54 protein-coding genes (1 of these 54 running past the window's edge) are annotated in these 57,671 nt (G+C 67.3%); 31 read left to right on the forward strand and 23 right to left on the reverse strand.

The genetic code is table 11. The annotated features are described in order from the left end of the window. Nucleotides 1-350 (forward strand): HNH endonuclease (locus tag ACPXB3_RS16855; RefSeq protein ID WP_425728589.1); only part of this gene is annotated, 350 nt, incomplete at its 5' end. Between the two features lie 153 nt (nt 351-503). Here the strand turns inward: ACPXB3_RS16855 and ACPXB3_RS16860 are convergent. After that, nucleotides 504-1,442, reverse strand: coding sequence for an alpha/beta hydrolase family protein (locus tag ACPXB3_RS16860; protein WP_425728591.1), 939 nt, complete (start codon nt 1,440-1,442; stop codon nt 504-506). Between the two features lie 91 nt (nt 1,443-1,533). Here ACPXB3_RS16860 and ACPXB3_RS16865 point away from each other — a divergent pair, with 91 nt between their 5' ends. Next, nucleotides 1,534-2,007 (forward strand): MarR family winged helix-turn-helix transcriptional regulator, encoded by a 474-nt coding sequence (locus tag ACPXB3_RS16865; protein ID WP_425728593.1) that lies wholly within the window; start codon nt 1,534-1,536, stop codon nt 2,005-2,007. Between the two features lie 27 nt (nt 2,008-2,034). Here the strand turns inward: ACPXB3_RS16865 and ACPXB3_RS16870 are convergent, their stop codons facing one another. Then, nucleotides 2,035-3,189 carry an MFS transporter gene (locus tag ACPXB3_RS16870; RefSeq protein WP_425728595.1) on the reverse strand — a complete coding sequence of 385 codons (1,155 nt, stop codon included), beginning with the start codon at nt 3,187-3,189 and terminating at the stop codon, nt 2,035-2,037. 183 nt (nt 3,190-3,372) lie between these two features. On the opposite strand from ACPXB3_RS16870, the gene ACPXB3_RS16875 reads away from it, so the two are divergent. From ACPXB3_RS16875 to ACPXB3_RS16885, 3 genes are all read left to right on the forward strand, one after another. Next, a complete protein-coding gene (locus tag ACPXB3_RS16875) occupies nt 3,373-4,455 on the forward strand; it encodes an alpha/beta hydrolase (RefSeq protein ID WP_425728597.1) in 1,083 nt (360 codons plus the stop codon). 139 nt (nt 4,456-4,594) lie between these two features. Continuing rightward, the gene (locus ACPXB3_RS16880; protein WP_425728600.1) at nt 4,595-8,902 is read left to right on the forward strand and encodes a non-ribosomal peptide synthetase; all 4,308 of its coding nucleotides are present in this window, start codon (nt 4,595-4,597) and stop codon (nt 8,900-8,902) included. A gap of 10 nt (nt 8,903-8,912) precedes the next feature. Continuing rightward, nucleotides 8,913-9,584 (forward strand): response regulator transcription factor, encoded by a 672-nt coding sequence (locus tag ACPXB3_RS16885; RefSeq protein ID WP_425728602.1) that lies wholly within the window; start codon nt 8,913-8,915, stop codon nt 9,582-9,584. 7 nt (nt 9,585-9,591) lie between these two features. Here the strand turns inward: ACPXB3_RS16885 and ACPXB3_RS16890 are convergent, their stop codons facing one another. Beyond that, nucleotides 9,592-10,296 carry a DUF6766 family protein gene (locus ACPXB3_RS16890; RefSeq protein WP_425706328.1) on the reverse strand — a complete coding sequence of 235 codons (705 nt, stop codon included), beginning with the start codon at nt 10,294-10,296 and terminating at the stop codon, nt 9,592-9,594. Nucleotides 10,297-10,302: 6 nt separating this feature from the next. Beyond that, entirely contained in the window at nt 10,303-11,730 is a 1,428-nt protein-coding gene (locus tag ACPXB3_RS16895; protein ID WP_425728604.1) for a sensor histidine kinase, read from the reverse strand. 161 nt (nt 11,731-11,891) lie between these two features. On the opposite strand from ACPXB3_RS16895, the gene ACPXB3_RS16900 reads away from it, so the two are divergent. From ACPXB3_RS16900 to ACPXB3_RS16915, 4 genes are all read left to right on the forward strand, one after another. Then, entirely contained in the window at nt 11,892-12,962 is a 1,071-nt protein-coding gene (locus ACPXB3_RS16900) for an ABC transporter permease (protein WP_425728606.1), read from the forward strand. A 66-nt stretch (nt 12,963-13,028) separates the two neighbouring features. After that, nucleotides 13,029-13,502 carry a DUF2231 domain-containing protein gene (locus tag ACPXB3_RS16905; RefSeq protein WP_425706331.1) on the forward strand — a complete coding sequence of 158 codons (474 nt, stop codon included), beginning with the start codon at nt 13,029-13,031 and terminating at the stop codon, nt 13,500-13,502. A gap of 95 nt (nt 13,503-13,597) precedes the next feature. Beyond that, nucleotides 13,598-14,746, forward strand: coding sequence for a YihY/virulence factor BrkB family protein (locus tag ACPXB3_RS16910; RefSeq protein WP_425728608.1), 1,149 nt, complete (start codon nt 13,598-13,600; stop codon nt 14,744-14,746). A gap of 54 nt (nt 14,747-14,800) precedes the next feature. Next, nucleotides 14,801-15,811: an acryloyl-CoA reductase gene (locus ACPXB3_RS16915; protein ID WP_425728610.1), complete on the forward strand. Its 1,011-nt coding sequence runs from the start codon at nt 14,801-14,803 to the stop codon at nt 15,809-15,811. Nucleotides 15,812-15,910: 99 nt separating this feature from the next. Here the strand turns inward: ACPXB3_RS16915 and ACPXB3_RS16920 are convergent, their stop codons facing one another. The 5 genes from ACPXB3_RS16920 to ACPXB3_RS16940 all read right to left on the reverse strand — a co-directional run bounded on the left by ACPXB3_RS16920 (nt 15,911) and on the right by ACPXB3_RS16940 (nt 20,796). Beyond that, nucleotides 15,911-17,431: an APC family permease gene (locus tag ACPXB3_RS16920; RefSeq protein ID WP_425728613.1), complete on the reverse strand. Its 1,521-nt coding sequence runs from the start codon at nt 17,429-17,431 to the stop codon at nt 15,911-15,913. A gap of 71 nt (nt 17,432-17,502) precedes the next feature. Next, the gene (locus tag ACPXB3_RS16925; RefSeq protein ID WP_425706335.1) at nt 17,503-18,006 is read right to left on the reverse strand and encodes a flavin reductase family protein; all 504 of its coding nucleotides are present in this window, start codon (nt 18,004-18,006) and stop codon (nt 17,503-17,505) included. After that, the gene (locus ACPXB3_RS16930; RefSeq protein ID WP_425728615.1) at nt 18,003-18,500 is read right to left on the reverse strand and encodes an NADPH-dependent FMN reductase; all 498 of its coding nucleotides are present in this window, start codon (nt 18,498-18,500) and stop codon (nt 18,003-18,005) included. Before ACPXB3_RS16930 ends, ACPXB3_RS16925 begins: the two co-directional genes overlap by 4 nt. Continuing rightward, nucleotides 18,497-19,657: an LLM class flavin-dependent oxidoreductase gene (locus ACPXB3_RS16935; RefSeq protein ID WP_425728617.1), complete on the reverse strand. Its 1,161-nt coding sequence runs from the start codon at nt 19,655-19,657 to the stop codon at nt 18,497-18,499. Before ACPXB3_RS16935 ends, ACPXB3_RS16930 begins: the two co-directional genes overlap by 4 nt. A gap of 125 nt (nt 19,658-19,782) precedes the next feature. Further along, on the reverse strand, nt 19,783-20,796 hold the full coding sequence (locus ACPXB3_RS16940; protein WP_425706386.1) for a zinc-binding metallopeptidase family protein: 1,014 nt from the start codon (nt 20,794-20,796) through the stop codon (nt 19,783-19,785). Between the two features lie 193 nt (nt 20,797-20,989). Between ACPXB3_RS16940 and ACPXB3_RS16945 the strand changes: the two genes are divergently transcribed. Next, nucleotides 20,990-21,280: a hypothetical protein gene (locus tag ACPXB3_RS16945; protein ID WP_425706338.1), complete on the forward strand. Its 291-nt coding sequence runs from the start codon at nt 20,990-20,992 to the stop codon at nt 21,278-21,280. Nucleotides 21,281-21,289: 9 nt separating this feature from the next. Then, nucleotides 21,290-22,174, forward strand: coding sequence for a siderophore-interacting protein (locus ACPXB3_RS16950; RefSeq protein WP_425728619.1), 885 nt, complete (start codon nt 21,290-21,292; stop codon nt 22,172-22,174). 31 nt (nt 22,175-22,205) lie between these two features. Here the strand turns inward: ACPXB3_RS16950 and ACPXB3_RS16955 are convergent, their stop codons facing one another. Next, nucleotides 22,206-23,069, reverse strand: a complete 864-nt coding sequence (locus tag ACPXB3_RS16955) for an SDR family oxidoreductase (RefSeq protein WP_425728621.1) — start codon at nt 23,067-23,069, stop codon at nt 22,206-22,208. 38 nt (nt 23,070-23,107) lie between these two features. After that, nucleotides 23,108-23,554, reverse strand: coding sequence for a MarR family transcriptional regulator (locus ACPXB3_RS16960; protein WP_425728671.1), 447 nt, complete (start codon nt 23,552-23,554; stop codon nt 23,108-23,110). Between the two features lie 347 nt (nt 23,555-23,901). Here ACPXB3_RS16960 and ACPXB3_RS16965 point away from each other — a divergent pair, with 347 nt between their 5' ends. Continuing rightward, entirely contained in the window at nt 23,902-25,404 is a 1,503-nt protein-coding gene (locus tag ACPXB3_RS16965; protein ID WP_425728623.1) for an MFS transporter, read from the forward strand. A gap of 81 nt (nt 25,405-25,485) precedes the next feature. On the opposite strand, the gene ACPXB3_RS16970 is transcribed toward ACPXB3_RS16965, so the two are convergent. From ACPXB3_RS16970 to ACPXB3_RS16995, 6 genes are all read right to left on the reverse strand, one after another. Further along, nucleotides 25,486-26,379: a phytanoyl-CoA dioxygenase family protein gene (locus ACPXB3_RS16970; protein ID WP_425728625.1), complete on the reverse strand. Its 894-nt coding sequence runs from the start codon at nt 26,377-26,379 to the stop codon at nt 25,486-25,488. Between the two features lie 145 nt (nt 26,380-26,524). After that, nucleotides 26,525-27,631, reverse strand: a complete 1,107-nt coding sequence (locus ACPXB3_RS16975) for an ABC transporter ATP-binding protein (protein WP_425728627.1) — start codon at nt 27,629-27,631, stop codon at nt 26,525-26,527. Between the two features lie 81 nt (nt 27,632-27,712). Beyond that, nucleotides 27,713-28,591, reverse strand: a complete 879-nt coding sequence (locus tag ACPXB3_RS16980; RefSeq protein ID WP_425706345.1) for a carbohydrate ABC transporter permease — start codon at nt 28,589-28,591, stop codon at nt 27,713-27,715. Continuing rightward, nucleotides 28,591-29,550, reverse strand: coding sequence for a carbohydrate ABC transporter permease (locus ACPXB3_RS16985; protein WP_425706346.1), 960 nt, complete (start codon nt 29,548-29,550; stop codon nt 28,591-28,593). The genes ACPXB3_RS16980 and ACPXB3_RS16985 overlap by 1 nt, the downstream gene beginning before the upstream one ends. 2 nt (nt 29,551-29,552) lie before the next feature. Beyond that, entirely contained in the window at nt 29,553-30,887 is a 1,335-nt protein-coding gene (locus ACPXB3_RS16990; RefSeq protein WP_425728673.1) for an ABC transporter substrate-binding protein, read from the reverse strand. A 50-nt stretch (nt 30,888-30,937) separates the two neighbouring features. Then, complete coding sequence (locus tag ACPXB3_RS16995; protein ID WP_425706388.1) at nt 30,938-31,879, reverse strand: sugar-binding transcriptional regulator; 942 nt, start codon at nt 31,877-31,879, stop codon at nt 30,938-30,940. Nucleotides 31,880-32,156: 277 nt separating this feature from the next. Here ACPXB3_RS16995 and ACPXB3_RS17000 point away from each other — a divergent pair, with 277 nt between their 5' ends. The 8 genes from ACPXB3_RS17000 to ACPXB3_RS17035 all read left to right on the forward strand — a co-directional run bounded on the left by ACPXB3_RS17000 (nt 32,157) and on the right by ACPXB3_RS17035 (nt 39,813). Next, nucleotides 32,157-33,191 carry an NAD(P)-dependent alcohol dehydrogenase gene (locus ACPXB3_RS17000; protein WP_425728675.1) on the forward strand — a complete coding sequence of 345 codons (1,035 nt, stop codon included), beginning with the start codon at nt 32,157-32,159 and terminating at the stop codon, nt 33,189-33,191. Further along, complete coding sequence (locus tag ACPXB3_RS17005; RefSeq protein WP_425728629.1) at nt 33,188-34,669, forward strand: mannitol dehydrogenase family protein; 1,482 nt, start codon at nt 33,188-33,190, stop codon at nt 34,667-34,669. Before ACPXB3_RS17000 ends, ACPXB3_RS17005 begins: the two co-directional genes overlap by 4 nt. After that, nucleotides 34,666-36,048: a xylulokinase gene (gene xylB, locus ACPXB3_RS17010; protein WP_425728631.1), complete on the forward strand. Its 1,383-nt coding sequence runs from the start codon at nt 34,666-34,668 to the stop codon at nt 36,046-36,048. The genes ACPXB3_RS17005 and xylB overlap by 4 nt, the downstream gene beginning before the upstream one ends. Nucleotides 36,049-36,058: 10 nt before the next feature. Continuing rightward, entirely contained in the window at nt 36,059-37,222 is a 1,164-nt protein-coding gene (locus ACPXB3_RS17015; protein WP_425728633.1) for an acyl-CoA dehydrogenase family protein, read from the forward strand. Between the two features lie 172 nt (nt 37,223-37,394). Beyond that, nucleotides 37,395-37,580 carry a DUF2795 domain-containing protein gene (locus ACPXB3_RS17020; RefSeq protein ID WP_425728635.1) on the forward strand — a complete coding sequence of 62 codons (186 nt, stop codon included), beginning with the start codon at nt 37,395-37,397 and terminating at the stop codon, nt 37,578-37,580. A 150-nt stretch (nt 37,581-37,730) separates the two neighbouring features. Next, nucleotides 37,731-38,597, forward strand: coding sequence for a hypothetical protein (locus ACPXB3_RS17025; RefSeq protein WP_425728636.1), 867 nt, complete (start codon nt 37,731-37,733; stop codon nt 38,595-38,597). Continuing rightward, on the forward strand, nt 38,531-39,094 hold the full coding sequence (locus ACPXB3_RS17030) for a cytochrome P450 (RefSeq protein WP_425728638.1): 564 nt from the start codon (nt 38,531-38,533) through the stop codon (nt 39,092-39,094). Before ACPXB3_RS17025 ends, ACPXB3_RS17030 begins: the two co-directional genes overlap by 67 nt. Before the next feature lie 80 nt (nt 39,095-39,174). Then, nucleotides 39,175-39,813, forward strand: a complete 639-nt coding sequence (locus tag ACPXB3_RS17035) for a DUF1345 domain-containing protein (RefSeq protein WP_425706352.1) — start codon at nt 39,175-39,177, stop codon at nt 39,811-39,813. Nucleotides 39,814-39,830: 17 nt separating this feature from the next. On the opposite strand, the gene ACPXB3_RS17040 is transcribed toward ACPXB3_RS17035, so the two are convergent. After that, complete coding sequence (locus tag ACPXB3_RS17040) at nt 39,831-40,982, reverse strand: acyl-CoA dehydrogenase family protein (protein WP_425728640.1); 1,152 nt, start codon at nt 40,980-40,982, stop codon at nt 39,831-39,833. Nucleotides 40,983-41,113: 131 nt separating this feature from the next. Between ACPXB3_RS17040 and ACPXB3_RS17045 the strand changes: the two genes are divergently transcribed. After that, nucleotides 41,114-41,722 (forward strand): TetR/AcrR family transcriptional regulator, encoded by a 609-nt coding sequence (locus ACPXB3_RS17045; protein WP_425706354.1) that lies wholly within the window; start codon nt 41,114-41,116, stop codon nt 41,720-41,722. Nucleotides 41,723-41,739: 17 nt separating this feature from the next. Here the strand turns inward: ACPXB3_RS17045 and ACPXB3_RS17050 are convergent, their stop codons facing one another. After that, nucleotides 41,740-42,384, reverse strand: coding sequence for a TetR/AcrR family transcriptional regulator (locus ACPXB3_RS17050; RefSeq protein ID WP_425728642.1), 645 nt, complete (start codon nt 42,382-42,384; stop codon nt 41,740-41,742). Nucleotides 42,385-42,516: 132 nt separating this feature from the next. On the opposite strand from ACPXB3_RS17050, the gene ACPXB3_RS17055 reads away from it, so the two are divergent. The 7 genes from ACPXB3_RS17055 to ACPXB3_RS17085 all read left to right on the forward strand — a co-directional run bounded on the left by ACPXB3_RS17055 (nt 42,517) and on the right by ACPXB3_RS17085 (nt 49,068). Further along, entirely contained in the window at nt 42,517-42,957 is a 441-nt protein-coding gene (locus ACPXB3_RS17055) for a MarR family winged helix-turn-helix transcriptional regulator (RefSeq protein ID WP_425706356.1), read from the forward strand. A gap of 291 nt (nt 42,958-43,248) precedes the next feature. After that, entirely contained in the window at nt 43,249-44,913 is a 1,665-nt protein-coding gene (locus ACPXB3_RS17060) for an MDR family MFS transporter (RefSeq protein ID WP_425728677.1), read from the forward strand. Between the two features lie 116 nt (nt 44,914-45,029). After that, nucleotides 45,030-45,764 (forward strand): MgtC/SapB family protein, encoded by a 735-nt coding sequence (locus tag ACPXB3_RS17065; protein ID WP_425728644.1) that lies wholly within the window; start codon nt 45,030-45,032, stop codon nt 45,762-45,764. A 72-nt stretch (nt 45,765-45,836) separates the two neighbouring features. Continuing rightward, a complete protein-coding gene (locus tag ACPXB3_RS17070; RefSeq protein ID WP_425706358.1) occupies nt 45,837-46,106 on the forward strand; it encodes a type II toxin-antitoxin system Phd/YefM family antitoxin in 270 nt (89 codons plus the stop codon). Next, nucleotides 46,096-46,530: a type II toxin-antitoxin system VapC family toxin gene (locus ACPXB3_RS17075; RefSeq protein WP_425706359.1), complete on the forward strand. Its 435-nt coding sequence runs from the start codon at nt 46,096-46,098 to the stop codon at nt 46,528-46,530. Before ACPXB3_RS17070 ends, ACPXB3_RS17075 begins: the two co-directional genes overlap by 11 nt. A gap of 184 nt (nt 46,531-46,714) precedes the next feature. Next, complete coding sequence (locus ACPXB3_RS17080) at nt 46,715-47,389, forward strand: TetR/AcrR family transcriptional regulator C-terminal domain-containing protein (protein WP_425728645.1); 675 nt, start codon at nt 46,715-46,717, stop codon at nt 47,387-47,389. Continuing rightward, nucleotides 47,386-49,068: an acyl-CoA dehydrogenase family protein gene (locus ACPXB3_RS17085; protein ID WP_425728647.1), complete on the forward strand. Its 1,683-nt coding sequence runs from the start codon at nt 47,386-47,388 to the stop codon at nt 49,066-49,068. The genes ACPXB3_RS17080 and ACPXB3_RS17085 overlap by 4 nt, the downstream gene beginning before the upstream one ends. On the opposite strand, the gene ACPXB3_RS17090 is transcribed toward ACPXB3_RS17085, so the two are convergent. After that, nucleotides 49,049-49,975 (reverse strand): LysR family transcriptional regulator, encoded by a 927-nt coding sequence (locus tag ACPXB3_RS17090; RefSeq protein ID WP_425728651.1) that lies wholly within the window; start codon nt 49,973-49,975, stop codon nt 49,049-49,051. The genes ACPXB3_RS17085 and ACPXB3_RS17090 overlap by 20 nt on opposite strands. Before the next feature lie 91 nt (nt 49,976-50,066). Further along, on the reverse strand, nt 50,067-51,434 hold the full coding sequence (locus tag ACPXB3_RS17095; protein ID WP_425728653.1) for an FAD-binding oxidoreductase: 1,368 nt from the start codon (nt 51,432-51,434) through the stop codon (nt 50,067-50,069). 81 nt (nt 51,435-51,515) lie between these two features. Here ACPXB3_RS17095 and ACPXB3_RS17100 point away from each other — a divergent pair, with 81 nt between their 5' ends. After that, nucleotides 51,516-52,418, forward strand: a complete 903-nt coding sequence (locus ACPXB3_RS17100) for a serine/threonine-protein kinase (protein ID WP_425728655.1) — start codon at nt 51,516-51,518, stop codon at nt 52,416-52,418. A gap of 250 nt (nt 52,419-52,668) precedes the next feature. Then, complete coding sequence (locus ACPXB3_RS17105; protein ID WP_425706365.1) at nt 52,669-54,174, forward strand: amino acid permease; 1,506 nt, start codon at nt 52,669-52,671, stop codon at nt 54,172-54,174. A gap of 32 nt (nt 54,175-54,206) precedes the next feature. On the opposite strand, the gene ACPXB3_RS17110 is transcribed toward ACPXB3_RS17105, so the two are convergent. Next, on the reverse strand, nt 54,207-55,370 hold the full coding sequence (locus tag ACPXB3_RS17110) for an amidohydrolase family protein (protein WP_425728657.1): 1,164 nt from the start codon (nt 55,368-55,370) through the stop codon (nt 54,207-54,209). 248 nt (nt 55,371-55,618) lie between these two features. Between ACPXB3_RS17110 and ACPXB3_RS17115 the strand changes: the two genes are divergently transcribed. After that, complete coding sequence (locus ACPXB3_RS17115; protein ID WP_425706367.1) at nt 55,619-56,770, forward strand: FAD-binding oxidoreductase; 1,152 nt, start codon at nt 55,619-55,621, stop codon at nt 56,768-56,770. A 69-nt stretch (nt 56,771-56,839) separates the two neighbouring features. Here ACPXB3_RS17115 and ACPXB3_RS17120 read toward each other — a convergent pair whose 3' ends face one another. Next, nucleotides 56,840-57,671, reverse strand: partial view of a hypothetical protein gene (locus tag ACPXB3_RS17120; RefSeq protein ID WP_425728659.1) — the 3' portion only. Its footprint extends 329 nt past the window's final position; only the last 832 of its 1,161 coding nucleotides appear in the window; its start codon lies off the right edge, out of view; it ends in the stop codon at nt 56,840-56,842.

Here is a 57,671-nt window from a genome sequence, read left to right on the forward strand (position 1 = left end):
ACGAAGTGCCGCTGAACGTCGGACGCGAGAAGCGGTTGTTCACCCCGACGCAACGAAAAGCGTTGCTACTCCGCGACGAATGCTGCATCAAGTGCGGCGCGCCCGCGTCACGCACCCAAGCGCACCACCTCGAGCACTGGATTGACGGTGGGGCCACCGACCTCGACAACGGCTGCTTGCTGTGCACCAGCTGCCACCACGACGTCCACGACGTCCACGATAGTGGGTGGGATGTCGTGATGGGCTTCGACCGGCACCCATGGCTCATCCCGCCCGCCACGGTCGACCCCCGACGACGACCACTACCGGCCTACAACCGACGCACCCTGCACCTCGACAGCGCCGCCTGACAACAGTCGCCTGACACCAGCCACCTGAAACAGGCTCAGCCACATCGACTTTTCGACCCCTGCACCCGGCTTGCCGGGACCGCAATTGTTGTTTGAGAACTTCATAGGGCGGCGGCCCGGGCGTGGGCCCCCCACCCGCCGGCAGATTCGACGCTACTTCGATTCCACGAACGCCAGACCGTTTGCATCGTCACGCAATTCGGAAACGAGGCGATCCCAGGCGCTCGCATCGATTCCGAGTTGCGTCCGCAGGTATGCGGTGGTGGTCCGCTGCAGCACCGCCACCGCGGCGGGGTTGTTGTCGGTGGTCTCGAAGGAGTCGTAGCCGACGGCACCACCCAGCGAATGCTCGATCCCGGATAGCCGCAGCAGGCTCTTCGGTGCCGGCGACAGGCGGAAAGCGTCTGCACCCCAATCGGGTCCGCGCGTGGTCAGCACCGACTGGTCGTGATCGCCGTACACGACCAGTGCGGGCGTGCGCATCTCGTCAAAGCTCACGTTGAGCCACGGCAGATTGTCGATGATGCCGGGTGCGAGGTCGTCGCCGCCCGTACCCGCGGTCGCCAGCAGGACACCTGCCTTGACGCGGGAATCCGAGAGATCCTGTCCATGCCCGGCCGGTGCGAGCACGCGCAGGCCCAGCAACAATGCGGTGGTCTGCCCGCCGAACGAGTGGCCGACGGCGCCGATCCGATCGGCGTCGACGCGCGGGGCAAGTCCGGGGATCGCGCCGACGACCGTGTCGAGATTGTCCAGGACGCGCTTGGCGTCCTCGATGCGCAAGCGCCAGAACTGCGGCGCCCGCGGATCATGCGGGTCGACACCGAGGGCGCGGGAATCCAGGTAGGTCGGTTGCACGACCACGAATCCGTGTGCGGCATAGAAGTCGACGAGCGGCTGATACATCTCGCCCGACGACCCGAACCCATGAGAGAACAGGATAACCGGCAGGTTCTCGCCTGCGGCGGGAGCCGACACCTTCACGTGCAGGTCGACCCCTCGGTCACCTCCGTCGAGCACGACGGGCTTGGCCGACAGCACAGGTGCGGCCTGGCCGACAACGGAATCACTGGGAATTGCTGGATGTGTCATGGCGTCCACGGTAGCTGCACATGCAGATGATCGGCCACACCAATCAGTTCTCCGACCACCTATCTCCCGCGTCGGGGTATAGTCATCCGACATGAGCTCGTCAGACGCGGCCGCCACCCACCCACTCGAATCCGACTTCGGATGGACTCTCGGCGTCGTCGCCAAGGCGTACCGGCGGATCGCCGACGACGCCGTCGCCACCCTCCCCGGCGGGCCCCGCGGCTATCACATTCTCGCCGCGGTATCCGATGGTCAGCCACCGTCACAGCTCGCGATCGCCCGGCAGCTCGGCATCGACAAGACCGTGCTGGTGCATCTGCTCGACGATCTGGAAAACGCCAAACTCGTCACCCGCCGCCCCGATCCGGCCGACCGCCGCGCCCGGCAGATCGTCATCACCGGCAAGGGCAGACAAACACTCCGACGTGCACGCGAGAAACTGGACGCCGCCGAGACAGCGCTGACCACCGGACTACGGCCCGCAGAACTGTCCGCATTCAAAACCGCACTCGCCCAGATCGCCCGCCGCACACACACCCTCGCCGACGGCATCGACGACTGCTGAGGCCGGCGCCGAGACCCACGAAGACGTCTAAAGCGCCGCGACACCGCCACATCGCCCCAGTACCACCAATCCCGCCACCACGGCGGCGCCCAGCACAGCCGCCAGGGCGCCGATCGCCCCACCGGAATGCGCGGCCGCCACCAGCGCGCCCGCCGCGACGCCGAGTTGCTGAGCAGCACCCAACCATGCCGCTCGGCCCAGCGGCTGCTCCTGCGCACTCGCAAGGCTGCCCGAATTGACCAGGGGGAACACGATTCCGATCCCCGCACCCACCACCACCGTCGACCCGAGCAGGTACAGCGGCGTGGGTGGCGAGGCCGCGAGCAGTCCGCAGCCCACGACGATCACCAGCAGCCCACCCGCCAGCACCGCCCCGACGCCCCATCGCGCCGCCAGTGGCGACACCGCCACCAACGCAACGGCGGCGGCCGCGTTCAGGGGCAGAAACCCCAGGCCGGTGAGAGTCGTGGTCCAGCCGCAATCCTGTTGCAGCACAAAGCTCACGGTGATCACCACCGCCGAGAGGGCGGCATTCGCCCCGACCACCGCGGCCAACATCGTCGCCGTCCGGACCGTTTCGGCCCGCGCGTCGGCATCGCGCGATTGCCCGACCCCCGGCGATTCCGTCGGCTCCGGCGCCCCTCCGGTGCGGTACCCGAGCGCAGCCCAGGCCACCGACAAGCCCAGCGCCGCAAGTGCAATCGTCACGAAGCACCATCGCCACGACACTTGCGCCAACGGCGCGAAGGCGACCAGGGCGACGACCGCACCGGAACCCGAGACCATCGAATACGCCGCGAACGCCCGCAGCCGCCGCGGGTCCGAGCGGGTGATCACATGCAACGACGCGAGCGCACTCGTCGCCACCATCGCGGCAGCCAGACCCTGTAAGACCCGAGCCCCCACCAACAAGGGCGCGGACGGGGCGAGCGCGCCGAGCCCGGCGGTGACCGCAAAGGCGGCGGTGGCCGCCGGCAGCACACGCCGCGGATCGATGCGCCGCAGCAACAGCGCGGTCGTCGGCAAACCTGCCACGAACCCGACGGCGAACGGGGTGATCAGGATCTGCCGGGCAATGTCACCGAGTCCGAACTCCCGCGCAACCGCCGGGGCGAGCAACGCGACCGTCGTCTCGTCGACGACGATCACGAACTGGATACCGGCGAGAATCAGAACGGCCACGATGGTGCCAGTCAACCTGTGCGCCATCATGAATCCCTTCTTCGATCACCCGGTACGCACCCACGACCGGTCTCGGTGTGCTTTCCTTGTCGGAACTCGCCTGCCCCGAGATCATGTCCCCGAGTCCATGTCCCCGAGTCCATGTCCCCGACTCACGTCGCCGACCCGACAACCGGAGCGTCCATGTATCGCATTCTCACCCGTGCTGGGCTCGCACTCGTGTCCGTGGCAATCATGGCCGGAGCGCTGGTCGCCCATGTCGGTGACGCCCGCGCCGACACCTTGGATGGCCTCGCCTATGCGCGCGCCACCGCTGCCCAACCCTATCGGCAGACCCCGCTCTCCTCACGCAATTCGGTGGCACGCAATTCGGTGGCATCCGTCTGGTCTCCGTCGATGCAGACCCAGGTGCCGATGCTTGTCCAGTCGCCGGCGAACGGCAATCCCACCGCGCCGGTGATCTACCTCCTCAACGGATCGTCCGGCGGCGAGGACGGTGACGATTGGACACATGCCACCGATGCAAACGCCTTCTACGCGAACAAGAATGTGTGGACGGTGACACCGATCGGCGGGACCGCGAGCTACTACGCCGATTGGCGCCGGGTCGACCCGGCCGCCAACTTCCGGTTCGGCGTGAAGTCGTCGCGACCCTTGCGGTGGGAGACATTTCTGACCTCCGAGCTGCCCGGCACCTTCGAGTCGGCGCATGGCGGACGGCGGGCGCGCGCCATCGCCGGGATCTCGATGTCAGGTACCGCGGTGATCAGGCTCGCCGAGAACCATCCCGGCCTCTACCGTGCGGTGGGGTCGTACTCCGGATGCGCCGACACCGCCTCGCCCGCAGGCAATCTCATCACTCGTTCGGTGGCGTTGTTTCCCGCCGGCGCCGATGCGAGCAACATGTACGGTCCGCCCGGCGACCCGCAATGGGCCGCACAGGATCCCGTGATCAATGCCTTCAAGCTGGCCCGATCGACCCCGGCGTTGTGGATCAGCGCGGCGACCGGCCTGCCGGGTGCACACGACACGCCGACCGATCCGCATATCGCAGGCAACGTCGGCCAACTGGCCCAGCAGGTCACGGTCGGCGGGGTCGACGAGGCCGCGGCCCAATACTGCACGAGCGCACTGTCGCGCCGCCTCGCCGAGCTTCGGATACCCGCACACGTCCGGTTCCGGCCGGTCGGGACGCATTCCTGGGGTTACTGGCAGGACGAGATGCATGCGTCGTGGCCGATGTTCGCCGGCGCACTGGGTGTCTGACGTCGCTCCCGGGGTGACCTGCGGTTTCAGCAATCCTTCACCTTCGGCGCCCTACGCTCGCGGAAATGAATGGTGACCCGCGGCGAGAGGTTTCGGCAGGTGCGGCCGGTGGCACCGGCATGTTTCCGGGCATCCGACGATGAGTAGTACCCGGCGCGCGCTTCGGCTCGCGCAGATTCTTCGTCCGGAGACCACCCACGTCATCGCATTCAGCATCCTGTTGACCGGTCCGCTCGACGTCGACCGGCTTCGCGATACCGTCGACTCCGTCCTCGATCATCTCGGCTGGCGCGGCACCTACCTGCTGTCACATCACTCGAGCTCGGGTGGGGCGCGGACCGACGAATCGACCTTCCGTACCGACCAGGCCGACAGCACGCGCGGTGTGGCGATCGAAGTCGTCGATCTCAGGGACGCCGCCGACCCGGCCGGCGAATCACGCAAGCGCACCGACGCATTCGTCGACGACCCGGACGGGGCCGACCTCGAACGGCCTCTCTGGCGTAGCCAATTGCACCGTCTGGGCCCCGATCGGCACCGGTTGATCGTCCGCGTGCATCACGTCCTCACCGACGGCGCCGGCGGACTGCGCGTGGTGTCGCACGTCGGCGCCGTCTATGCGGGGTCGGCGCTCGTCGACGATTTCTCGGCCGGCTCCGATGACGACATCGACCGCGCCGAAGCCGACTACCGCACGTCGCCCCGCCATCGCGCCGACGCCGAGTTCTGGTCCGAGATACTCGCCACCCATCAACCCTCGACGCTCTCGGGACATCGCGGACCGCCGACATCACGGATCGATCGGCTCACCGTCGCGCTTCCCGCGGTCCGGCAGCCGTCCACCGGCGAGGTCGTCGCCGCGTTCGCCGGTCTGTGTGCGCGGCTGCTCGACACCGCAGATGTCGGGTTGTCGCTGCCGGTGGCGGCCCGCACCACTGCGCTGCGCCGCCGAGCCACGGCGCCGTTGTCCAACGTCATACCGCTGACCCTGCCGGGTATCGGCGACGCCGACGCCGCGACCGCGCTCGACCAGATCGGCACCGCGGTGGTACGCGCACTTCGCCATCAGCTCTACCCTCGCGAGGAGATGCTCCGTTCGCAGGCGGGCATGACCGGATTCGGACCCGTCGTCAACCTTCTCCCGCCGTTCACGCCACCACCCGACACCGGCGTGGACTGGACCGTCGAGGTGCTGCGCACCGGCCCGGTCGGCGATGTGTCGATGACGCTGCAGCAGGCCGATGCCGACGGTCATCGCAGTGTGACGTGGGAGGTGCCGGCCGACACGATGTCGGCAGCCGAGTTGCACACCTTCGCCGCGCGCTTCAATCAGTACCTGGCCGCATTCATCGACGAGATCGACGGCGGTCCGGCCATCCCCGACACGGCACTATTCGTCGACGACGAGTGGCAGCGAAGTCGCGTGCGGAGCGGCCCGCACCCGCCGCCGTTCACGCCGACCGCCGCACTCCTCGACGGACTGCTCGCCGACGATCCGTCGGCCCCGGCGGTCATCGATGGCGAGATCACGCTCACGCGAGCCCAACTCGTCGCCCGCGCCGACCGAGGTGCCCGGCTCCTCGCCGAGGCCGGCGTCACGCCCGGTGATCGGGTCGCGGTGTGCCTCGACCGTTCGGCATCCTCGGTGGTGGCGTTCTGGGCGGTCATCCGCGCCGGCGCCGTCTGGGTTCCCGCCCAGGACAGCTTCTTGCCGGAGTCGCGCACCCGAGACATCCTCGGCCGCACGGCAATCGCGGTCGGGCTGGCCTCGACACCCCACCCGCCGATTCCGTCGATCCGGTGGATCGACCTCGACTCCGAGAGCGCGACCCACCCAGCGCACGACGGCGAATTCCGTTGTCCGGGCGCCGATCGCGGACCCGATGACACCGCATACATCCTGTTCACGTCCGGCTCGACCGGTGTACCCAAGGGCGTCGTCGTCCCGCACCGGGGTCTGCCCGCACTGGTGGCAGACATTCGCATGAAGTACACGTTGAACACCGAATCGCGCATGCTCCACGCATCGTCACTCACCTTCGACAACAGCATCGTCGAGATGCTCGCCGCGGCGGCGACCGGCGCCGCCCTCGTCGTCTGCCCGGCCGCGGTCCGCGGTGGCGAGGCGATGGCGCGACTGATGCGGCGCCATGCGGTCTCCCATGCCATAGTGACACCGTCGGTGCTCGAGACCCTGCCCGTCGACCTCGCCGATCAGCTGACCCAGGTGATCGTCGGCGGCGAGCCGATCGGCACCGCCCTCATCGACCGCTGGGCCGACCGCGTCATCTTGCGTAACGCCTACGGTCCCACCGAAACCCGCTGCAGCATCAACATCTCACCACGGCTGCGACCGGACGACACGGTGACGGTCGGACCGCCGATGACGGGGGTCACCGAAACCATCCTCGATCGACACGGCCGGCCTGCGCCCCCGGGCGCGGTGGGCACCCTCTACTGCTCGGGCCCCGCGGTCGGCGACGGATACCTCGACGCACCGGAGCTGACCGCCGAGGCGTTCACGCCGAGCACGTTCTCCTCCGACCCCGTGATGTACCGGACCGGTGACCTGGCCACCTGGACCCCATCCGGCGAGATCATGATCCTCGGGCGGCGTGACGGCCAGGTGAAGGTCCGGGGGCTGCGAATCGAGCTCGGCGAGATCGATGCCGCGATCGCCCGCACCGCGCTGGTACGGCGAAGCGCGACCCTCCTGCGCGAGTCACCCACTGGACGAAAAGCGCTGGTGTCCTTCGTCGTTCCCGTGGCCGAGCCGGACAGCAGCCCGGCGGAGCCCGCCGCGGCACTCGGACAACAGCTTCGGTCGGCCCTGACCGCCGAGCTGCCGAGCTACATGGTGCCCGCCCACCTGACCGTCGTCGCCGACCTGCCGCACACCGTGAACGGCAAACTCGACCGGGCGGCGCTCGACGCCCTCGCCATCCCCGAGCAGCGCGATGCCCGGGGTCCGCGTGGCTGCCATGAAGTGGCGCTCGCCCGCGCCGTGCGCACCGCGGTCGGTGCCGAAAGCGTCGACCCCGAACAGGGCTTCCTCGAGCAGGGCGGCGATTCGCTGACCGCCCTGCAGGTCGTGTATCTCCTTGCCGCCGAAGGCTATCCGGAACTCTCCGTCGACCAGCTGCTCCTCGCCGACAACCTCGCCGAGGTCGCTGCCCGCATGGCCGATCGGCCCGCGGAGACCGGTACGGTCCGGCCACCACCGGAGCCGGTACCCGCGCGCGATGCGCTGCACCCGGCCCAACAGACCGTGTCCCGTGATCCGGCCGACCCGTGTGCGCAGACCATCCGGGCCGCCTTCGAGCCGCGGCCGGACTCGCCGATCGGCGTCGATGCCGTCCGGGGCGTCGTCGCGCTGCTCCTTGAGCGGCATCCCATGCTGCGCACCGTCTTTCCCGACGGGCCCGGCGGGCGGGTCGATGCGGTGACCCGGGAGGCCGCCCGGTGTTCGGTGGTCGACGTCCGGCACATATCGGGACCGATCGATCACGAGTCGCTCGATGAGGCGTCCCGGGACATGGCTGCACACCTCGACGTGCGCTCGGACCCGCCGATCGCGGTCACGCTGTTGATCACCGACCGTGACGTGGTGAAGGCCGTGATCGTCGTCGCACACCACATCGCGGTCGACGGACACTCCCTCGGCCTGCTCGGCGCGGAAGTCGCGACACTGCTGCGGGGCGGACGGCTCGAACCGCCCCGATCCGCCCCGGCGCACGGCACCGGGACCCGGCTGGGGTCCGACGACGAGCAGTTCTGGCTCTCCACCCTGTCCGCGGAGCCGCAATCCTCCTGGCAGATCGGCGGTGTCTCGCCCGCCGATCTCGCGCCGGCGTCGGCCGTCCGCCGGTCGGCAACCATCGACCGCAACCTCGGAAAGCGATTTCACGCCGACGCGGTCCGACGCCGGCTGACGCCGTTCGAGGCCTTCGAGACCGCGGTCGCCGAGACACTCGCCGCCCGGACCGGAAATCGCACGGTCCTCTCGGCCACGCCCGTATCCGGTCGCGGCCCGGACACCCGGAACATGGTGGGCAACTTCGTCTTCTCTGGCATCGTCCCGCTGACCGCTGGCGACGGTGACGTCGAGTTCGCGGCCCGGTCCCGCCGATGCCTGCGGGCGGCGACCGTGCCGATGGAGACGATCCTCGATCTCGTCGGGCGCCCCGCCGTCGCCGGCCGACTGTTCCCGGTCCCACTGCTCATCAGCTGGACGCCGACACCCCCGGAGATGGGCGAATTCGGGACGGCGCATGGCTTCCGGCCGACGCACAGCCGATGGCTACTGCAGATCGAGGGCAACCCGGCGCCATCGGGCGAACTGCACCTCGTCGTCACCACCACCACCGACGGACTGGGCGTACACACCGCCGACGCGCTGCTCGCCGACCTGGTCGAGCGCATCGGGTCGAGCGGGCAGGCCGGGTAACGTCTCACCGGTGCGGGTGCTGGTGGTCGACGACGACGCGTTCGTCGCGGAGACGGCTCGGCGGGTCCTGATGAGCGAGGGCTGGAATGTGGCCGTCGCCGCGGACGGGGTCGAGGGCCTGCAGCGGGCCGTCGACGAGGACTTCGATGCCATCGTCCTCGACATCCTGCTCCCCGGTCTCAACGGATTCGAGGTGGTGCGTGAGCTACGCACACACCAGGTCTGGACACCGGTGCTGATGCTTTCGGCCAAGGACGGCGAATACGACCAGGCAGAGGCATTGGATTTCGGTGCCGACGACTATCTGGTCAAACCGTTCTCGGTGGTGGTCCTCAAGGCCCGGTTGCGGGCCGTCGTCCGGCGCGGGGGGCGCGAACGTCCCGCGATCATGACGGCCGGGAGTCTGAGTATCGACCCCGCCCAACGCGTCGTGGCGCGGTCGGGGCAGGTCATCACCTTGACGCCCCGCGAATACTCCGTCCTCGAATACCTGATGCGCAACAAGGGCACCGTGGTCTCCAAACACTCGATCCTGCAATCGGTGTGGGACGAGAACTATGCCGGCGATACCAACATCATCGAGGTCTACATCGGCTACCTCCGCCGCCGGATCGACCACCCGTTCGGGGTGACGTCGATCGAAACCGTCCGCGGTGCGGGCTACCGGCTGCGGGAGGAGTGAGCTGTCCTCACGCACCGGTCTCGGCGTGCGGATCGGCCACCGGCTTCGATTCGGCAGAGTTACGCTGCCGCAAGAAGATCGACAAGAAGACGATGGCCGCCACGGCGATGAACTCGCTCTGCCAGTTCTGCATCGACTCGAACCAGAACTGCGCGGTGGTCAGATACCGCCACACCGACACCGCGGCCTCGCCGTGCTGCAATTGCTGGTCGCTGTAGGCGCGGGCACCGCCCCATGCATGCAACGCCATGGACAAGAAGAACAACACGAAAAAGGCGATGGCCAAGGAGTTCTCGTAGATCTTGAGCACCCAGCCGCCGCGCCGGACCGGCCACGGCGCCGACTTGCCGGCCCGCTCGAGGGGATCGGCGTCCTGCGGGGCGTCCTCGTCGATCGGCTTGGATTCCGACGACCCGCGCTGGTAGAGGAACGCGGTCAGGACGACGTACATCCCCATCTGCAGGAATTCCGATTCCCAGTTCTCGAAGGTCGCCTCGACGAAGTCACCGGTCAGGAAGTAGCCCAAGAAGGTGACCTGGTCGGAGCTGCCGTGCGCGAGCTGATCCGCGTTGTACACCCGCCACCCCGACACCACCATCCCGAGGAAGAAGATCAGGAACAACCCCATGCAGGCGAGGAACAAACCGTTGTTGCGCAACGGACGTGCCACGTGCCGGCCGATGAGCCCCAGCGAGGTGGTGTTGTCGGACATGCCATATCACGGTACGGCAGTATCGGCGGCCGGGACCCGGTCACGCGGCAGCCGCAGCTCGAAGTCCACCCCGCCCCCGGCGCGGTCGGCCACGGTGACCCGGCCACCGTGCGCATGCACGATCTCCGCCACGATCGCCAGCCCCAGACCGGCCCCCGAGTCGTGCCGACGGTCGGCGTCGAGACGCGCGAATCTCTCGAAGATGCGCTCGCGCTGCTCGACCGGCACGCCAGGGCCGTCGTCGCCGACGACGATCACCGCCTCGTCCCCGTCGGCGGACAACGAGATCGACACCGACGCCCTGGCGAACCGGACGGCGTTGTCGCTGAGGTTGCGGACCGCGCGGGTGATCATCTCCGGATCGCCGGTCATCCGTACCGGCTCCAGAAGGGGCACCGCCACAACCACATTCGCTGCACGTAGGCGGCGGATCTCGGCGCCCACCACATCGTCGAGGTCGACGTCGACGCGTTTCGTCGGCAGTCCGTTCTCGTCCGCGCGTGCCAGGAGCAGCAGATCGTCGACGATCCGCTGCATCCGTCGCGCCTCGGGCAGCAGCACCGTCCGCACGGTGTCGAGGTCGATGGGCGTGCGGGTGTCGTCGGCGAGGTCGAGGAGGCCGACGACGGTCGTGAGCGGGCTCCGCAGTTCGTGCGAGGCGTCGCCGACAAACCCCAACTGGGCCTCCCGGCTCGATTCCAGCCGCGCGAGCATCCCGTTCATCGTCAGGGCCAACGCATGGATCTCGTCGTGTGCGGCCGGGACGGGCACCCGCTGGTCGAGGCGACTCGCGCCGATCTCGTCGACCCGTCGCGAGATCCGCGAGACCGGCCGCAGCGAGCGGCCCACCAGGAGATAGACGGCCGCGGCTCCGAGCGCGGCGATGATCGGCAGCTCGATCGCCATGATGGCGGCCGCGGTCCATTCGCTGCTGCGGATTCCGGTGGCGCGGTCGAGCGCGATGACGGCAAACCGCCGACCGGCATACGACGCCAGTACCTCGGTCGCGCAGTACTCGTCACGGAAGCCGGGAATCCGCACGCCGTCGGCGTAGACGGGCGCCGGCGGATCGTCACCGGTACCGGGTGGCACGTAGCCGGTCAATCGGATCGCGGTGCTCGGCGCTCCCGGTGACGCCGCCACCACGCGCCCGTACTCGTCGAGCACCTGCATCACGTCGACGCCCGCGCCGGGGGCCAGATCGTCGGAGTCGACGGCGTCGACGCCGCCATGGGTGATCGCCGTGGCGATCTGATAGGCCTGTCGGGCGGTGGACCGATACATCGCATCGGTGTTGGCGCGGTGCAGCAGGTACAGGCTGAGCCCGCCACCGAGACCGAGTGCCACGGCCACCACGACGGCGGCGATGAGTGTCGACTGCACCCGCACGCCCCAGCGGGTGACGGGCCATCTCCTGCGCACCGATGCGATCACCGCTTTGTCCGTTCCGCGTCGCAGACCCGGGCGTCGGGGGAGGTGGCCGGGTCGGCGAACGCTGGTCTCCGATGCTATTCGACGCGCAGCGAGCCGACCAGCGACTCCTTTCAGCCGCCTTTCAGGATCGGTGGCCGACGTCATCGGCTTACGCTGAGCGAGTGCCCATCCTCGAGCGGACAGCCGACCTGTGGCGTCGATATCGTCGATCCCGGTTCCTCCCGGCCACCGTCGTCACCTTGCTGTGCGGGGTGGCGGTGGCATTGTTCGTCGGTTCCTACACCTACGCCACGGCCAACCCGCACCCGGAGAACATTCCGATCGCCGTGGTCGGCGGGGTACCAGATCAGCAGTCGCAGACCTTCGAGAGCGAACTCGAAACCGCCATGGGCAGTTCGCTCGATGTGCACCACGTCGCCGACCGCGGGGCCGGCATCGAAGCGCTGAACCAGCAACAAGTGTTCGCCGTGGTGGAGGTGTCCAACGCCGACCGGCATATGGCCCTCGACCTCTCGAGTGCGTCCGGGCAGGCGGTGGCGGCGCTTCTCGAGCAGGTCCTGCCGCAGACCGCGCAGCGGGCCGGGTACTCGGTGACCGTCGCCGATCTGCATCCGCTGCAGCACACCGATCCACATGGGTTGACCGTCTTCTATATGACGATCGCCTCGGTCGTGGTCGGCTTTGTCGGCGCCATTCAGCTCGGTGTGCAAGCGCGCGATCTGAAGTCATGGGAGCGAATCGCATTCACCGTCGCCTACGCCACACTGGGTAGTCTGCTGGCCACCGTCACCGTGGACAGTATTGTCCAAACCCTGGATCTGCCGTTCGTGGAGGCATGGTTCACGATGGCGTTCACCATGTTCACCTGCGGCATGGTCTTCACCATGTTCAGCTCCCTCGTCGGCCGGTGGGCCATTCTACCCACCTGGGGAGTGATGATCCTGCTGGGCAATCCGTACTCGGGCGGATCGGTGGCGTGGCCGCTGCTGCCCCGCCTGCTGGCCACCATCGGGCGCTATCTGCCACCAGGCGCATCGGTCAACGCGTTACATACGGCCGTCTACTTTCACGGCCATCAACATCTGGAACCGTATGTGGTGCTGGCCGTCTGGTCGCTGCTGGGGATGTCGGTCTATCTGATCCGGCAGCACCTGTTCGGCGAGCGCGGCACGCGCGCTGATCAAGACACAGCCGATCAAGACACGGGGACGTCGACGACGGAGACCGCCTGAGCGGGGTTCGGCCGGCCGCGCACCGTTTCAGCATCCCTTAAGCACCGCTCGTCGACACTGCTCGGCATGGACACGATCAACGGACTGCCGGCCCACCCCTTATTCGTTCACCTTGCGGTCGTGGCCATTCCGCTCGCGGCGCTGCTCGCCCTGGTAGCGGCGGTCTGGCCGGCCGCGCGGACCCGGCTGAGCGTGTTGCCGCTGATCGTCGCCACCGTGGCGATGATCATCACGCCGTTGACGACGTCGGCCGGCGAGTCGTTGCGCAAGCACACCGAATCCAGCCCGGAACTGACCCGGCATGCCGACCTCGGCGGTCAGATGATCGGCTGGGTGGCAACCCTGTTCGTGTTGACCGTCCTGCTCTGGGCACTGCACCAGGACTGGCTCCTCGCCCGCCTGCCGGCCCGGCCGTCGGCCGGTGCCACGCGCATCATCACGATCGCACTCGCGGTCGCCACCGTTGTCGTGGCCGTCGGCACCGTGGTGATGGTGATCCTCGTCGGCGACGCCGGCGCCCGAGCGACCTGGGCGAATTGAGCGCACCGGCTGCCCTCTGTCACCACGTGACGATGGTTCGCCGGCCACCACGTGACGATGGTTCGCCGGTCCGCCGTCGGGGTACGCCGGGGTGCATGACCACCAACCGTGACCGTACCGAGCACGACGACGATGTCGGCGTCGACCCCAAGGACGATCGCCTGCCCGACTCCCCCGGCGACCTCACCCGGCCGTCGCTGCGTTACATCCTGCGCAAGGTCATGCGCGAGTTCTCCCGCGATCAGTGCACCGATCTCGCGGCCGCGCTCACCTACTACTCCGTGCTCTCGCTGTTCCCCGCGCTGCTGGCGATGGTGTCGCTGCTCGGGATCTTCGGCCAGGGGCAACGCACCGTCGACTCCGTGCTGCAGATGGTCGGCGATCTCGGCCCCAGTTCGGCGGTGGACACCCTCCGCGGCCCGGTGCAACAACTCGTCGGAGCACCGTCAGCCGGGTTCGCGCTGGTCTTGGGTATCGTCGGCGCCCTGTGGTCGGCGTCGGGGTATGTCGGCGCCTTCGGTCGCGCATTGAACCGCATGTACGGGATCGAGGAGGGGCGGCCCGTCTGGAAGCTGCGGCCCTGGATGCTGCTGATCACGCTGATCGCACTGGTCATGACGGCCGCGGTCGGCTTCATGCTGGCGGTCAGCGGACCCATCGCGAGGTCGGCGGGCAATGTGATCGGCCTCGGTGACACCGCGGTCACCGTCTGGAACATCGCCCGCTGGCCGGTCATCCTCGTGTTCGTCATCATCATCGTCGCAATCCTCTACTACGCGACTCCCAATGTGGCGCAACCGAAATTCCGGTGGATCAGTATCGGCGCAACCGTCGCGATCCTCACCTGGATCGTCGCCTCGGTCCTGTTCGCGCTCTACGTCGCCAACTTCTCCAGCTACAACAAGACCTACGGCGCGCTGGCCGGGGTGATCGTCTTCTTGCTGTGGCTGTGGCTGACCAATCTTGCGCTGCTCTTCGGCGCGGAGATCGACACGGAACTCGAACGCGGCCGCCAGTTGCAGGCCGGGCTGCCGGCCGAACGGTCACTGCAGTCGCGTCCCCGCGACACCCGCGCCTCGGACAAGAATGCCGACAAGGACGAAGAACTCGTCCGGGAGGCACGTCGGTTGCGGCGCTCCGGCAAACGTCACGAGGAGCACGAGAACGGTAACGAGCCGGTAGGGCGACACTCCGGCGTGCACCGCGACGAGGGCGACCGGACCGCGCGGCCCGCGAGGTCATGAGCATACTCAGAGCCGGGCACCGCACCGCCCCATCGACACCAACGGAGGAGCACGATGACGAGCACGCCGGAGAAGTTCACCGCCCTGATCGCCGATGAGGCCGACGGAAAGGTCACGCTCGAACCCACGACCCTGTCGGCAGCGGACCTTCCGGATGGTGAGGTCACCATCGCGGTGGAGTACTCGGGCGTGAACTACAAGGACGCGCTGGCGATCACGCCGCGCGGAGGGGTGGTCCGCAACTACCCGATCGTGCCCGGAATCGACGTCGCCGGACAGGTCGTCGAGTCGACGAGCCCCGACTTCGCGGTGGGCGACCGGGTGATCGCGCACGGCGGACCGATCGGCACCGACCAGCACGGCGGCTACGCCGAATACGCGCGGGTTCCGGCCGCCCACGTCGTCGCGCTCGGGTCGCTGAGCACCCGGGCGGCTGCCGGTATCGGCACCGCCGGTTTCACCGCGGCGATGAGCGTCGCCGCCCTTCTCGACCATGGGATCACTCCGCATGACGGCCCGGTCGTCGTCACCGGCGCCTCCGGTGGTGTCGGTGCGGTCAGCGTCGACGTGCTCTCTGCCGCAGGCTTTTCCGTCACCGCGTCGAGCGGAAAACCCGAGGTGGCCGACCTGTTGCGTGAGCTCGGTGCCGTCGAGGTCGTCGGCCGCCTCGTCGACGACGAGACGACGATCCGCCCGCTCGGAAAATCCCGGTGGGCCGGTGCGGTCGACTGTGTCGGCGGCAAGACTCTTGCGTTGCTGTTGAGCACGATGCAACACAGTGGTGCGGTCGCGGCGAGTGGCCTCACCGGTGGCGTCGATCTGCCGACCACCGTCATGCCGTTCATCCTGCGGGGTGTGGCGCTACTCGGGATCGACTCCGTTCAGATCGGCTCCGAGAAGCGCAGAGCGATCTGGTCGCGTCTCGAAACCGATTTGCGGCCAATTCATCTCGATCGCATCATCCACGAGGTCGGACTCGACGAGCTACCCGCCACGCTGGAATCGATCAAGGCCGGCAAGCTGATCGGCCGTACCGTCGTGCGCGTACAGGGCGCGCCAGACTGAGGACAGGAGTTCCCGCTCAACCATTTGCCTCCCGCTCAACGATCTCGGTGAGCGGGAAGTAAATCGTTGAGCGGGAAGGTCTCTCGGTTGGTCAACAACTCACGGCACGTTCGGCTCACCGGCAGCCGAAGGTGCCGCCGGGGTGGGCGAATCCTGGCTCGGCCGGGCCAGGTTGGAGTGTGTGCGACCGTAGAAGGTGTAGATGGCGAGTCCGATCACCAGCCACACCACGAATCGCAGCCACGTCTCGATGGCCAGGTTCACCATCAGTCCGGCACAGCAGATCGCGGAGATGACCGGCAACACCGGCGACCACGGAACCCGGAACGGACGCTTCATCTCCGGCTGGGTGCGGCGCAGCACCGGGACCGCGATCGAGACGACGAGGAATGCGAACAGCGTTCCGATGGAAACCATTTCGGCGAGCGCAGCCAGCGGCACGAACGCCGCGAGGAGCACGACGGCGGCGGTCGTCATCATGGTGATGCGGTATGGCGTCCGCCACCTCGGATGGATCTTGCCGGCCGAATGCGGCACCAGTCCGTCACGGGCGAGCGCGAACCCGATCCGGGACATGCCGACGATGTCGACGAGGATCACCGACGACAGGCCGGCCACCGCGGCGATCCCGACGAGGACACCGGCCCAACTCATTCCGACCTGATTGAACGCATCCGACAGCGGCGCACCCTCGCTCAGGTCGGTGTAGTGCACCATACCGACGAGGACGAAGCACACGCCGACATACAGTGCGGTGCAGATGAGCAGCGTGCCGAGCAGTCCGCGCGCCATGTCGCGTCCCGGATTCTTGGTCTCCTCACCGAGATTCGCGACGATCTCGAATCCGCTGTAGGAGAAGAACACGACTGCGGATGCGAACAAGACCCCGGCCACCCCGAATGCGGTCGCGTCGACACCGGAGATCCACTGCCACAAGGGTTGCCGCAGTCCGCTTTCGCCGTTGGTCGAGGTGGCCGGCGGGATGAACGGTGTGTAGTTGGCGGCCTTGATGAAGAACAGTCCCGCAATGATGACGAAGACGCAGATACTGACCTTGAGATAGACGAGCGCGTTGGTCACCCAGCCCGATTCCTTGATCCCGACGGTGGCCACCACGCCGAGTACCAGCGCGATCGCCACCGCACCGAGGTTCACCGACGAATGCTCGCCGAAGAAGCTGGTGGGCAGATCGAACACGTCCTGCAGGTAGCCCGACCAGCCACGTGAGACCACCGCCGCGCCGAGCGCGAACTCCAGGATCAGATCCCAGCCGATGATCCAGGCGAAGATCTCGCCGAGCGTGGTGTAGGCGTAGATGTAGGAGGAGCCGGCGGTCGGTACCGCCGAGGACAGCTCCGCGTAGCAGAACGCGGCGAACAGGGCGATCACACCGGCCACCGCGAAGGAGATCATGATCGCCGGTCCGGCGTTGTTCTTGGCCTGCACCCCGGTGAGGGTGAAGATGCCGGTGCCGATGACCATGCCGACACCGAAGCCGATCAGATCGCGTGCCCGCAGCGTCTGTCTGAGGCGGCCGCCCTCGTTCTGATGACCCTCATCGTTCTGGTGGATGACGGTCTCGACGGACTTCTTCCGGAATATGCCCCGGCTCGATGCCATTCCCCGACGGTAACCGCGGTGCGGGCCGCTCGCCTGCCGAACACGCCGTTCCCAGGACGCGGATCGATAGGTCAGACCGTGTGGGCGAGCCTGCCGAATCCACTGCGATGGAAGATGAGCGGATTACCCGTTTCGGGGTGCTGCACGGCGTGCAGCTCGAGCAGGACGATCAGGTGATCACCGGCGTCGACCTCACGGTAGACGGTGCAATCGAACTGGGCGAGACCGTCGTCGAGGGTGATCGCCCCTTCGTCGGAGGCATGCACCGCGACCCCCTCGAACCGCTGGTCGACCGGGCCGGCGAGCTGGCGGCATACGACGTCCTGGTGGTCGGCGAGCACGGTCACCCCGAGGTGATCGGCGCGGCGCAGATCCGGCCAGGTCTTGGAGGTGTTCGCAATCGACACCGACACGAGCGGCGGATCGAGGCTGACGCTGGTGAACGAACTCGCGGCGAGACCGATCGGCGCGCCGTCGACCGCCGCCGCCACCGCGACCACGCCGGTGGGAAAGATGCCGAACGCCTTGCGAAGTCGGGCTGAATCGAGATCCTGGTTGGTGCGGAATTCGGTCATGGACGTGCCTCCAATAGTCGGGACACGACGGGCGCAGTGGCCGCGAGCCACTCGGCGTACGCCTCCGGGTCGTCGTGTCGGGAATCGACCACATACAGTCCGCGGCCCGGGACGGTCCCACCGATCTCGGTGAGAACCGGACGCAACGCCAACTCGGGGGCCAGCGAATGCGCCGGCGAACCGCCGAGCATCAACGGAATCGCGATTCCGGATAGTCCTGTCCCACCGGCAAACCGGTCGAGGAACAGCTTGAGCAGCCCGGTGTAGGCGGCTTTGTATGTGGGGCTGGCGAACACCACGAGGTCGGCGGCACCCACCTGCTCGACCAGATCGGCGACGAGTGAATCCGACCAGTCCAGGATCGCGGTACCCAGAGTCGCCAGGTCGACGACGAGGTCGGGCTCGGCGCCGCCCAGCTGGGTTGCGAGATACGTTGCGGCGGACAGTGTGCGGCTCTGCGTTTTCGGGTTTCCGACGACGACTGCGGTCGTCATGACGCCGACACCGACCGGGTCGGGCTGCCGAAGGGCACCGCCACCGGACCCGAGCGCGGCGGTACCGGATCGGGATGCTCCCACAGACCGCGCCGGGTGAGTTCGGGCAGTACCCCCTCCCCGAACCAGTACGCCTCTTCCAGATGCGGATAGCCCGACAACACGAACTCGTCGATGCCGACGGCGTGATACGCCTCGACGAGATCGGCGATCTCGCTGTACGAGCCGACCATCGCGGTGCCCGCCCCACCGCGGACCAGGCCGATCCCGGCCCACAGGTTCGGGTAGATCTCCAGGCCGTCGCGGGACCCCTTGTTGAGGGCCAGCATTCGTTGCTGACCCTCCGACGCCGACCGCTTCAGCCCGGTCTGGATGCGGGAGATGTCGTCATCGGAGATGTGTTCGAGCAGCCGGTCGGCCTCGGCCCAGGCGGCCTCGGAGGTGTCCCGGGCGATCGTGTGCAGCCTGATTCCGTAGGTCAGTTCACGTCCGTGCTCGGCGGCCGCGCGGCGGACCCGATCGATCTTCTCGGCGACCGCCTCCGGCGGCTCTCCCCAGGTCAGGTAGACGTCGGCGTGTTTGGCGGCCACCGCGATCCCGGCGGGTGACGAACCGCCGAAGTAGATTTCTGGGATCGGGTCGGGAATCTGCTGCAGCGTCGCATCTTTGACGGACAGATACTGTCCGTCGAAGTTCACCGTCTCGCCGGTCCACAACCTGCGGACGATCTCCAGGAACTCATCGGCACGGGCGTACCGTTCCTCCTTGGTGCTGAAGTCGCCGAACATGGCCTGCTCGGCATCCTCGCCACCGGTCACCACATTCAGCAGCAGGCGCCCACCCGACAGGTTCTGGAAGGTTCCGGCCATCTGCGCCGACAGGTACGGCGCGGTCGCTCCCGGGCGGAACGCCACCAAGAACTTGAGCCGCTCGGAGACGCTGCTGAGCATCGCCGTCGACACCCACGCGTCGGCACACCACGCACCGGTCGGGGTCAGTGCCGCCTCGAAGCCGAGCTGTTCGGCGCTGCGCGCGATCTGTCCGAGATAGGGCACCGATGCCGGCCGCGACCACGCTCCGGCGGAGACACCGTGGCCACCACCGACCACGGTCCTGCTGTCACCGCCGTTGGTGGGGAGGAACCAATGAAATTTCACGCCTGATCAATCCACTTTCGCCTAGGGTGCGCGGGCACAACCAAGCCATTGCACCCGAAGGGTGGCGACTCGCCAAGGGTTTCCCGCGTGGTGATCGGAAGGGCGTGAGCGAACGACCGGCCCGTTCAGTTGTCGTCGGCGGTGACCAACTCGTGGATGAATTCCATCTTGTCGAGGACGGTCTGCGGCAGCACGAAGGGATAGAGATCCTGGTGTCCCATCGACCGGTTGATCTGGTTGAGTGCCCACGTCAGCGGCAGCCACCACTCGATGATCCGGTCGAACCCGATCTGGCCGGGCAGGTCGGCCTCGAGGGTCGACCCGGCCGGGGCGAGCGCGAAAGCGGCTGCGGTATCGAGGGTGTCGCGAATGTGCAGGTAATGCGCGAAGGTCTCGGCCCAATCCTCGGCGGGATGCATCGTCGCATAGGACGACACGTAATCGTCCTTCCAGTCGTCCGGCGGGCCGTCGTCGTAATGCCGGTCCAGCGCCGCCTGATAGTCCTCGTCAGGATTGCCGAACAATTTCTCGTACCGGGCGCGCTGGGGTCCGTCACCCACCAGCACCATCTGGTAGAAGTGTCCGATCTCGTGCCGGAAATGTCCGATCAGCGTGCGGTACGGCTCGTCCATCGACACGCGCAGCTGCTCACGATGGACGTCGTTGCCCTCGGCGAGGTCGAGCGTGATGACGCCGTTGGCGTGCCCGGTGATGACGTTGGTCTGGGCGCTGGACAGCAGATCGAAGGCCAGGCCGATGTCCGGGTTCTGATCCTTGCCGAAGATCGGCAGACCCAGTTCGTCGAGCTCGAGAATGACGCGGCGCTTGGCCAATTCCGCCTCGGCGAACGACGCCATGGCCTCGGTGTCGGCGTCGTCGGGCCGCGTGCGCGTCAACCGGCACGACTCACAGAGCGCCGGCAATCCCGCACCGATCTCCACCACCCAATTGCATGCCGCGACGCCACTGTTGGCGCAGCGGCCGACCGGGGTGTCGTCGACCTGCGCTCGGCCCTTCTCGTCGAGGACCTGCATGGTCCGCGTCGGCAGATGGAAGCCCAATGGGCTCTGGCAATGCAGGCAGAGTGAATTCTCGAAGACCAGCTGCTGGCCGCAGGTACGGCAGTGGAAGTCGCGCAACGTCGGCTCCTGTGGGTGATCGGGGTCGTGGGTGACACTACGGCGTGCCGCTGGGTGTCGCATGGCTCTGACGACTCCCGGCTCCGGATGCCCCGTCCGCTCATGTCCAAACTCCCAGACGTCCAGACCCTCAGATGTCCAACCCTCGGATATCCAGGCCCTCGATCGCCTCGGGCACCGTACGATCGCGTACATGAAGCAGGCTGACGGCGAGTACTACGTGACGGCGCAAGAAGTGGCCGCGTTCGAGGAGTCGGGAGAGCGCTACTGGTACATGCGCGAGGACGGCTCGACCGACCTCTACCTCGATGAACTCGACATCACCCACGGCTGGCCGATCTTTCTCATGGAGCGCGACGACGCCTGGTTCGCCAAGTGGGACGGCGACTACGAAAAGGCCGTGGAGACCGAACTGAACCCGCACCTCATCAAGAACTTCGAGCAACTGCTCCTGCAGGGCAACTGGCCACACGACCAGGACTGACCAGCAGGAATGGGCTTCTCGTTCGCGACGGTCACCGCCACCGAAGATCTGACCCCACAGATCCGCCGGGTTCATCTCGACGTCGAGCATCTGACGCGGCTGGAACTGCCCGGGCAACCCGACGAGGCCGTCGGCATGTACTTCCCCGACGTGGGCGAACGACGCCCCCCGGCGATGGAACTGCGTGACGGCGTGTGGGGCTATCACGACCTCGAACGACCGCCGGAGGGCCGCAACTACAGCATCCGCGCAGTCGATCACGAGACCGCGACCATCGTCGTCGACTTCGTCATCCACGCGCGCGGCCCGGCCACATCGTGGGCCCAGCGCGCCCGGGCGGGCGACGGGGTGGCGTTGTCGCATGCGCGCGGCTGGTACCGGCCCGGCCCCGGTACCGACTGGACGCTGTTGGGCACCGACCTCTCCGGCCTGCCCGCGGCGGCCCGGATTCTCACCGAACTCGCCGACGACGACCGTCCGGTGATCCTGGTGGCCGAGGTGATCGACGACGCCGATCTCGCCTACCTCGGCGATCTCGCCGACGGAATCGACATCATCGGGTTGACCGGTAGCGGCAACGGGCACTCGGCGAGCCGGCTCGGCGCCACGATCGAGACGCTCCGATTGCCTGCCGGCACAGGCTACTGCTGGTTCGCCGGGGAGGCCGCCGAATCGAGGACGGTGCGCAAACACTTTCGCCGCCACCATCAGTGGGGCGCCGATCGCTACGACATCATCGGATATTGGCGCTACGACGGCGAGGCGTGGGCGCGCCGCTACGCCGAACACGGCGAGGCGCTCTTCTCGATCTATCAACAGGCGATCGCCGACGGCAAGGGTGAGAAACGTGCCGCCGAGGAATTCGACGAGGCGCTCGAACGCGCCGGCCTCTGAGCCCGGCTCCCGGTGAACACCGGGGGCCTGCTCAGTACCGCGCGATCTGACCTTCCTTGGGGGCGCGATACATTCGCCACAGCACGCGGGGCACGGCATGCAGCGGCACCGCCCGCGGCCAGTCCCGCGCCCGCAACAGTGCCTCGGTGCCACCGTCGACGCTGATGACCGATCCCGCCATGAAATCGGCTGCGGGCGAGAGCATCAGCATCACCCACTGCGCCAACTGGTCGGTGGTTCCGTACTCGCGCACCGGAATCGGGAACGCCCGCACGTTCTTCGACGTCGCGCCCTCGAGTTGCGATCGCAGCAGCGGCGTCATCACCGGGCCGGGGGTGATGACGTTGACACGAATCCCGGCACCCGCCCATTCGGCGCGCGTCCCGTGGACCCGGCACCATCGGGTCACGGCGATCTTGGACGCAGCGTAGGCCACCGGCCCCGAGAGTGCGGCGCCACGGCGGCGGATGATGCGCGTGGCACCCTCGACGTCGCCGCGTTCGAGGCGGCTCACCGCACGGGCGGGGACCAGCGGCGTGGCGGTCGTCGAATTGGACCCGAAGACAACGACTTTGGCCTTGTCCGAGGCGGCCAGTAGCGGCCGGAACGCCTCGAGTAGCTCGGTGACGCCGAGGAGATTCACCTCGACGATGGTGCGTTCGCGCCCGCGGGCCGGGCCGAGTCCGGCGGCGAGCACGGCACCGGCGAGTACGCCGCCCGCCCGCGCGGTCACGGCCTCGATCGCGGCCCGCCGGCCCGCCGCGGTGGACAGATCGGCGATCACGTCGTCCCCGTCCCGGTCGACGCCGATGACGTCGTGTCCGGCCTGGCGCAGCGAATCGGCAACGGCCGCACCCATTCCCGACGCCGCCCCGGTGACCACATAGGTACCCATCAGATTCTCCTGACCGTGCGCTCTCGTAGTGGATTCTTCTAGCCGTGCTCACGCACTGGATCGTCGCGACGTTCCGCACGCAGCGTGCGATCGTAGGCCTCGTTGAACGCACGCAACTCCCGCAGCAACGCGTCGGGAGTGCCGGGAGTGAGGTCGGCGAACACCTGCTTGAGCCTGCCCACGCGCAGCATGCCGTCGTGGACGAACGCATCGCGGCCGTATTCGGTCGGCCGGATGAGCCGGCTCAGCGAACCTTCGACCTCGAATCGTTCGAGGTGTCCGTGTTTGATCGCGGCATTGACCTGACGGTTGACGGTGGACTGCTCGAGGTCGAGCTCGTCGGTGAGCTCGCGCAGCGTGCGCGCGCGGTCGTCGGAGAGCACGAGCAGGATCGCGAACGCCGAGGCCTCGAGGACGGCGTCGGCGTGGTGCTCGCTCTTGCGGCGATGGAAGCGACTCAGTTCCTCGACGATGTCGCGGTACAGCGGGGACGGCCAGGGCGCGTGATCGGCGGCGCGACGCTCCGCTGCCGCGAGTCCGGATACACCGGCGTCATCGTTGGGCTTGTCCACTCCCGGCCTCCTTCGGCACGCGGCCCGCTCGATCTCTGGCGTTCGATTCCTGGCATCGACGATCATGCACCGTCCATCCTGCCGATCCGGCACCGCACCGGCCACGCGTTGGCGTATGTAGCGTACATATGTAACCTACATACCCGAAGGTCTGCACACCCGCGTGCCTCACGCCTGCATACCCCCGGGCCCGCGCCCCGTGCCCCATGCCCCATGCCCCATGCCCCATGCCCCCATGCCTACGTACCCAAGGAGGTGCCATGTCGGACACCACGTCGTCGCCGGCTTCAGAGAACCCGGCGCACTACGAGTCGAGTCCCCGCGACGGGTCGTCGAACGGCGCCGCGATCGCCACCGTCATCGCGCTGTGCTTCGGCGGTCTGGTGGCCGCGCTGATGCAGACGCTGGTCATCCCGATCCAGCCGAAGCTCCCGGAGTACCTCCACACATCCCACTCCACCGCCTCCTGGGTGATCACCGCAACGCTGCTCGGCGGGGCGATCGCGATGCCGATCGCCGGACGCCTCGGTGACATGTTCGGCAAGCAGCGCGCATTGCTGGGCAGCGCGGTGCTGCTGGTCGTCGGTTCGGTCGTGTGTGCGCTCAGCAGCGCGGCGATCCCGATGATCGCCGGCCGTGCCATCCAGGGCCTGGCCATGGGATTCATCCCGGTCGGCATCAGTCTCATGCGTGAGGTGACCCCACCCAAGATCACCTCGATGGCGATCGCCGCGATGAGCGCCACCCTCGGGGTGGGCGGCGCGATCGGCCTGCCGCTGTCGGCCTGGATCGCGCAGAGCTGGAACTGGCATGCCCTGTTCTGGATGTCGGCCATCGTGGCGGCTCTGGTGCTCGTGCTGGTCATCGTGGTCATCCCGCACGTCCCGGACGCGGTCGGTGGCCGCTTCGACATCGTCGGCGTGATCGGCCTCGCCATCGGGCTGTGTGCGGCCCTGATCGCGGTCTCGAAGGGTAACGACTGGGGCTGGAGCTCGGCCACGACCCTCGGCACCCTGATCGGCGGTCTCGCCGTGCTGGTCCTGTGGGGCTTTTACCAATTGCGCACGCCGGAACCGCTGGTCGATCTCCGTACCACCGCACGTCCGGCGGTGCTGCTCACCAACGTCGCGGCCGTCGCCATCGGTTTCGGCATGATGGCCCAGTCGATCGTCATCCCGATGCTGCTCGAGCTACCCGCCGTCACCGGGGTCGGCCTGGATCAGTCCATGCTCGCCGCGGGTCTCTGGATGGCGCCGGGCGGTCTGATGATGCTCGTGTTCGCGCCCATCTCGGGCATATTGATCAACAAGATCGGTGCCAAGTACACGCTGGCCATCGGCGCGACGGTGCTCGGCGTCGGGTACCTGATCGCCATGTTCCTGATGCACTCGCCGTGGCAGTTGATGATCGCCTCGATCATCGCCGCGTCCGGCGTCGGCATCGGCTACGCGGCCATGCCCACGCTCATCATGGGAGCCGTTCCGATGACCGAGGCCGGTGCGGCCGTGGGTCTCAACGGGTTGATGCGTTCGATCGGCACCACCGTCTCCTCGGCGGTGATGGCGGTGTTGCTCACCACGTCGACCATCACGATGGCGGGCACAGATGTGCCCACCCACACCACGTTCAAGTTGTGCTTCCTGGTGGGCGCGCTCGCGGCCTTCGTCGGTGTCGCCATCACGCTGTTCATCCCGCGGCACGGCCCGAAGCCGACGCCCTCTGCGGTGGTGATCGAGGACTCCGCGACCACCGCGAGCCGCTGACGCCGCACCGCATCCGTTCCCGCGCAGCGATCACCGTTGCACGGGAACGGATATCGGTCTCTCCGACTTCCGCGGTCCTGGCTACCGGTGGGCGAGATGGTCGGGCCGTGGCGCGTCCGCGCCGAACGGTTCCTGCAGCGCATTCGACCTGGCGTTGAACACCACGAACAGGTTGCTGCGCGCGTCCGGACTGATGTTGCCCGCCGATGCGTGCATGCAATTGGAATCGAAATACAGCGCCGAGCCGGCAGGCCCGGTGATCAGGTCGATACCGTGCTCGTCGGCGAGTGCGGCCACGTCCTGCTCGTCGGGCGTACCGAACGGCGGCCGATACGACACCAGCGACTCGCGGTGATAGCCCTCCGGAGTGCGCCCCACACAGCTGACGAACTGCTTATGGGATCCCGGAATGATCATCAGTGCGCCGTTGGTGGTCAGGTTGGGCGTCAGTGCCAGCGACACGCTCAGCGCCCGCGGTGCCGGCATCCCGTCCTCGGCATGCCAGGTCTCGAAGTCCGAATGCCAGTAGAACGGGCCACCGGCGAAGCCGGGTTTGAGGTTGATCCGGCTCTGATGGATGTAGACGTCGTCGTCGAGAATCTGCTGTGCCACCCCGACGATCTCGTCGCGGGCACAGATCTCGGCGATGACGGCGCTGAGATGATGGACGGCGAAGATGGAGCGCACGTCCCCGTTGGACGACTCGCGGACGATTCTGTCGTCCTCGCCGAGCCGGGTGGCGATCTCCTCCGCCTCGGCGAGGCAACTTTCGATGTCGTTGCTGTTCAGTACGGCTTCGGCGCAGTGATATCCGCGCCGGTCATAGGTGCGTAACTCGTCGGTCCCGAGGGGTCCGCCGGGATCGCGATTCCAGAGCGCCGGATGTGGCCGGGGCTCCACTTGGCTTCGGCGGGCGAGACGGGTGCGGTAGACGTCGACTGGTCGATTGGCAGTCCGAGTGTCTGTGATCGACATTGATCTCTTCTCTCGATCGGCATTCTTCGGCCGTATTCGGTTGTGGTGGGCGGCGCCCGCCCGTGACCACGTCATGGTCAGGAGCCACCCGCGCGCAGTCTATCGATCGTGCCGGTCGCGTCGAACCACCCCCACAGCCACCGGGTCACACCAGCCGCTCACCCGAATCGGGATGGAACAGGTGCACGGTGTTGTCGGCCTGCCGCAGCCGGACACCTTCGCCACGCTTGGCGGGTGCGCGCTGCGCCGAACGGGCCACCACGACCATCGGGTCACCGTCGAGGTTGCGCACCGAATCGTCGGCGAGCGAGGCATACACATAGGTTTCGCTACCGAGTTCTTCGAGCAGCGCGACGTCGGCGTTGAGCCCCGAGCCGTCGTCGGAGAGCGCCAGGTGCTCGGGACGGATGCCGACGATGACCGATGACAGACCCGAGTTGCGCAGCGCGGCAGCCGATTGCGCGTTCACATCGATCTCGGCACCGGCGATGGAGATCGCACCGTCATGCACCGGGGCGGAGAAAAGGTTCATCGCCGGTGAGCCGATGAAGCCGGCCACGAATGCGTTGACCGGCCGGTCATAGAGCTCCGAGGGTGTGGAGAACTGCTGCAGCACTCCGTGTTTGAGGACGGCGACCCGATCACCCATGGTCATCGCCTCCACCTGGTCGTGGGTGACGTAGACCGTGGTGGTACCCAGACGCCGTTGCAGTGCGGCGATCTGGGTGCGGGTCTGGACGCGCAGCTTGGCGTCGAGATTCGACAATGGCTCGTCCATGCAGAACACGCGCGGTTCGCGCACGATCGCGCGGCCCATGGCCACGCGCTGTCGCTGCCCACCGGACAATTTGGCGGGCTTGCGATCGAGGAAGTCGGTGAGGTCGAGCAGCTTGGCCGCCTCGGCCACCCGCTTCTTGCGGTCGGCCGCCGAGATGCCGCGCATCTTGAGGGCGAATCCCATGTTCTCACCGACGGTCTTGTTCGGGTAGAGCGCATAGTTCTGGAACACCATGGCGATGTCGCGATCCTTGGGTGCGACGCCCACCATGTTGTCGCCGCCGATCCGGATCTGCCCGGAGTCGATGTCCTCGAGGCCGGCGAGCATACGCAGTGCCGTCGACTTGCCCGAACCCGACGGCCCGACGAGCACCACGAACTCGCCGTCGGCGATGTCGAGATCGAGCGAGTCGACGGCCAGTTTGTCTGCGCCCGGGTAGACGCAGCACGCCTTGTCATATGCGATGGTTGCCATGGTTTCTCCTGCCGGTGTGAAAAGTTGTGGGGTGCCGTGGATTAGGTGCGTAGGTGATGACCCGACTACGTGATGGCGCGCTTACTTGATCGCCCCGAAGGACAGGCCGCGGACGAGCTTGTTCTGCGCGATCCAGCCACAGATCACGACCGGCAGTGCCGCGAGCACCGAGGCCGCCGACAGCTGCGCCCAGTACAGGCCCTGCCCGGACATGAAGCCGGTCAAAAAGACCGGCATCGTCTGACCGTTGACCGCGGTCATGTTCACGGCGAAGAAGAATTCGTTCCACGAGAAGATGACACAGATCAGCGCGGTCGCCGCGATACCCGGCGAGATGAGCGGCAGGATCACTTCACGGACCGACGTCCACAGACTCGCCCCGTCGATACTGGCCGCCTCGAGGAGTTCGCCGGGCACTTCGAGGAAGAACGACCGCATCATCCACACCGCGATCGGCAGATTCATTGCGGTGTAGAGGATCACCAGCGTCCAGACGTTGTCGAGCATGCCCATCTTCCCGACGATCACGTACAGCGGGATGATCGCGGCGACGATCGGCAGCATCTTGGTGGAGATGAAGAAGAACAGTGCGTCCTTGGTCTTGCGCACCGGCCGCAGTGACAATGCGAAGGCGGCCGGAACGCCCAGTACCAGCACCAGGATCGTCGACGCCACCGTCGCGAACAACGAATTGAGCAGTGGCGTACCGATTCCGGCGTCGAAGACGTTGCGGAACTGATCGAGGGTCGGGGTGAAGAAGAAGGTGGGCGGGCTGGTCGCGGCGTCGCTTTCCTTCTTGAATGCGGTCAGCACCATCCACAGCACCGGAAAGAAGAAGCCGATGGCCAGAATCCAGGTGATCGTGGTCAGCGCCATCTGCCGCGGGCTGCGGCGTCGACGGACGTCGTCGGTCCTCTCGTCGGGGCGGGTGGTCGGGGCGGGACGGGTGTCGGTACTCATCAGGCCGGCTCCTCTGTTCCGGTGAATGACTTGAAGATCAGGCGCAGGGCCAGTGAGGCGACGACGATCGTGCCGATCACCGTGACCACGCCCATCGCCGCGGCCTGCCCGATGTCGAATCCGAGGAAGGCGCGCTGATAGATGTAGTAGGACAGGTTCGAACTGGCGACGCCCGGGCCGCCGGAGGTCATCATGTACACCGCGTCGAAGGTGTTGACCAGGTAGATCGCGCCGAGCACGGTGCCCAGTTCGATGAAGCGCCGCAGATGTGGCAGCGTCAGTTCGCGGAACATCGCGAAGCCCCCGGCACCGTCGACCCGTGCCGCCTCCTGGACGTCGCGGGGCATGGATTGGAGCCCGGCCAGGATCAGCAACATCATGAAAGGCGTCCACTGCCAGACGAGTTCGGCCATCACGCTGGCCAACGGGAACTCCGAGAGCCAGTCGGTGTGAATTCCCAAGGGACTCAGAGCCCAGTTGACCAATCCGTTCGTCGGTGAGAGCAGGCTGGTCTTCCACAGCAGGGCTGCGGCCACCGGCGTCACCAGGAACGGCGTGATGAGCAGCGTCCGAACGATTCCGCGGCCCAGGAACTTCCGATCGAGCAGCAGTGCGAAGATCAGCCCGAGGACCACCGAGATCAGCACGGTGCCCACGATGAGCAGGATCGTGTTGACGGTGACCTTCCAGAACTGGCTGTCGGCGAACACTGCGGTGTAGTTGTCGAAGCCGACGAATTTGCGGGACCCGGGCCGGACGAGATTCCAGGATTGCGTCGAGTAGTAGAGCGTGAACACGAACGGGATCTGGGTGACCACGAGCATGAAGATCAGTGCGGGCAGCAACGGTCCGCGCCGTCGCCAGCCTTCGGCCCGCGTGATGCGATCGTTCTTGGACGTCACCGTCCGTCCGACGTCCGAGGGCACCGGAGTGCCGGGGGTGGTTACTGCGGTGGCCATCCTCACTGCTCCCTCTGGTAGGACTTGCCGACGACCTCGGCATACTGCTGAGACTGCTCGAGCGCGTCGTGCACGCTGATCTGGCCGGCGATCGCCGCCGAGATCTGCTGACTCACCCGGGTTCCGAGGTCCTGGAATTCGGGGATCGCCAAGAACTGGACGCCGGTGTAGGGCACCGGTTGTAGCGTCGGCTTCTGCTGGTCCGCCGCCTGCATCGCGTGCAGGGTCTGCTGTGCGAACGGCTGGGAGATCTTCTGATAGGCAGGCAGCTGGTAGGTCGAGAGTCGGCTGCCCGGCGGGATATGCGTGGCTCCCAACGTGTTCGCCACATGCTCGACGTAGCGCCGGTTGGTCATCCAGTCGATGAAGTCCCACGCATCCTTTTGATGTTTGCTGCTGGTGGGAATGCCCAGCGCCCAGGTGTAGAGCCACCCGTTGTCACTCTTGGCCATTCGCGGCGCAGGCAGATATCCGACGTCGCCGGCAATCGTCGAGGTGTCCGGACTCTCCAGTACCGACACCGCCGAGGTGGCGTCGTACCACATCGAAACCTGACTCTGCGACATCAGGTTTCCGCATTCCTGGAAGCCCGACGACGACGCACCGGCCTCTCCGTACTTGCGCACGGTGTCGACGTAGAACTGGACGGCCGCCTCGACCTGCGGACTGGTCAGCTGTGCGTTCCAGTTCTCGTCGTACCATCGGCCGCCGTAGGCGTTGATCACCGTGTTCAGCGGCGCGAGCACCTCACCCCAGCCCGGCTTGCCGCGCAGGCAGATTCCGGCGGTGCGGTCGTTGGTGAGCTTGCGGGCGGCCTCGGCGACCTGCGGCCAGGTCGGGTCGGGCGGCAATGTCACGTTGGCGTCCCGGAACAGCTTCTTGTTGTACATGAGGAACGACGACTCCCCGTAGAACGGCGCCGAGTACATCGAACCCTGATAGGACAGCGCCGATTTCAAGGTCGGGATGAAGTCGTCGGCGTCATATTCCGGGTCGGCGTCCATATACGGGGTGAGGTTGACCAGCCAGCCGTTCTCGGCCCACATCGGGGTCTCGTAGTTGCTGATCATCACCACGTCGAATTCACCACCGCCGGTGGCCACCGACGCGGTGATCTTGGCGCGGGCCTCGTTCTCCGACAACGTCACGAAGCGGACGTTGACGCCGGGGTGCTGTTGTTCGAACTGAGTGGACAGCTTGACGGCGTCCTGCATCTGCGAGTTCGAGACCATGGCCACGGTGACCTCGCGGCCGCCGCCGCCGGTGAGCGAGCCGGCGCCCGCACATCCCGTGGCGACCAGGCCGACCGCCGCGGCGAGTGCCACCAGCGCAGCCATCGGCCCGGAGCGCCGGCGTGGTGCGCGCGCAACTTTTCGTCGGGTGGATCTCACTGCTGACCTTCCTGTTCTGACACAAGCCATTTCGCGGTGGCCACATCGGTGACCATGATGGACACGTAACCGCCGCGCAGTGCTCCGAGGATCGATTCGGCCCGGTGCCCGCCACCGGACACCAGAATCGTTGTGGGACACGCCTTTACCGCATCGAGAGATACCGAGACGGTCCGCTCGACCAGACTCGATTCGACGACGGCGCCATGCGCGTCATAGAAGCGGCCGCCGATCTCGCCGACCGCTCCCAGGTCGAGGAGTTCGTCGAGCACGGTGGCGTCGATGTAGGCACCCTCGAACAGGGTCGTCGCGGTGGACACCGATCCGACGCCGAACAGCATCACCTGGGCGCCGCGAGCCGCCGACAGTGCCTGCGAGACAATCGAGTCACGATTCAATGCGGCGACGGTGTCGGGGTCGGCGAACAGCGGGGCGACCAGACGCACCGGGCGCGCGTGCAGACGTTCGGAGAATCGGGAGAGTGCGTGATCGACACCGGTGTGGTAGTCGACCGAGGTCATCGATCCGTCCATCTGCACCACCCGCTCCGCCGCGCCGGCCGCGCCGATGGCGTCGGCGACCGCCACCTGCTCAGGGCCCCAGGTGAATCCGAAGGTGTCGCCGGGCTGGATACGCCGCGACAGCACCGACGCGCCCGCCCGCCCGAGCGCCGCATTGCCGGACGGACTCCCATCGGCGACCTCGTCGATGATCAGCACCTCGTCGAGGTCGAACGTCTCCTCCACCCGCCGCTCCAGATCGGTGTGGATCGACGCCGACAGGTGCGCCGGCGCGGCGACCGACACCCGGACCAGGCCCTGGGCGCGTGCGCGTGCGATGAGCCGGCCTGCCGTCGGGCGCGACACCCCGAGCCGCCCGGCGATGTCGGCCTGGGTCAGCCCTTCGAGGTGATACATGGTCGCGGCGCGGACCAACAGCCGTAGATCCTGACCGGCATCGGTACCGGCGCGGCCGGCCGATCCGCGCCCCGGCGTCGATCGCTTGGGCGCTTCGCCCGATACGTCCCCCGTCGCGTCCCGACCGGTCGTTCCCGGGCCGAGATCTGTGGCTTGGTTGCGGTGTGGCACTCGTGGACTCCGTTTCGAAACCCGTCGTGAGCATTTGCTCACTAGCCGTTGATGTGCTCAATACGGTAACATCCGACATGTGACCTACGCAACACTCACCGCCGACTGTGACTCGACTCGTTTGACCATGCGGGCCGGTGTCCTCTGGCCCGACCGTCATCTGGGCGTCGAAGAGCGGCCCGTACCGCAACCGTCGCCCGGCGACGTCCTGGTGCAGGTCAGCGCGGTCGGCATCTGCGGCTCGGACACCCACTACCTGCGGCACGGCCGGATCGGCGACCACGTCGTCACCGCCCCGCTGGTGCTCGGCCATGAAGCGGCCGGCACCGTCGTCGCGGTGGGCGACGGCGTCGCGACATCACGGATCGGTCAGCGCGTGTCGATCGAGCCGCAGCGTCCCGACCCCACGTCGGCCGAGTCGATGCGCGGCGACTATCACCTGTGTCCGCACATGCGGTTCTATGCCACTCCACCGGTCGACGGCGCGCTCGCCGGATTCGTCACCATCGGGGCGGCGTTCGCGCATCTGGTACCCGACGAGGTCACCGACGAGGCGGCCGCACTCTTCGAGCCGCTCTCGGTCGGGATCGCCGCGGTGCGCAAGGCCGCCGTGGGCTTGGGTGATTCGCTGCTCATCGCCGGCGCCGGACCGATCGGACTGATGTGCGTGCAGGTCGCACGTGCGGCCGGGCTCGCGCGGATCGTCGTCAGCGAACCCGACGGTCTGCGACGCGCGCGAGCCGGCGAGTTCGGGGCCACCGAGGCCATCGAACCGGGCGCCGAGGTGAGCGCGGTGGATGCGTTCATCGACGCCAGCGGCGTGGCCGGTGCCGTCACCGCAGGTCTGCGGGCACTGCGCCCGGCCGGGCGGGCGGTGCTGGTCGGGATGGGCGCCGACACCATGGACCTGCCGGTCTCGCTGATCCAGAATCGTGAGATCGTCCTCACCGGGGTGTTCCGCTATGCCAACACCTGGCCGACCGCCCGCGCACTCGTCACCTCGGGTGCGGTCGATCTCGACGCGATGGTCACCGCCCACTACGGACTCGACGAGCTGGCCGCGGCATTCGACTCCGACCGAATCCCCGGCATGATCAAAGCCATTGTCCACCCGAACCTCTCGCACGCCGAGGTCCCGCCGAACCGAAAGGCCCACTCGTGAGCACCCCATCGACCCGCACGCCGCTGCGCAACGCCACCCTCGGCTCGCTGACCGGCGTGACCACGCCCGCTTACGACCGAGCGACGGTGACACCCGGGATCGTGCACTTCGGGGTCGGCGGATTCCACCGCGCCCACCAGGCCTGCTACCTCGACAAGCTGTTGGCGAACGACCCGTCGTGGGGCATCAGCGGGGTCGGGGTACGTCCCGCCGATGTGCGCATGCGCGACGCCCTCGTCCCCCAGGACTGCCTCTACACCCTGACCCTCAAAGCGCCCGACGGTACGGTCACGACGTCGGTCATCGGCTCGATCATCGAATACCGTTACGCGCACGACGGTCCCGAGGCCGTCCTCGAACGGCTCGCCGACCCGGCCACCCGCATCGTGTCGCTGACCGTCACCGAGGGCGGATACAACTTCTCCGCCTCGACCGGCGAGTTCGATGCATCCGATCCCGAGATTGTCGCCGACCTCGCCGGCAATGCTCCTCCGACAACGGTTTTCGGCCTCGTCGTCGAGGGCCTGGCCCGGCGCCGCGACCGTGGGGTGCCGTCGTTCACGGTCATGTCATGTGACAACATCGCCGGCAACGGGCGCATGGCACGGTCCACCTTCCTCGCCTATGCCCGACTGCGCGACGCCGATCTCGCCGACTGGATCGAGGGCCACACCAGCTTTCCCAACTCGATGGTCGACCGCATCACGCCGGCCACGCCCGCCGAGCTCGCCGACGAGGTCGCCGCGCGCACCGGGATCGCCGACGCGTGGCCGGTCGTCGCCGAACCGTTCACCCAGTGGGTCATCGAGGACGACTTCTCCTGCGGGCGGCCATCCTTCGAGAAGGCGGGAGTTCAGGTCGTCGCCGATGTGACGCCCTACGAACTGATGAAGCTGCGGCTTCTCAACTCCGGCCATCAGGCACTGTGCTACTTCGCGTATCTGCTCGGCTACCGGTACGTGCATGATGCCGCCGAGGACCCGGATATCCGGAACCTGCTGCGGCGCTATATGACCGAGGAGGGCAAGCCCACCCTCGAGCCGCTCCCCGGCGTGGACGTCGACGGCTATATCGACACGCTGCTCGAACGGTTCGCCAACCCGGCCATCGCCGACACCGTGGCGCGGCTGTGTCAGGACTCGTCCAATCGCATCCCCAAGTGGCTGGTACCGGTCATCGGTGACCGGCTGACGCAGCACGGTGGCGTGGACTTCGCGGCGGCGGTGGTCGCGAGCTGGACGCGTTATGACGAAGGCGTCGACGAGCAGGGCGACCCCATCGACGTCGACGATCCCCTCGCCGATCGGCTCGTCGGGCTGGCCCGCCGGTCACGTACCGAGCCCCTCGCGTTCCTGTCCGAGGAGTCGCTCTTCGGCGACCTCGCGACCCGCGAGGAGTTCACCACGCCGTATCTGTGGGCACTGGAGACGTTGCGTACCAAGGGCGCCCGCGAGACGCTGCGGGAACTGCTCGCATGACGCTGATCGCCGGGATCGACTCGTCGACGCAGTCGTGCAAGGTGGTCGTGTGCGACGCCGACACCGGCGCCGTCGTCCGATCGGGCAGCGCACCGCATCCGGGCGGCACCGAGGTACATCCGGACCGCTGGTGGGAGGCACTGCTCGCCGCCGTCGACGCGGCGGGCGGGGTCGACGACGTCGCCGCGATATCGGTCGCCGGGCAGCAGCACGGCCTCGTCTGCCTCGACCGTGACGGGCAGGTCGTCCGAGATGCATTGCTGTGGAACGACATCCGGTCTGCTGACGCGGCACGCGATCTGGTCGACGAGTTCGGTGGTGCCCACTGCTGGGTCGATGCGGTCGGCGTGGTGCCCGTCGCCGCGATCACCGCGTCGAAGCTGCGCTGGCTCGCCGACCACGAGCCCGACCATGCCGACTCGACGGCGGCGGTGTGTCTGCCCCATGACTGGCTGACCTGGCGACTCGCGGGCGGCGCGGACATCTCCACGCTGAGCACCGACCGCAGCGACGCCTCGGGTACCGGATACTTCAGCGCGGCCACCGGCGAATACCGAACCGACCTGCTCGGCTTGGCATTTCGCGGCCGAGTACCGATTCTGCCTCGCGTCGTCGGCCCGGACGAGGTCGCGGCAACGACTCCACGGGGCATCGTGCTCGGCGCGGGAGCAGGCGACAATGCCGCGGCCGCACTGGGTGTGCAGGCGCGGCGCGGCGACGCGATCGTGTCACTCGGGACGTCCGGGGTTCTCTGCGCTGTCGGCGACGTCGCTCCGCGCGACCGGACCGGCATCGTGGCCGGGTTCGCCGACGCCACCGGCAGACACCTCCCGCTGGTGTGCACCCTCAACGGTGCACCGGTGTTGTCGGCGACCGCGCAAATGCTCGGCGTCGATCTCTCGCGGTTCGCCGAGCTGGCGCTGTCGGCGCCGCCGGGAGCCGATGGGCTGACACTGATCCCCTATCTGGCCGGCGAGCGCTCACCCAATCTGCCCGACGCGAGTGGAACGTTGTGCGGGATCACCACCGCGAACTTCACCCCGGCCCACGTCGCCCGAGCCGCCGTCGAGGGACTGCTGTGCTCGCTGGTCTACTGCCGCGAACAGATCGAGGCCCAGGGCATCGGCATCGACCGCTGCCTGCTGACCGGCGGAGGTGCGAAATCGGCTGCAGTGCAGGGCATTGCGCCGGAGTTGTTCGGTGGCGAGGTCATCCTGCCCGCCGACGGGGAATACGTGGCGCTCGGCGCTGCCCGACAAGCCGCCTGGGCGCTGACCGGCGAGCTTCCCGACTGGCCGGTCGGCGGTCGCGTCCTCACCGCGACGCCGACTCCCCAGGTGTACGAGCAATACCGGAAGTCGACGGCCGGGATTTGCTAATTTCGGCTGCATGACAGGGTCCACGACAGTCAGCGCAGACGACTTCGAACAGATCCGTTCGGTGGTGCACGACTTCATCCGTACCAAGGTCGTCCCACGCGAGACCGAGATCATGGAAACCGACGCCATCCCCGGCGACCTGCGCGCCCAGGCCGCCGAGATGGGCCTCTTCGGGTATGCGATCCCCCAGGAATGGGGCGGTCTGGGGCTCGACCTCACCCAGGACGTCGAACTGGCAATGGAATTCGGTTACACCACGCTGGCGCTGCGCTCGATGTTCGGCACCAACAACGGCATCGCGGGTCAGGTGCTGGTCAACTTCGGCACCGACGAACAGAAGACTGCGTGGCTCGGGCGCATCGCCGCGGGCGACGTCGTCGCGTCGTTTGCCCTCACCGAGCCCGGCGCCGGCTCCAACCCTGCCGGCCTGCGCACCAAGGCGGTCCGCGACGGCGACGAGTGGGTGATCGACGGGCAGAAACGCTTCATCACCAACGCCCCGATCGCCGACCTGTTCGTCGTCTTCGCCCGCACGCGCGCGGCGGAGGGCAAGAACACGGGGATTGCGGTGTTCCTCGTCCCCGCCGACACCGCCGGCGTCGCGGTCGGCGTCAAGGACAAGAAGATGGGTCAGGAGGGCGCATGGACCGCCGACGTGACGTTCGATGGCGTGCGGGTACCGGCGTCGGCACTCGTCGGCGGTGACGAGGAGACCGGCTATCGGGCCGCGATGACGTCCCTGGCCCGTGGGCGCATCCACATCGCCGCTCTCGCCGTCGGGCAGGCCCAGCGGGCGCTCGACGAGTCGGTCGCCTACGCGGCCGGTGCCACGCAGGGCGGAAAACCCATCGGCTCTTTCCAATTGGTGCAGGCCATGCTCGCCGACCAGCAGACCGGCGTGATGGCCGGCCGCGCACTCGTGCGCGACGCCGCCCAGAAGTATGTCACCGGAGAGGACCGGCGTACCGCGCCGTCGGTGACCAAGTTGTACTGCACCGAGATGGTCGGCAAGGTCGCCGATCTCGCCGTCCAGATCCACGGCGGAACCGGATACATGCGCGAGGTCCCGGTCGAGCGCATCTACCGCGACGTCCGGCTGCTGCGTCTCTACGAGGGCACCAGCGAGATCCAGCGGCTCATCATCGGCGGCAATCTCATGCGCGGTCGGTATTGAATCGGCGCCCGGTGTTGAATCCGCGGTCGGTGTTGAATCCGCGGTCGGTGTTGAATCCGCGGTCGGTGTTGAATCCGCGCCCGGTTGGGTAACCGGTGATCGGCGGGGGCGATCGGACATCACGGCCGCCTCCACCGACTCAGTGATCATCATCGAATCGGAGGTAGGGCCAATGAGTGACGTGAACCCCATCGCACTACAGAAGGCGCTGGGCGGCATCAGCTATCCGTCGAGCAAGGACGGCATCGTCAAGACCGGCGAGGGCAATGGGGCGGACGACACCGTGTTGTCGGCCTTGCGCAAGCTGCCCGACCAGCAGTTCACCGGGCCGGACGACGTGCAGAAGGCCGTCTTCTGAGAGGTCACGGGCGCCGCGCGCCATACACCGCCGACAGCGCTCGGTATCAGTTCGGGCGCCGTCGGCGATGGTGTGCGGTTGGCAGGGTTTGACGTCGCCGACCGCGGGCATCCTGCGTCGAACGGTTCAACACCCGACGAGAGGCCGACGATGACCGAGACGACAGCACAGCCCACTCGCGCCGTCGTGGCACATCCGGTGCCGCAGATCAGCGGGCCACGCGCTCTGCGTGTCCTTGCGGAACTGGGCTTCGCCGCCGTCGCGGCCGGCGTCATCGTGCGCCGCCCCTGGGCGATGGCCGGACTCGAACGCATGCAGGCCGACGCCACCGCGCTGCGTTGTGCACAGCGACTCCGTCGAGAATTCGGGCGTGGGCCGGTGGAACTCGTCATTCCCGGACGGCGCATCGTCGTCATCCTCGACCCGGCGGACGTGGGCCGCGTTCTTGCCGAATCGCCGAATCCGTTCACTCCCGCCAACCGCGAGAAGAAGGCCGCGCTGGCGCCGTTCCAACCGCATGCCGTGCTCATCTCGGAGGGACCGCTGCGTGAGCAGCGGCGGGTGATCAACGTGGCCGCTCTCGACACTCCCCGGCCGCTGCACCGGATGGCCGCACCCATCGCCGCGGTCCTCCACGAGGAAGCCGAGGCGCTGCTGTCCCGGGTGCGCAAGTCCGGTGCGATGACCGCCGACGACCTGATGATCAGCTGGTGGAAAGCGGTCCGCCGAATCACCCTGGGCGACGCCGCCCGCGACGACGAGACAACGACAAATCTGCTCCGGAAACTGCGCGCCGCAGGCAACTGGTCATTCCTGTCCCGGCCACACGCCCGGCGCCGCGAACAGTTCATCGAGCGTCTCTACCACTATCTGGAAGATCCGCAGCCCGGCACCCTGGCAGCGGCGATCAGCGAGGTCCCGACCACCCCGCGATCGACCCCATCGGCCAGATGCCGCACTGGCTCTTCGCTTTTGACGCCGCGGGAATCGTGCTCAGCCGGGCGCTGGCCTTGGTGAGCACCCATCCCGACGCGCTGGCACGTGCGCTCGCCGACATCGAGCCGATCACCACCGAACCGGCCACCTACGACTACCTGCGCGCCTGCATACTCGAGTCGGTGCGCCTGTGGCCCACCACGCCGACGATCCTGCGCGACACCACCGCCGACACCTACTGGGGCGACGATGAGTCTCTCGTCGTCAAATCCGGTGCGGCAGTGCTGATCCAGACACCGACCTTCCATCGCGACCCCGAGCTGGCAGACTACGCCGACAGCTTCGTCCCGCACATCTGGGCCGACGGCACCGCGCAGGCCCGTCCGGACCTGGTGCCCTTCAGCAGTGGGCCCGCGCAATGCCCGGGACAGAATCTGGTGCTGTTCTCCACCAGCACCTTCCTCGCACACCTACTCGGCTCCGCAACGTTCACGCTGACGTCGCAACCGAACCTGTCGCCCGACGCGCCCCTGCCCGCCACCCTGAACAACTTCGGTCTCCGCTTCCGGGTGAGCTGAGCAGGGACCACAGGGGCAGGCACGTGCCGTCGATGTGAGGGCGGGCGCCCTCACCGATCCGGCGCACGCTAGAACTGGGTATGCGCATCATCCCGAGCACTGCGGGTTTCCGTGTCCTCATCGCCCTGGCCGCCGGCGTGGTGCTGGGTATCGTCATCGGGCTCGTGGACGCCGACGCCGGCATCGGCGTGCTCTGCGGCATCGCGATCTCTGCGGGCGTCTTCGTCGCGCTCGGGTGGCTCACCCTGTGGCCGGTGGACGCCGACGACACGCGCCGACATGTGGGCCGGGAGGATTTCCGTCCCATCGTCGACGAGGTCATCGTCGTCGTGGCGGCATCGTGTGCCCTCGGCGGCATCGTCGCGCTGCTCGTCGAGGGCGGCTCACATGCCCACTGGCTCCCGGCGGCGGTGGCCCTGCTGGGCGTCTTTCTCTCCTGGGCGGCCCTGCATCTGATGTATGCCACCCGGTATGCGTTCCTGTACTACGCGAGAAGTCCGGTCGGCGGTATCGATTTCAACTCCGACGATCCGCCGGCCTACCGCGATTTCTTCTACTTCAGCTACAACCTCGGCATGACCTATCAGGTCTCCGACACCTCGGTCTCCAATTCCGCCATCCGGGCGGTGGCGCTGCGACATTGCCTGCTCTCGTATGTGTTCGGTGCGGTGATTCTGGCGACGACGATCAACCTCGTGGCCGGCATCGTCACGGGGTAGACACGAGATCCGTAGCGCTACAGCCCCAAATCGCGCCCGATGATGTCCTTCATGATCTCTGTCGTACCGCCGAAGATGGTCTGGATACGCGAGTCGGTGTAGGCGCGCGCGACCCGGTACTCGTTCATGTAGCCGTATCCGCCGTGTAGCTGCACGCACCGGTCGATGACCTTCTTGGCCAGTTCGGTACACCACCACTTGTTCTTGGCGGCGTCGACGGCGGTCAGTTCGCCGTCGAGAACCGCGCTCAGACACCGGTCGATGTATTGTTCGGCGATGTCGAGTTCGGTCGACATCTCGGCCAACGTGAAGCGGTTGGCCTGGAAGGCGCCGATCGGTTGGCCAAAAGCCTTGCGGTCCTTCGTGTATTGCAGGGTCTCGGTGAACACGGCGCGGGCGCCGGCGATGGCGCCGATGCCGATCGAGAGCCGTTCGGACGGCAGATTCTGCATGAGGTGATAGAAGCCGCGCCCCTCGACGCCGAGCAGATTCTCCTTGGGCACCCGCACGTCGGTGAAGTGCAATTCGGCGGTGTCTTGTGCCTTGAGGCCCATCTTGTCGAGTTTGCGACCGCGCTCGAAGCCGTCCATGCCGCGTTCGACGACGAGCAGTGAGAACGCCTTGTGCCCGGCGGCCGGGTCGGGGTCGGTCCGGCACACCACCACGACCAGATCGGAGTTGATGCCCGCCGAGATGAACGTCTTGGAGCCGTTGAGGATGTAGTGATCACCGTCGGGCCGCGCCGAGGCCTTGATCCCGGCGAGGTCACTACCGGCACCCGGCTCGGTCATCGCGACTGCAAGAATCGTTTCGCCCGTTGCCATCCCGGGCATCCACCGGGCACGCTGCTCGTCGTTGGCCAGGTGCAGGAAGTACGGGACCAAGACGTCGTTCTGCAGACTCAGCCCGGGGCCGGCGCTGCCGAAACGTGCGAACTCCTCCACGATGACGGCATTGAAGCGGAAGTCGTCGGTGACCCCGCCACCGCCGTACTCCTCCGGGATGTTGAAGCCGAGCAGTCCCGCGTCGCCCGCCTTTCGGTAGGCCTCGCGGTCGACTTGCCCGGCCGCTTCCCACTTCTCGACGTTCGGTGCGCATTCGCGGGCGAGGAATTCGCGTGCGGACGCACGCAGTTGTTCGTGTTCGGGTTCGAAGATTCGACGTTTCATCGCTGGAGATCCGTTCGATGGTGGCGGCCTTGGCCATTCGAGCGCCATTCCAACGCCCGACTGATCGCTCGCTAAGTTGTAACACGGGGTGTGATGCAGATCAACAACAAGCGGGCCTAGTATCGGGGGTCATGGCCCGCGAGAGGAGATCGACACCGTCGCGGTACGCGCGTGTGCGATTCCTGGAGGCCGGTCTGATCGTCCTCGCCGAGGACGGTTACGGCGCACTCAAGCTCGCCGCGGTCTGCGCGAGAGCCGACGCCACCACCGGCAGTTTCTATCACGCCTTCGACAATTGGGCCGAGTTCTCCTCGGCGCTGATCGTCTACTGGCGCGAGGAGAAGAGTCGCCGCCCGATCGCCGAGGCGCGCAAGGTGACCGACCCACGGCAGCGACTGGCGGTACTCGTGGACATCGGGCTGACGCTGCCGCACGACTCCGAGCGGGCGATCCGCGTCTGGGCGGCGCAGGACGCCGAGGTCCGCAGGCACCAGGAGGAGGTCGATCTCGAGCGCCGCGACTTCATCGCCGAGACCTATCGGGTGGCCCTCGGAGACGATTTTCCGGCCCAGGACTACGCGACCATGTCGATGTATCTGCTGGTGGGATACGAAAGCGGGACGCTGCGCTCGCACGAGGCGCTCGCCGCCGGATTCCGGGTTCTGCTCGAGAGCGCCATCGGCCCGTGGGACGAACTCGGGGTCGAGCTGCCTGCGGACGCGCCGCCCACCGACGACTGACGCCGCCGACGACCCGGTCAGGCCGCGCGGTATTCGACCGCAGCGAGGGCGATGCGGACGTACTCTGCCGCGGTCTCACCGGGGGTTTTCGGGCCGTCCGGGTGATACCAGTTCGCGACTCCCTGACACATCGACAGGATCGCCCGGCGCGCCGAATCCGGCACAGTTGTCGCGAAAATGTCAGCGCGGCAACCATCTTCGATCGCGGCACGGAGTTTGACGTCGATCCCGTCACGATGTTCGCGATACCGGCGGCCGTTATCGGCGGTCAGCGACCGACGCTCGGAGTCGAGAAAGGCCAGATCGCGGTAGTGGGCCATATAGAGGACGATCGCCTCGACCATCGCCGAGAGCCGTCGCACCGGGTCGTCACCGGCCTGCGCCAGCGCGGCGTCGACATGTGCGCCGACCGTACTCATCGCGTGGTCGAAGAGCGCAACGAGGATGGCCTGCTTGTTCTGATGGTGGTAGTACAGCGCCGGGACGGTGACCCCGACCTCACCGGCGATGGTGCGGACGCTGGTGGCGTCATAGCCGTGTTCGACGATCTGCCGCAGCGCGACGTCGAGAATCGTGGGCAACGCCAACGGCGGATAGTCGCGCCAGTCGCCGATCCGCCTCCCGTCTTTCGGCCCCCCGTCTTTCGGCCCGGCCTCACCCACTGTCACTCCCCTTGCCAGCCATCGGCTTTCGTCGAACTCCGCCATCCTAGGCCAACCCGCGGGCCTGTTGCCCGTTACGCTGAGCGAGTCGGGCGCCCGCCCGGCCTGTCGATGCGAGGGGGATTGCCGAGGATGAGCGCGGACCCGATCACCGAGTTGGAAGCCGAACTCGCCGGCATCTGGCGGCGCGGACGCGGGCGCATGCGGACCCGTGCGCACGCGATCGACCCGCATCTGGACCCGTCGGCCTATCCTCTGATCACCGTCCTCGCCGCGCACGAGTCGCTGCCGATGTCACAGCTCGTGCCCGAACTCGGCCTCGACAAGTCGACGGTCACTCGCCAGATCGACGCGGTGGTGCGCCTCGGGCTCGTCGAACGCACTCCCGACCCCGACGACGCCCGCGCCCGCGTGGTCCGCCTCACCGATGCCGGCCGCGCCCGCTTCGACGACGTGGTCGCCTCCTCCGTTCTCGAGTGGCGCCAGCGCCTGTCTGAATGGAACCCCGACGACATCCGTACCCTCACCGAGCTGCTGCGACGCCTCGCCGAGACCACCGACGCCGCCGGCTGACGCCGGGCCCGGCCTGCCGTGCCGGGCATCCGATCACACCTCGCGCGGGCCGGAATAGGCCGAGATAGTTGCGTGTTGCATCTATTACGCTTATAGTTGCGCCAGTCAACTAATTGCTGTGCCCGGCGACGCCGCGCACTCCCGGGCATGACGACGAACCTCGGCCATCGCCGACCACCACCTTTCCCCCGCGCTTCTTCGCGGATGGATTCGCTTGATCTATGGAGGTATCCGCCCATGAGTACGACCGTTTCGAAGCGCGCGCCGCTCGCTTCGGCGTCGGACGTGTCGATGACACACCGGCAGCGCATCGAAGCGCTCGTCGGACTGCTGCTCGGCATGTTCGTCGCGTTCTTGTCATCGACGATCGTGTCCAACGCGTTGCCGGTGATCATCACCGACCTGCACGGCACCCAGGACCAGTACACCTGGGTGGTCACCGCCACCCTGCTGGCATCCACCGCGACCACGCCCTTGTGGGGCAAGCTCTCCGACCTCATCAGCAAGAAGCTGCTGGTGCAGATCGCGTTGACGCTGTTCACCCTCGGGTCCGTCCTGGCCGGCCTGTCCCAGTCGGTGGGCATGCTGATCGGATTCCGCGTCATCCAGGGACTGGGTCTCGGCGGACTGCAGGCGCTGGTCGTCATCGTCATCGCATCGATGTTCAGCCCGCGCGAACGCGGCCGCTACCAAGGGCCCATCGCCGCGGTCATGTCACTGGCCACGGTCGCCGGACCGTTGATCGGTGGCGTCATCGTCGACACCAGCTGGCTCGGCTGGCGCTGGACCTTCTACGTGTGCGTGCCGCTGGCCGTCATCGCGCTGCTCGTCATCCAACGCACCCTGAACCTGCCGGTCATCCGCAAGGATGTCCGGATCGACTACTCCGGCGCGGTGTTGATCGCTGCCGGCGTGAGCACGCTGCTGATCTGGGTCACCTTGGCGGGCAAGAACTTCGACTGGATCTCCGGATGGACCTTCGGTCTCGTGGGACTCGGCCTGGTCTTGCTGGCGGCGGCACTGTTCGTCGAGTCGCGGGCCAAGGATCCGATCATTCCGCTGCGGCTGTTCCGTGACCGGACCATTGCCCTGGCCACCGTCGCCAGCCTCGCCGTCGGTGTGGCGCTGTTCGGCAGTGCGGTGTTCCTGGGTCAGTACTTCCAGATCGCCCGCGGCCACTCACCGACCGCCGCGGGACTGTTGATGCTGCCGATGATCATCGGCTCGATGCTGTCGGCGACGGTGTCGGGACAGCTGATCACCCGCTTCGGCCGGTGGAAGGGCTTCATCGTTGCCGGTGCCACCCTGATGACCGCCGGTTTCGCCTTGCTGGCGACGATCGACGCGCACACCAACATGGTCCTGATGAGCGGCTATCTGTTCGTGCTGGGTCTCGGCATGGGCATGACCATGCAGAACCTGGTGCTGGCCGTCCAGAACAACGTCGCCCCGGCCAATCTGGGGTCGGCCACCTCCACCGTCACGTTCTTCCGGTCCCTCGGTGGCGCGGCCGGCGTGTCGGTGCTCGGCGCGGTGTTGTCCAACCACGTCACCGACCTCATCGCCAAGGGGCTCAGCGCCATGGGTATCGACACGGCCCAGGCCGGCGCCTCCGGGGCGGGCCTGTCCAATCTGAACGACTTGCCCGCTCCGCTGGCCGATCTGGTACGCGGCGCCTACGGCGACGGCACCGCGCGCATCTTCCTGGTGGCCGCGGTGATGGCGGCGATCAGCCTGATCGCGGTGCTGTTCATCAAGGAGGTCGCGCTCAAGACCCAGAGCGCCTTCGACGAGCATCACGGCAACGCCCCAGAACCGGGCACCGCTGATGCGTCAGCGTTGTCAGTCGACGACGCCGACGCCGGGTTGACCGAGATCATCGCCGCTCCCGCGGTGGCCGGAACGCCCGACGGACCCGAGCGCGCCCCGGGTCGCGACCAGTTCTCGAACCGCTGAGCACTGACGTCATCGGAACCAATCGCCCGGCGGCTCATGGCATTTGCCGTGAGCCGCCGGTCATTTTTATGGGCGCAAGCCCCTGGCCGCGGCGTGTGGTGAGCCATAATCGGTGAATGACCCACGTCCTGGCGGCAATGGATTCCGCACACGGTCAGGGCTGGCGGCAATTCGGCGAGCTCCTGGTGGCGTTCGTGCTCTCGTCGGTGATCGGCCTGGAACGCCAGTTCCAGGGCAAGAGCGCGGGCCTGCGCACCCAGACGATCGTCGGGACGGCCTCGGCGCTGATCCTCATCGTCAGCAAGTACGGATTCTCCGACGTCCTGCAGCCCGGCACGGTGGTGCTCGATCCGTCGCGTGTCGCCGCGCAGATCGTCTCCGGCATCGGCTTCCTCGGTGCCGGACTGATCATCACCCGCCGCGGCGCCATCCGCGGTCTGACCACGGCGGCCTCCGTCTGGGAGACCGCCGCGATCGGTATGGCCGCAGGCGCCGGTCTGCCGCTACTGGCGTTGCTGGTCACCGGGCTGCACTTCGTCATCGTCTTCGCCTACACACCGCTCGGCCGCCTCATGAGTGCGCGTGGGCAGGCCGAGCGGACCTACACCATCACCTACGAGGACGGCCGGGGCGTGCTGCGTGACCTGCTCGCCACCTGCACCTCGCACTCCTGGACGATCAGTTCCCTCGACATCGCCGACCGTGCGCGGACGCAGTCCGACGACCACCGGGTTCCCCTCGTGATGATCAGCCTCCGATTCCACGGACGCGGAGCCGACGCCGCCACGAGCACCCTCGCCGGCATCGACGGGGTGGTCCGGGTCGATCAGGGCGAGGACGAGAACGACTGATCCTCCACATGATCACGACGCCGCGGTCGCCGAAATCCTCGGCTCGTAGCACCCGGTGCTACTGTGTGCTACATGAGCATGCCGCACGAAGTGAGCCAGCGCGACCTGCGCATACGCTCGAAGGAGATCATGGACGCAGTCGAAAAGGGCGACTCGTTCACGGTGACCAGGGACGGGCATGCGATCGGCGAGCTGGTCCCGCTCCGCCGACGCCGCCAGTTCGTCACGCGTGCCGATTTCGCCCGCGGCTCGCGTATGGCTCCGTCGATCGATCTCGACAGGTTCCGGTCGGAACAAGATGACACATACTTGTCGACGCCGGACGACCCGTATGCGCGCTGACGTGCCCCGAGGTCTCCTCGACACGAACATCGTGATCCTCCGCCACGCGCTTGATCCCGACGAGCTCCCGGACGAGATGGCGATCAGCACGATCACCCTCGCCGAACTGTCCGCGGGAGTGCATATGGTCGGCGGCGAGGACACGGACGCGATCGCCGAACGCGCGCGGCGCGCAGAGATACTCCAGCGAACGGAAAGCGAGTTCGATCCCCTCCCGTTCGACACCGAATCGGCCCGAGCGTTCGGCAGGGTCAGCGCCGCGGTGCGGGCACATGGGCGAACACCTCGGCGGCGCGTGGCCGACCTGATGATCGCAGCGGTGGCCATCACTGCGGAATTGCCGCTCTACACAACGAATCCGGATGATTTTGCCGGTCTGGACGACGTCGTCCGGATCATTCCCGTACATCGCCCGATCACCTGAGTCGCGGCACCGTCGACCCGCAGATCGAGTCGCTGCCGTAGATCGGTGTCACCTGCTGACACCGATCTACGGCACAAGCGAATCCGCCCGCGCCGAGATCACACGTCGCCTCGAGAATCCACCCAACATTGCCTCCAGCACCCCGGTCAGTTTATTGTTTGTCATACAAACACCAGGAGTGACCGTGACCACATCTCGACGCGCGACCCGCGACGCAGGCAAGGCAACCCGTGACGCGCTGCTACGCGCGGCGACCGAGGTGTTCACCGAGGTCGGGGAGACGGCGTCGGTCGCACAGATCTGCGCGCGGGCGGATGCGTTCCCCAATCAGGTCACCTACTACTTCGGCTCCAAAGAGCAACTGTTCGTCGAGGTGGCCTGCGCCGCGGTGCTGCGGGCCGGCCGGCACGCCGAAGAGGCGGCGGCGTCGTCGGCGACGGTCCGCGACTACACCCGAACCCTGGTCGAGACGCTGCTCGGGCCGCAGGCGCGCGGTGTCGAACTGTTCACCCGGGCACTGCTGCTGGTGCCGCGCCGGACCGATCTGCGCCCCTACATCACCGACACGCTCACCACGTTGCACGACCGCGGCGAGGCCGCCCTGCTCGACACCCTGGTGCGTACCGGGTGGCAACTGCGCGCCGACATCGGCGTCGAGGCGCGCGCGTTCTGGTCGGCGATCTTCGGTCTGACCGTCCAGAATGCCGCGGTGGCAAATGAATCGGGCGCAGACGAACTGGGCGCCTCCGTCGCCGACGCCGTCACCATCGTGTTCACCAACATGCAGATCCCCGAGCAGGTCCTCGACCGGCCACTACGCCCCACCACCGTCCCCGCCACCGGAAAGGCCGCCCGATGACCGCCACCACGTCCACCACCCATCCACGACCACACGTCACCCACACCGTCACCAACCAGTCCACGCCGCGCGTGGACATCAACGAGTACGACCTGAACATCGTTCTGCAAGAAGCGGTTCGCCGACACGACGCAGCGTGGGCCGAAGACGAATTGCGCACCGTCGGCGCGCTCGTGGGCAGCGCGGGCTTCCAGGACGACGCGCACCTGGCCAACACGATCACGCCCGAGTTGCACAGCTTCGACCGGTGGGGCCATCGAATCGACGAGGTCGAGTATCACCCGGCGTATCACCGCATCATCTCCGCGGCGATCTCGCATGGGGCGCATACCCGTTGCTGGGATGATCCGCAGCCCGGATCGCATGTCGCACGCGCGGCGGTGTTCATGCTGTTCGGGCAGATCGAGCCCGGGCACGCCTGCCCGGTGTCGATGACGCATGCGGTGATCCCGTCACTGGAACTGCAGCCCGACGTCGCCGCACATTGGGTACCGAAGGCATTGTCGCGCAGCTACTCCGCCGAGCTGTCCGCGGACAAGAGCTCGGCGGTCTTCGGGATGTCGATGACCGAGAAGCAAGGCGGCTCGGACGTGCGGGCCAACACCACCGTCGCCGTGCCGACCGGCACCGGCGGGCCGGGCGCCGAGTATCTGCTGACCGGCCACAAGTGGTTCTGCTCGGCCCCGATGTCGGATGCCTTCCTGGTGCTCGCACAGTCGCAAGGCCCAGGCGGCGAAGGACTTTCGTGCTTCCTGCTGCCGCGCGTCCTGCCCGACGGCACCCGCAACGTCTTCGGTATCCAGCGCCTCAAGAACAAGCTCGGCAACAAGTCCAACGCGTCCAGCGAGATCGAACTCGACGGCACCGTGGCCCTGATGGTCGGCGAACCGGGCCGCGGGGTACGCACCATCATCGAGATGGTCGCCCAGACCCGCCTCGACTGCGTCATCGGCAGCGCCGCCGGCATGCGTCAGGCCACCGGTGAGGCACTCTGGCATGCGCGCCACCGCGCGGCGTTCGGTGCGACGCTGGCCGATCAGCCCGCCATGACCGCGGTACTCGCCGACCTCGCCCTGGAATCGGAGGCCGCCACCGTCACCGCGATGCGACTGGCGCGCGCCCACGACGAGGACGCCTCCGACACCGAACGCGCCTTCCGGCGGCTGGCCACCGCCGTCGCCAAGTACTGGATCTGCAAACGTGGCCCGCACCATGCCTACGAAGCGCTGGAATGCTTGGGCGGCAACGGATATACCGAAGACTTCCCGCTCGCGATGCGGTATCGGGAGCAGCCGGTGATGGCCGTCTGGGAGGGTTCGGGCAACGTCATCGCGCTCGACGTGCTGCGGGCCATGACCCGCGAGCCGGAATCGGTCGGTGCCTTCGACGACGAGATCAATCGGGCCCGAGGCGCCCACCCCGTCCTCGACGCACACCTCGATCGGGTACGCACCCAGCTCGCCGAACTCGCCGGACTCGACGCCGCATCGGCTCAGCGCACCGCACGCCGCGTCGTCGAGTCGATGGCGCTGGCGTTGCAAGCCTCACTGCTCGTGCGTTTTTCACCGGACGGGGTCGCCGATGCCTTCATCGCCGCCCGCCTCGGCGCCGATCGTGGCTTCGAATACGGGACACTACCCGCCGGCACCGACCTGGACGTCATCCTGGATCGGCACTGACTCCTGGATCGACACTGCCCCCTGGAACGGCACTGGCCCCGACCGCGTCGAGGATGGCGTTTCGCGTCCGGGAAGCGGTGTTGGGCAACCACATTGCCATCACCGGGGTCATCGGCGGGTCGTCGAAGGAAATGATGCGGATCTGATCCTGGTACAGCCAACCCGGCTGGTTGGTGACGAATGCACAGCCGTCCGGATGGGTGATGACCGACATGTGCGGGGGTGTGCCACGCAGATTGGAGACGATGATCTCCGGCTCGAAACCGACTCGGCGGCAATACGACACGATCATGTTCTTGTAGTCGTCCTCGAGTTCGGACACCACGATCGGATGGTTGGCGAGATCCTTCATCGCACAGGTGGCGTGCTCGGCCAGCGGATTGGCCGCGTTGACCGCGAGCCGCAACTCGTGCCTGGTCGCGATCGCGCCGGCCAGATTCGGGACCGCGGTGTGACTGCGGGCCAGCGCGAGGTCGATGTCCCCGGCCGTGATCGCATCGTGAATGTCACCAGGCCAGATCGGTTTGACGGTGATCGAGACGGACGGATCGGCCAGTACCGCACCCTCGATGACCTGGAACACCTCCGACGGCGCGAGACCCGGGGTGTGCCCGATGCTGAACGGTGTGGGCTTGTTTGCGTCGATCATCTGCACCTCGGACGCGAGGTTCGCTCCGCCGGCCAGCAACGGTACCGCCCCCTCGTAGAGGGCCAGACCGGCCGGCGTCGGCGTCAGCGCGCGACGCGACCGGGAGAACAATTCGACGTCGAGCTGGCGTTCGAGCTCGCGGATGGCCACCGAGAGCGCTTGCTGGGAGATGTAGAGACGTTCGGCGGCAACCCGGAGGGAGGGGGCGTCGACGACAGCCATGAACATCCGCAGTCGCCGTAGATCCAGGTCACGCATACGTTCCACCTGCCCCACCTCCACTCTCAAACTGGTTTTGTCAGTAGGCACATTATCCGTTGACGACGATTGTCCGCGAACCGTGTTGCGGCTACAGCACGACGCCGGGGTTCAGCAGTCCATCGGGATCGAGGGCGGCCTTGATGGTGGCGGTCAGTTCCATGACGTCGGGACCCACCTGGTCGGGGAGCCAGCCCTTCTTGAGGCGGCCCACCCCATGTTCACCGGTGATGGTGCCGCCCAACGAGATCGCCAGATCCATCACCTGACCGAAGGCCCGATGCGCACGATCGTGCTCGTCGGCGTCGTCGGGGTCGAACACGATGAGCGGATGGGTGTTGCCGTCACCGGCATGCGCGATGACCGAGATCAGCACGCGATTATCGGACGCGATCGTGCCGACCCCGTCGATCAGGACGGGCAGCGCGGGCAGCGGCACCCCGACATCTTCGAGCAGCAGCGAACCGAGCTTCTCCACGGCGGGGATCGCGGCCCGGCGCGCCGCGGTGAAGGCCTCGCCCTCGGCGGGGTCGGTGGTGGCGAAAACCTCGGCAGCGCCCCGGGATTCGAAGGCCGCACGAATGATCTCCACCTCGGCGGCACCGGCCGGACCGGGCGCATCGGACTGGGCGACGAGCAGCGCGCCGGCCTCACGGTCGAGGCCCATGCGCAACATGTCCTCGACGGCATTGATCGCCACCTGGTCCATGAATTCGAGCATCGCCGGCCGAATCCGGGCGGTGATGTCGAGCACCGCCTCACCGGCCTCGTGCACCGAGGCGAACGTCGCGACCACCGTGCACGCCTGCGCCTGCGGCGGCAGCAGCCGCAGCGTGACCTCGGTGATGATGCCGAGGAGCCCCTCGCTGCCGACGAACAGTTTGGTCAACGACAACCCGGCCGAGTCCTTGAGTTGCTTGCCGCCCACACGGATCGCGCGACCGTCGGCGAGCACCACCTCCATGCCGAGCACGTAGTCGGTGGTGACACCGTATTTGACGCAACACAATCCGCCGGCATTGGTGGCGACGTTGCCGCCGATCGAGCAGATCTCGAAGGACGAGGGGTCCGGCGGATACCAGAGATCGTTGGCCGCCGCAGCCGCCTTGACCTCCGCATTGAGCAGGCCGGGCTGGACGACGGCGGTGCGGGTGGCGGTGTCGATGGTGATCTCCCGCATCTTCTCGGTCGAGATCATCACCGCGCCGTCCACCGCGGTGGAACCGCCGGAGAGGCTGGTGCCCGCACCGCGCGTGATGATCGGTACCCGGTGGTGGCCACACCACCTGAGCACGGTCTGCACCTGCTCGGTGGTGACCGGCCGGATCAAGGCGAGCGGGGTGCCCGCATCGGGATCGAACGCGCGGTCCTGGCGATAGCCGGCGAGAATGTCGGGGTCGGTGACGAGCATCTGCTCGGGGAGTTCGGCCCGCAATCCGTCGACGTCCACGCTGTTCATCATCTCAGCGTAGAACCGCCGGTCCGGGGCCGAGGTCAGCGGGAAGAACTCTTCGGCCGATACCCTGGCGAGGTGTTCCGGATGGGCGAGACCGTCGCAGGCTTCGTCATCGAAGCCGCCGTGGGACACGGCAGCAGCGCCGACGTCTACCGGGTGCATCGCACCGACGGTTCGGGGCCGTGGGCGCTCAAGGTCCTACACGGCGACGACGCGGATGCCGGACGGGCCCGCGAACGCTTCGAGCGCGAGTTCACCATCGCCTCACTGCTCGACCATCCGCATATCGTCTCGATGGTCGACCGCGGTGAAGTCCGCATCGACACCGCTGCACCCGGCACCCGACTGTGGCTGGCCATGCAGTACGTCGCCGGCCCGTCGGCGACGTCCCTGATCCCACTCGATGACCGCCAGCCCCGGGTCTCGGTGGTGCTGCGGGTGGCACAACAGATCGGCGACGCCCTCGACTACGCCCACACGCGTGAGGTGCTTCACCGCGACGTCAAACCGGCGAACATCCTGCTGACGACGGCGACCGACGACGCCGACGGCGTACTCAGCGATTTCGGTATCGCCCGCCTCCTCGATGACACCCGACCACTCGCCCGCAACGGTCGAGTGCAAGGATCGGTCGCGTATGCCGCGCCGGAGCTCCTTGCCGCGCAACAACTCTCCCCGGCCACCGACGTCTACTCGTTCGCCTGCGCATTGGTGGAACTGTTCACCGGGACACCACCCTTTCCGCGGTCGACGGCATTCGCCATCACCCACGCCCACATCCGCGACGACCCACCGAAGCTCACCCGCCGCCGCGCGTGGCTGCCGTCGGCTCTCGATTCGGTCTTCGCCAAGGCCCTGGCGAAGAATCCCGCGGATCGCTATCAGACCTGCGCCGAATTCGTCGACATCATCACGCGCGCACTGCGCGACGTGCCGGTGCCCCCCGACGAGCTGCGCCGCCGTCGCTGGTCACGCGGCCCAGCCTAGCCGTGGTGTGACCCGTATCACCGCCGCTGCCATGTTAATTCGGACATTCGTGGGCTTCGAACGCCGCTGAAAAGGCCATTTCCCGGCGCACCCACCCGGCGTGACCGGGCTGTTCCGCAGTCATCGTTTACACGGACCTGTTCTGCCCGTGACGAGAAATCCCTAATGTCCAACATCGTCCTGCTCCACTCGCGCGTACGAGTCGCCAACCGGACTTCGGAGACGGGCCGACCACGATCAAGGGGAAACATTGACGGCCGAACCCAGCGCCCCATACGACAATTCCGCCCTCACCCATGAGGACGAGGGCTACCAGAAAAGCCTCAAACCGCGACAGATCCAGATGATCGCCATCGGCGGCGCGATCGGTACCGGCCTGTTCATGGGCGCCGGTAGCCGCTTGCACGACGCCGGGCCCGGGCTGTTCATCACCTACGCGGTCTGCGGCGTCTTCGTCTTCTTCATCCTGCGTGCCCTCGGCGAGCTGGTGTTGCATCGTCCGTCGTCGGGCTCGTTCGTCTCCTACGCCCGCGAATTCTTCGGTGAGAAAACAGCTTTCGTCACCGGCTGGCTGTACTTCTTCAACTGGGCGGCGACCGCGATCGTCGACGTCACCGCGGTCGCGCTCTACGTGCACTACTGGGGCATGTTCAAGGGTGTGCCGCAGTGGCTGATCGCGTTGGTGGCACTGGCCATCGTGCTGACGACCAACATCATCTCGGTGAAGCTGTTCGGCGAGATGGAGTTCTGGGCGTCGATCATCAAGGTGACCGCGCTGGTGACCTTCCTGGTCGTCGGTATCGTGTTCCTCGCCGGACGTTTCGACATCGAGGGCTCCCCGACCGGATTCAGTGTCATCTCCGACAACGGCGGTATGTTCCCCACCGGGATGTTCTCGCTGGTCATCGTCACCTCGGGAGTCATCTTCGCCTACGCCGCAGTCGAATTGGTCGGCACGGCCGCAGGCGAGACCGCCGAACCGGCGAAAGTCATGCCGCGCGCCATCAATTCGGTCATCGTCCGTATCGCCATCTTCTACGTCGGCTCGCTACTCGTGCTCGCCCTGCTGCTGCCGTACACGACGTACAAGGCCGGGGAGAGTCCCTTTGTGACGTTCTTCTCCAAGATCGGCGTGCCCGCGGCCGGCGGCATCATGAACGTGGTGGTGCTCACCGCCGCGTTGTCGAGTCTCAACGCCGGGCTCTACTCCACCGGCCGGACGCTTCGGTCGATGGCGATGAACGGCACCGGCCCGGCGTTCACCGCGAAGATGAACCGCAACGGTGTGCCGTTCGGCGGCATCGCGCTCACCGGCGCACTCACCCTGCTGGGCGTCGTGCTGAATCTCTTCGTGCCGGCCAAGGCATTCAACATCGCGCTGGATCTGTCGGCCCTGGGCATCATCTCGACCTGGGCCATGATCGTCGCCTGCCAGATCCAGCTCTACCGGTGGGAGAAGAAGGGCATCCTGACCCGGCCGGCCTTCCGGTTGCCGGGCACGCCGTACACGAGCTATCTGACCCTGGCGTTCCTGGCGGCGGTCGTGGTCCTGATGTGCTGGGACAACTACTGGAACCTCATCGCGATCCTCGTCGGCATCCCGTTGCTGACGGCGGGCTGGTATGCCTGCCGGGGCAAGGTGATGACGATCGCCGCCCAGCGCCAGGGCTACACCGGCGAGTATCCGGTGATGCCGCAGCCACCCATTCCCCGAGGGCCCGAGCACGAATCCGGTGACCCCGACGAGCGCGCCTGAGGTGGGACGGGCCGATCACCCCACCCGGCCGATCACGTCTCCGGCTCCGGCTCCGGGTCAGGCGTCGGCTCCGGTTCCGGCTCGGTGATGTCGTAGACGCGGCGGGCGGTGTCGCGAAAGATGTTACGCGACACCGCCTCACCCCAGGGTTCGAGGATCTCCAGCAGACTTCCGATGATGGTGTCGATCGTGGCGTTGGGTTTGTCGATGGGAAAGTTCGAGCCGAACATGACCCGACTCGCCCCGAAATGCGCGACGACGTGGCGCACCAGCGGGCCGATCATCTGGGTCAGCGTCTCCTGGGCCCCGATGTTGCCCCACGGCTCGCGCCCATAGCCGAGGACGGGCATCGCCAGGCCGGAGAGCTTGACGACGACGTTGCGTTCGGCCGCGATGGAGACCATTCGCTCACGCCACAGCCGGATGATGTCGGCGCGCGCAGCCGCCGTGGTTCCGGTGCGCAGGCCGACCGGCCCGAAAGCCCCTACCGGACAACCGAAGTGGTCGATGATGACGGTCGTGTCCGGGAACTCGCGGGCGAGGGTGATGACGTCGTAGAGCTGATGCGAGTAGGCGAACACCTCCAGCGCCAGGCCGCGGTCGGCGATCTTCTCGATCCCGGCCAGAAACGAGGGGGACGCCAACATGCCATCGGCCGGCCCGGCCGAGCGGACCTTGGGATCGGGATGCCGGGTGGCGTTGACCTGGATGCCGCGGATGCGGTCGCTGATCGCCAGCTGCGCGTCGAGCCGCTCGACGAATCCGTCCGAGCGCGGGTCGGCACGCACCATCATCGCACCGAGGGACGGCTCCGACCCGGCACCGTGGGCCAGCCCCTGCAGGTAGCGCACCTCGTCGACGGCGTGCCGGCCCGCCTCGGGATCCTGGGTGTCGCCGAGCCGCCAGTAGGCCTCGGACACCACCACCGACTCGATCGGGACACCCGTCGCCTCGGCCACGGCAGCGATGTCGGCGCAGTAATGCTGCGGCTCATAGGCACGTCCGACGATGTGCGGAGTCAGAATGTATTCGCGTTCGGATTGGGGCACGGCAACCGAAAAGAGCCGGTCCCCGATCTTGGGGACATACCGGTACCCGCGTGCGACCGGATTTCGCGTCCACGGGTTCCGACGCGGATTCCAGTACTGAACGTGGGCGTCGACGATCCCCGAGGTCGTCGGGGCCAGAGTTGTCACCCATTCGACATTGCCACAGTCGTCGACGCCTCACGTGCCTTCGGTATACCGATCGACGCCACGGCGGGCGCAACCACGGCGGGCGCAACCACGGCGGGCGCAACCACGTCGGGCGCAACACAGCTGCGCCGGTAGTACCAGGCCTGAGTCGATCCGTCGGGCTCGCAAGGCAGAATGGGTGACGTTGTCGGTCGGAATGTTGTGTGCGTCCCGGCCGGGTGGACGAGCGATCGGTGTGGAGGTGCAACTTGGCGAGCCATTCCCGCCATGTGCTGCACCAGCTTCGCGAATTGATCGGCCGCGATCCCGACCGCTTCGCCGGAAACGTCTACACCAGGCTGTTCGCGATCGACCCGGACCTACGCGAACTGTTCGGCGCGATGATGTCGCTGCAGCGTGAGGCCTTCTACCACGTCATCGACCATGTACTCGAGGTCATCCCGAGCGAGTCGGGGCAGGCCGAACTCGTCGAATTTCTCGCGCAGCTCGGCCGCGACCACCGCAAATTCGGCGTACACCCCGAGCACTACCACACCATCTACCGCGCCCTGATGGGCGAATTCGCGGCCACCCTCGGCGAGCAGTGGGACGAGGAGGCCCAACGCACCGTCGGGCAGGCGATGATGCTGGTGACCGGCGTGATGCGCGGTGCCGCCCAGACCGCGCCCGGCGCGGCGACGTGGACCGCGCGGGTCGTGGAGAAGTTCCGCATCAGTCGCGGTCTCGCGGTCGTCCGGCTGGTCACCGATACCCCGCTGGAGTTCAACACCGGCCAATACCTGGAGACCCAGATCCCGCAGTGGCCCAAGGTCTGGCGCAACCTGTCGCCGGCCATCCCGCCCAACCCGCACGGCGAGTTGGAATTCCATGTGCGGGCGGTTTCCGGTGGCACCGTCAGCTCGGCGATCGTCGCCCAGACCCAAGCCGGCGACGTGTGGACCTTCGGGCAGTCGCACGGGACGCTGCACATCGATGGCGACCGGGAGGTGCTGATGGTCGCCGGTGGTACCGGATTGGCCCCACTACGCGCCCTGCTCATCGAGATGTCGACGCTCGCCGACTCGCCGCCGACCCACATCTACTACGGCGCGCGCCACCCCGGCGAACTCTATGATCTGCCGGTGCTGCGTCAGATGGCGGCGACCAACCCCTGGTTGCAGATCACTGCGGTGTCAGAAGAAGCGACCGATCCATGGTGGCTCGACGGCGGGGTGCGGCCGGCCGAGCTCGGCATCGAGTATCGCATCGGCCGGCTCGTCGACATCGTCGGCGCCGACGCCGGCTTCTACGACCGGCAGACCCTCGTCGCCGGCTCCCCGGAGATGGTCGCGAACACCCACCGCGGACTCATCATCGCCGGAGTACGGGCCAGCCTCATCCAGCACGACCCCGTCTACTAGGCCTTCTGCCCTACCAGGCCATCTGCACTACCAGGCCTTCTGCACTACCAGGCCATCTGCGGCGAGCTCTTACTGGCCGCCGGAGTCGCCGGCCGCCGGCACGGGCACCGTGGTCGTGACCACCGAGGTGACCGTCTCCTGTTCGGTGACGGTTGCCGTCGCGGTCACGGTGGCGGTTTGCGTGACGGTGTTGCTCACCGGCGGCGGCGTGACGGTGCGGGTACGGGTGACGGTCTGCTGGTCGACGACGGTCTCGGCGTCGGCCCGGCTGGTACGCGTCACGGTGACCTCGGTCGTCGGGCCGGGCACCGACACCGTCGAGGTGACCGCGGCGGGCGCATCGTCGCCACCTCTGGTGGAGAACAGTGCCACGAGGGCGATCAGGCACAGCAACACGGCCAGCCCGGCGGCACCGCCGATGATCCACCAGCGAAAGCCCGAGCCGTGCCGCGCTGTCGGCTTGGCCCCGGCGACGGCGGCCGCAGCCGTCGGCGCTGCGGGCGCGGCCGCCACCGCAGAGGTGACCGGGATGGCCCGGGTGTCGGCGGTGATCACCTCGGTCACGCCCTGCGCAAGGGCAAAGACGGGAGCCGGGGCGACGGTCACCGACGCACCGGTTGCCGCCTCGATGGCGGAGACGGCCTCGGGCATCTGCGCACCGGATCCGACGGCGAGGACCCCGGCCACCGTGGAGCCACCGGTCAGCGAATCGAGGTGCGCCACAAGCCAGCCGGCGCCGACCGGGTCGGTCACCGGCAACGCGTGATCCGGGGCGACCTCGGCCGCTCCGAGCACCGAGGCGTGGGTGGCGTCGACGAGTGCGATCGACGTTCCGCGGACAAGCGCTCCCGCCCGGTCGAGGGCGACGACGGCGACCTCGCCAGTGCCGTCGCGGCGGACC

Origin of the sequence: Gordonia sp. DT219, assembly GCF_049847065.1 — a bacterium.
GTDB lineage: Bacteria > Actinomycetota > Actinomycetes > Mycobacteriales > Mycobacteriaceae > Gordonia.

Excerpts from the sequence above, each read along its gene's own strand:
- ACPXB3_RS17035 (WP_425706352.1), top strand. The coding sequence starts at position 39,175 with ATGCGCATCATCCCGAGCACTGCGGGTTTCCGTGTCCTCATCGCCCTG.
- ACPXB3_RS17070 (WP_425706358.1), top strand. The coding sequence starts at position 45,837 with ATGAGCATGCCGCACGAAGTGAGCCAGCGCGACCTGCGCATACGCTCG.
- ACPXB3_RS17075 (WP_425706359.1), top strand. The coding sequence starts at position 46,096 with ATGCGCGCTGACGTGCCCCGAGGTCTCCTCGACACGAACATCGTGATC.
- ACPXB3_RS16875 (WP_425728597.1), top strand. The coding sequence starts at position 3,373 with ATGTATCGCATTCTCACCCGTGCTGGGCTCGCACTCGTGTCCGTGGCA.
- ACPXB3_RS16925 (WP_425706335.1), bottom strand. The coding sequence starts at position 18,006 with ATGACCGAATTCCGCACCAACCAGGATCTCGATTCAGCCCGACTTCGC.
- ACPXB3_RS16970 (WP_425728625.1), bottom strand. The coding sequence starts at position 26,379 with ATGTCGATCACAGACACTCGGACTGCCAATCGACCAGTCGACGTCTAC.
- ACPXB3_RS17015 (WP_425728633.1), top strand. The coding sequence starts at position 36,059 with ATGACAGGGTCCACGACAGTCAGCGCAGACGACTTCGAACAGATCCGT.
- ACPXB3_RS17025 (WP_425728636.1), top strand. The coding sequence starts at position 37,731 with ATGACCGAGACGACAGCACAGCCCACTCGCGCCGTCGTGGCACATCCG.
- ACPXB3_RS16915 (WP_425728610.1), top strand. The coding sequence starts at position 14,801 with ATGACGAGCACGCCGGAGAAGTTCACCGCCCTGATCGCCGATGAGGCC.
- ACPXB3_RS16880 (WP_425728600.1), top strand. The coding sequence starts at position 4,595 with ATGAGTAGTACCCGGCGCGCGCTTCGGCTCGCGCAGATTCTTCGTCCG.
- ACPXB3_RS16965 (WP_425728623.1), top strand. The coding sequence starts at position 23,902 with ATGTCGGACACCACGTCGTCGCCGGCTTCAGAGAACCCGGCGCACTAC.
- ACPXB3_RS17040 (WP_425728640.1), bottom strand. The coding sequence starts at position 40,982 with ATGAAACGTCGAATCTTCGAACCCGAACACGAACAACTGCGTGCGTCC.
- ACPXB3_RS17090 (WP_425728651.1), bottom strand. The coding sequence starts at position 49,975 with ATGCGTGACCTGGATCTACGGCGACTGCGGATGTTCATGGCTGTCGTC.
- ACPXB3_RS16920 (WP_425728613.1), bottom strand. The coding sequence starts at position 17,431 with ATGGCATCGAGCCGGGGCATATTCCGGAAGAAGTCCGTCGAGACCGTC.
- ACPXB3_RS16905 (WP_425706331.1), top strand. The coding sequence starts at position 13,029 with ATGGACACGATCAACGGACTGCCGGCCCACCCCTTATTCGTTCACCTT.
- ACPXB3_RS17000 (WP_425728675.1), top strand. The coding sequence starts at position 32,157 with ATGCGGGCCGGTGTCCTCTGGCCCGACCGTCATCTGGGCGTCGAAGAG.
- ACPXB3_RS17060 (WP_425728677.1), top strand. The coding sequence starts at position 43,249 with ATGACACACCGGCAGCGCATCGAAGCGCTCGTCGGACTGCTGCTCGGC.
- ACPXB3_RS16990 (WP_425728673.1), bottom strand. The coding sequence starts at position 30,887 with ATGGCTGCGCTGGTGGCACTCGCCGCGGCGGTCGGCCTGGTCGCCACG.
- ACPXB3_RS17085 (WP_425728647.1), top strand. The coding sequence starts at position 47,386 with ATGACCGCCACCACGTCCACCACCCATCCACGACCACACGTCACCCAC.
- ACPXB3_RS16985 (WP_425706346.1), bottom strand. The coding sequence starts at position 29,550 with ATGGCCACCGCAGTAACCACCCCCGGCACTCCGGTGCCCTCGGACGTC.
- ACPXB3_RS16860 (WP_425728591.1), bottom strand. The coding sequence starts at position 1,442 with ATGACACATCCAGCAATTCCCAGTGATTCCGTTGTCGGCCAGGCCGCA.
- ACPXB3_RS16930 (WP_425728615.1), bottom strand. The coding sequence starts at position 18,500 with ATGACGACCGCAGTCGTCGTCGGAAACCCGAAAACGCAGAGCCGCACA.
- ACPXB3_RS17100 (WP_425728655.1), top strand. The coding sequence starts at position 51,516 with ATGGGCGAGACCGTCGCAGGCTTCGTCATCGAAGCCGCCGTGGGACAC.
- ACPXB3_RS16955 (WP_425728621.1), bottom strand. The coding sequence starts at position 23,069 with ATGGGTACCTATGTGGTCACCGGGGCGGCGTCGGGAATGGGTGCGGCC.
- ACPXB3_RS17055 (WP_425706356.1), top strand. The coding sequence starts at position 42,517 with ATGAGCGCGGACCCGATCACCGAGTTGGAAGCCGAACTCGCCGGCATC.
- ACPXB3_RS17020 (WP_425728635.1), top strand. The coding sequence starts at position 37,395 with ATGAGTGACGTGAACCCCATCGCACTACAGAAGGCGCTGGGCGGCATC.
- xylB (WP_425728631.1), top strand. The coding sequence starts at position 34,666 with ATGACGCTGATCGCCGGGATCGACTCGTCGACGCAGTCGTGCAAGGTG.
- ACPXB3_RS17045 (WP_425706354.1), top strand. The coding sequence starts at position 41,114 with ATGGCCCGCGAGAGGAGATCGACACCGTCGCGGTACGCGCGTGTGCGA.
- ACPXB3_RS16910 (WP_425728608.1), top strand. The coding sequence starts at position 13,598 with ATGACCACCAACCGTGACCGTACCGAGCACGACGACGATGTCGGCGTC.
- ACPXB3_RS16945 (WP_425706338.1), top strand. The coding sequence starts at position 20,990 with ATGAAGCAGGCTGACGGCGAGTACTACGTGACGGCGCAAGAAGTGGCC.
- ACPXB3_RS16975 (WP_425728627.1), bottom strand. The coding sequence starts at position 27,631 with ATGGCAACCATCGCATATGACAAGGCGTGCTGCGTCTACCCGGGCGCA.
- ACPXB3_RS16890 (WP_425706328.1), bottom strand. The coding sequence starts at position 10,296 with ATGTCCGACAACACCACCTCGCTGGGGCTCATCGGCCGGCACGTGGCA.
- ACPXB3_RS16980 (WP_425706345.1), bottom strand. The coding sequence starts at position 28,591 with ATGAGTACCGACACCCGTCCCGCCCCGACCACCCGCCCCGACGAGAGG.
- ACPXB3_RS17095 (WP_425728653.1), bottom strand. The coding sequence starts at position 51,434 with ATGAACAGCGTGGACGTCGACGGATTGCGGGCCGAACTCCCCGAGCAG.
- ACPXB3_RS16865 (WP_425728593.1), top strand. The coding sequence starts at position 1,534 with ATGAGCTCGTCAGACGCGGCCGCCACCCACCCACTCGAATCCGACTTC.
- ACPXB3_RS17030 (WP_425728638.1), top strand. The coding sequence starts at position 38,531 with ATGCCGCACTGGCTCTTCGCTTTTGACGCCGCGGGAATCGTGCTCAGC.
- ACPXB3_RS17065 (WP_425728644.1), top strand. The coding sequence starts at position 45,030 with ATGACCCACGTCCTGGCGGCAATGGATTCCGCACACGGTCAGGGCTGG.
- ACPXB3_RS16950 (WP_425728619.1), top strand. The coding sequence starts at position 21,290 with ATGGGCTTCTCGTTCGCGACGGTCACCGCCACCGAAGATCTGACCCCA.